General features: G+C 74.0%; 52 protein-coding genes and 2 riboswitches (1 of these 54 running past the window's edge). Of the genes, 23 read left to right on the top strand and 29 right to left on the bottom strand.

Features of this window, described 5'->3' with window-relative positions; all coding sequences use genetic code 11:
• Both HFV08_RS12405 and HFV08_RS12400 read left to right on the top strand, forming a co-directional pair.
• Positions 1 to 117, top strand: partial view of a phosphatase PAP2 family protein gene (locus HFV08_RS12405; protein WP_168538828.1) — the end only. Its footprint begins 567 nt before the window's first position; only the last 117 of its 684 coding nucleotides appear in the window; the start codon falls outside the window, past its left edge; its stop codon occupies positions 115 to 117.
• Positions 118 to 250: 133 nt separating this feature from the next.
• Positions 251 to 946, top strand: coding sequence for an HAD family hydrolase (locus HFV08_RS12400; protein WP_210430198.1), 696 nt, complete (start codon positions 251 to 253; stop codon positions 944 to 946).
• Between the two features lie 65 nt (positions 947 to 1,011).
• Here HFV08_RS12400 and HFV08_RS31565 read toward each other — a convergent pair whose 3' ends face one another.
• Entirely contained in the window at positions 1,012 to 1,257 is a 246-nt protein-coding gene (locus HFV08_RS31565) for a DUF2630 family protein (RefSeq protein ID WP_168538826.1), read from the bottom strand.
• Positions 1,258 to 1,534: 277 nt separating this feature from the next.
• Here HFV08_RS31565 and HFV08_RS12390 point away from each other — a divergent pair, with 277 nt between their 5' ends.
• A complete protein-coding gene (locus tag HFV08_RS12390; RefSeq protein WP_168538824.1) occupies positions 1,535 to 2,233 on the top strand; it encodes a TetR/AcrR family transcriptional regulator in 699 nt (232 codons plus the stop codon).
• A 107-nt stretch (positions 2,234 to 2,340) separates the two neighbouring features.
• Entirely contained in the window at positions 2,341 to 3,690 is a 1,350-nt protein-coding gene (locus HFV08_RS12385; protein WP_168538822.1) for a ferredoxin--NADP reductase domain-containing protein, read from the top strand.
• Positions 3,691 to 3,765: 75 nt separating this feature from the next.
• Here the strand turns inward: HFV08_RS12385 and HFV08_RS12380 are convergent, their stop codons facing one another.
• Positions 3,766 to 4,116 (bottom strand): ArsR/SmtB family transcription factor, encoded by a 351-nt coding sequence (locus HFV08_RS12380; RefSeq protein WP_168538820.1) that lies wholly within the window; start codon positions 4,114 to 4,116, stop codon positions 3,766 to 3,768.
• A gap of 202 nt (positions 4,117 to 4,318) precedes the next feature.
• Here HFV08_RS12380 and HFV08_RS12375 point away from each other — a divergent pair, with 202 nt between their 5' ends.
• From HFV08_RS12375 to HFV08_RS12355, 5 genes are all read left to right on the top strand, one after another.
• Positions 4,319 to 5,398, top strand: a complete 1,080-nt coding sequence (locus HFV08_RS12375) for an NADH:flavin oxidoreductase/NADH oxidase (protein WP_168538818.1) — start codon at positions 4,319 to 4,321, stop codon at positions 5,396 to 5,398.
• 71 nt (positions 5,399 to 5,469) lie between these two features.
• On the top strand, positions 5,470 to 6,408 hold the full coding sequence (gene mmuM, locus HFV08_RS12370) for a homocysteine S-methyltransferase (protein ID WP_312885553.1): 939 nt from the start codon (positions 5,470 to 5,472) through the stop codon (positions 6,406 to 6,408).
• A gap of 94 nt (positions 6,409 to 6,502) precedes the next feature.
• A complete protein-coding gene (locus HFV08_RS12365; RefSeq protein ID WP_168538816.1) occupies positions 6,503 to 7,180 on the top strand; it encodes a uracil-DNA glycosylase in 678 nt (225 codons plus the stop codon).
• On the top strand, positions 7,177 to 8,166 hold the full coding sequence (locus HFV08_RS12360) for an N-acetylglucosamine kinase (protein ID WP_168538814.1): 990 nt from the start codon (positions 7,177 to 7,179) through the stop codon (positions 8,164 to 8,166). Before HFV08_RS12365 ends, HFV08_RS12360 begins: the two co-directional genes overlap by 4 nt.
• A 218-nt stretch (positions 8,167 to 8,384) precedes the next feature.
• The gene (locus HFV08_RS12355; RefSeq protein ID WP_168538812.1) at positions 8,385 to 9,308 is read left to right on the top strand and encodes a sirohydrochlorin chelatase; all 924 of its coding nucleotides are present in this window, start codon (positions 8,385 to 8,387) and stop codon (positions 9,306 to 9,308) included.
• 158 nt (positions 9,309 to 9,466) lie between these two features.
• Here HFV08_RS12355 and HFV08_RS12350 read toward each other — a convergent pair whose 3' ends face one another.
• Positions 9,467 to 10,510, bottom strand: a complete 1,044-nt coding sequence (locus tag HFV08_RS12350) for a lactonase family protein (protein WP_168538810.1) — start codon at positions 10,508 to 10,510, stop codon at positions 9,467 to 9,469.
• Between the two features lie 96 nt (positions 10,511 to 10,606).
• Positions 10,607 to 12,091, bottom strand: a complete 1,485-nt coding sequence (locus tag HFV08_RS12345) for an FUSC family protein (RefSeq protein WP_168538808.1) — start codon at positions 12,089 to 12,091, stop codon at positions 10,607 to 10,609.
• Between the two features lie 447 nt (positions 12,092 to 12,538).
• Between HFV08_RS12345 and HFV08_RS12340 the strand changes: the two genes are divergently transcribed.
• From HFV08_RS12340 to HFV08_RS12320, 5 genes are all read left to right on the top strand, one after another.
• Positions 12,539 to 13,822, top strand: coding sequence for a polysaccharide deacetylase family protein (locus HFV08_RS12340; protein WP_168538806.1), 1,284 nt, complete (start codon positions 12,539 to 12,541; stop codon positions 13,820 to 13,822).
• 50 nt (positions 13,823 to 13,872) lie between these two features.
• A complete protein-coding gene (locus tag HFV08_RS12335) occupies positions 13,873 to 14,355 on the top strand; it encodes an RNA polymerase sigma factor (protein WP_376770609.1) in 483 nt (160 codons plus the stop codon).
• A complete protein-coding gene (locus HFV08_RS12330; RefSeq protein WP_168538802.1) occupies positions 14,342 to 15,241 on the top strand; it encodes a DUF4232 domain-containing protein in 900 nt (299 codons plus the stop codon). Before HFV08_RS12335 ends, HFV08_RS12330 begins: the two co-directional genes overlap by 14 nt.
• Before the next feature lie 92 nt (positions 15,242 to 15,333).
• Positions 15,334 to 16,377 (top strand): L-glyceraldehyde 3-phosphate reductase, encoded by a 1,044-nt coding sequence (mgrA, locus tag HFV08_RS12325; protein ID WP_168538800.1) that lies wholly within the window; start codon positions 15,334 to 15,336, stop codon positions 16,375 to 16,377.
• Positions 16,378 to 16,586: 209 nt separating this feature from the next.
• Entirely contained in the window at positions 16,587 to 17,108 is a 522-nt protein-coding gene (locus tag HFV08_RS12320) for an Lrp/AsnC family transcriptional regulator (protein ID WP_168538798.1), read from the top strand.
• Here HFV08_RS12320 and cobF read toward each other — a convergent pair.
• Positions 17,084 to 17,875, bottom strand: coding sequence for a precorrin-6A synthase (deacetylating) (cobF, locus tag HFV08_RS12315; RefSeq protein ID WP_168538796.1), 792 nt, complete (start codon positions 17,873 to 17,875; stop codon positions 17,084 to 17,086). The genes HFV08_RS12320 and cobF overlap by 25 nt on opposite strands.
• A 184-nt stretch (positions 17,876 to 18,059) precedes the next feature.
• Here cobF and HFV08_RS12310 point away from each other — a divergent pair, with 184 nt between their 5' ends.
• The 6 genes from HFV08_RS12310 (at position 18,060) to HFV08_RS12285 (ending at position 24,424) form a co-directional block, all read left to right on the top strand.
• Positions 18,060 to 18,485, top strand: a complete 426-nt coding sequence (locus HFV08_RS12310; RefSeq protein WP_168538794.1) for a hypothetical protein — start codon at positions 18,060 to 18,062, stop codon at positions 18,483 to 18,485.
• Positions 18,486 to 18,571: 86 nt separating this feature from the next.
• Positions 18,572 to 18,748, top strand: a riboswitch (cobalamin riboswitch).
• 200 nt (positions 18,749 to 18,948) lie between these two features.
• The gene (locus HFV08_RS12305) at positions 18,949 to 20,448 is read left to right on the top strand and encodes a CoA-acylating methylmalonate-semialdehyde dehydrogenase (RefSeq protein WP_168538792.1); all 1,500 of its coding nucleotides are present in this window, start codon (positions 18,949 to 18,951) and stop codon (positions 20,446 to 20,448) included.
• A 4-nt stretch (positions 20,449 to 20,452) separates the two neighbouring features.
• Positions 20,453 to 21,598, top strand: coding sequence for an acyl-CoA dehydrogenase family protein (locus tag HFV08_RS12300; RefSeq protein ID WP_168538790.1), 1,146 nt, complete (start codon positions 20,453 to 20,455; stop codon positions 21,596 to 21,598).
• Positions 21,595 to 22,674, top strand: coding sequence for an enoyl-CoA hydratase/isomerase family protein (locus HFV08_RS12295; RefSeq protein WP_168538788.1), 1,080 nt, complete (start codon positions 21,595 to 21,597; stop codon positions 22,672 to 22,674). The genes HFV08_RS12300 and HFV08_RS12295 overlap by 4 nt, the downstream gene beginning before the upstream one ends.
• On the top strand, positions 22,671 to 23,648 hold the full coding sequence (mmsB, locus tag HFV08_RS12290; protein ID WP_168538786.1) for a 3-hydroxyisobutyrate dehydrogenase: 978 nt from the start codon (positions 22,671 to 22,673) through the stop codon (positions 23,646 to 23,648). The genes HFV08_RS12295 and mmsB overlap by 4 nt, the downstream gene beginning before the upstream one ends.
• Positions 23,645 to 24,424, top strand: coding sequence for an enoyl-CoA hydratase (locus HFV08_RS12285; protein ID WP_168538784.1), 780 nt, complete (start codon positions 23,645 to 23,647; stop codon positions 24,422 to 24,424). The genes mmsB and HFV08_RS12285 overlap by 4 nt, the downstream gene beginning before the upstream one ends.
• A 90-nt stretch (positions 24,425 to 24,514) precedes the next feature.
• Here HFV08_RS12285 and HFV08_RS12280 read toward each other — a convergent pair whose 3' ends face one another.
• The gene (locus HFV08_RS12280; protein WP_168538782.1) at positions 24,515 to 25,240 is read right to left on the bottom strand and encodes a TetR/AcrR family transcriptional regulator; all 726 of its coding nucleotides are present in this window, start codon (positions 25,238 to 25,240) and stop codon (positions 24,515 to 24,517) included.
• 87 nt (positions 25,241 to 25,327) lie between these two features.
• Between HFV08_RS12280 and HFV08_RS12275 the strand changes: the two genes are divergently transcribed.
• Both HFV08_RS12275 and HFV08_RS12270 read left to right on the top strand, forming a co-directional pair.
• Positions 25,328 to 26,011, top strand: a complete 684-nt coding sequence (locus HFV08_RS12275) for a hypothetical protein (protein WP_168538780.1) — start codon at positions 25,328 to 25,330, stop codon at positions 26,009 to 26,011.
• An 85-nt stretch (positions 26,012 to 26,096) separates the two neighbouring features.
• On the top strand, positions 26,097 to 26,468 hold the full coding sequence (locus HFV08_RS12270; protein ID WP_168538778.1) for a DUF1304 domain-containing protein: 372 nt from the start codon (positions 26,097 to 26,099) through the stop codon (positions 26,466 to 26,468).
• Between the two features lie 49 nt (positions 26,469 to 26,517).
• On the opposite strand, the gene hypE is transcribed toward HFV08_RS12270, so the two are convergent.
• The 18 genes from hypE to aceA form a co-directional block, all read right to left on the bottom strand.
• Positions 26,518 to 27,606: a hydrogenase expression/formation protein HypE gene (hypE, locus tag HFV08_RS12265; RefSeq protein WP_168538776.1), complete on the bottom strand. Its 1,089-nt coding sequence runs from the start codon at positions 27,604 to 27,606 to the stop codon at positions 26,518 to 26,520.
• Positions 27,599 to 28,723, bottom strand: a complete 1,125-nt coding sequence (hypD, locus tag HFV08_RS12260) for a hydrogenase formation protein HypD (RefSeq protein ID WP_168538774.1) — start codon at positions 28,721 to 28,723, stop codon at positions 27,599 to 27,601. Before hypD ends, hypE begins: the two co-directional genes overlap by 8 nt.
• Positions 28,720 to 29,046, bottom strand: a complete 327-nt coding sequence (locus tag HFV08_RS12255) for a HypC/HybG/HupF family hydrogenase formation chaperone (protein ID WP_168538772.1) — start codon at positions 29,044 to 29,046, stop codon at positions 28,720 to 28,722. Before HFV08_RS12255 ends, hypD begins: the two co-directional genes overlap by 4 nt.
• A gap of 101 nt (positions 29,047 to 29,147) precedes the next feature.
• Positions 29,148 to 31,562 carry a carbamoyltransferase HypF gene (gene hypF / locus HFV08_RS12250; RefSeq protein WP_168538770.1) on the bottom strand — a complete coding sequence of 805 codons (2,415 nt, stop codon included), beginning with the start codon at positions 31,560 to 31,562 and terminating at the stop codon, positions 29,148 to 29,150.
• A 15-nt stretch (positions 31,563 to 31,577) separates the two neighbouring features.
• Positions 31,578 to 32,471, bottom strand: coding sequence for a hydrogenase nickel incorporation protein HypB (gene hypB, locus HFV08_RS12245; RefSeq protein ID WP_168538768.1), 894 nt, complete (start codon positions 32,469 to 32,471; stop codon positions 31,578 to 31,580).
• A 5-nt stretch (positions 32,472 to 32,476) separates the two neighbouring features.
• Positions 32,477 to 32,857, bottom strand: a complete 381-nt coding sequence (locus HFV08_RS12240) for a hydrogenase maturation nickel metallochaperone HypA/HybF (RefSeq protein WP_168538766.1) — start codon at positions 32,855 to 32,857, stop codon at positions 32,477 to 32,479.
• A gap of 121 nt (positions 32,858 to 32,978) precedes the next feature.
• Complete coding sequence (locus HFV08_RS32525; protein WP_376770608.1) at positions 32,979 to 33,080, bottom strand: DUF6893 family small protein; 102 nt, start codon at positions 33,078 to 33,080, stop codon at positions 32,979 to 32,981.
• 93 nt (positions 33,081 to 33,173) lie between these two features.
• On the bottom strand, positions 33,174 to 33,761 hold the full coding sequence (locus HFV08_RS12235) for a hydrogenase maturation protease (protein ID WP_168538764.1): 588 nt from the start codon (positions 33,759 to 33,761) through the stop codon (positions 33,174 to 33,176).
• Complete coding sequence (locus HFV08_RS12230) at positions 33,758 to 35,182, bottom strand: hypothetical protein (protein WP_168538762.1); 1,425 nt, start codon at positions 35,180 to 35,182, stop codon at positions 33,758 to 33,760. Before HFV08_RS12230 ends, HFV08_RS12235 begins: the two co-directional genes overlap by 4 nt.
• Positions 35,182 to 35,886 (bottom strand): DUF6084 family protein, encoded by a 705-nt coding sequence (locus tag HFV08_RS12225; RefSeq protein ID WP_168538760.1) that lies wholly within the window; start codon positions 35,884 to 35,886, stop codon positions 35,182 to 35,184. Before HFV08_RS12225 ends, HFV08_RS12230 begins: the two co-directional genes overlap by 1 nt.
• The gene (locus HFV08_RS12220) at positions 35,883 to 36,539 is read right to left on the bottom strand and encodes a DUF5947 family protein (RefSeq protein WP_168538758.1); all 657 of its coding nucleotides are present in this window, start codon (positions 36,537 to 36,539) and stop codon (positions 35,883 to 35,885) included. The genes HFV08_RS12225 and HFV08_RS12220 overlap by 4 nt, the downstream gene beginning before the upstream one ends.
• Positions 36,536 to 37,072, bottom strand: coding sequence for a NifU-related iron-sulfur-binding protein (locus HFV08_RS12215; RefSeq protein ID WP_168538756.1), 537 nt, complete (start codon positions 37,070 to 37,072; stop codon positions 36,536 to 36,538). Before HFV08_RS12215 ends, HFV08_RS12220 begins: the two co-directional genes overlap by 4 nt.
• Entirely contained in the window at positions 37,069 to 38,853 is a 1,785-nt protein-coding gene (locus HFV08_RS12210; protein ID WP_168538754.1) for a nickel-dependent hydrogenase large subunit, read from the bottom strand. The genes HFV08_RS12215 and HFV08_RS12210 overlap by 4 nt, the downstream gene beginning before the upstream one ends.
• 111 nt (positions 38,854 to 38,964) lie before the next feature.
• Entirely contained in the window at positions 38,965 to 40,056 is a 1,092-nt protein-coding gene (locus HFV08_RS12205; RefSeq protein ID WP_168538752.1) for an NADH-quinone oxidoreductase subunit B family protein, read from the bottom strand.
• A gap of 168 nt (positions 40,057 to 40,224) precedes the next feature.
• Positions 40,225 to 42,981, bottom strand: a complete 2,757-nt coding sequence (locus tag HFV08_RS12200; RefSeq protein WP_168538750.1) for a SpoIIE family protein phosphatase — start codon at positions 42,979 to 42,981, stop codon at positions 40,225 to 40,227.
• Between the two features lie 162 nt (positions 42,982 to 43,143).
• Complete coding sequence (locus HFV08_RS12195; protein ID WP_168538748.1) at positions 43,144 to 44,025, bottom strand: 3-hydroxybutyryl-CoA dehydrogenase; 882 nt, start codon at positions 44,023 to 44,025, stop codon at positions 43,144 to 43,146.
• Positions 44,022 to 45,614 carry a malate synthase A gene (gene aceB, locus HFV08_RS12190; protein ID WP_168538746.1) on the bottom strand — a complete coding sequence of 531 codons (1,593 nt, stop codon included), beginning with the start codon at positions 45,612 to 45,614 and terminating at the stop codon, positions 44,022 to 44,024. The genes HFV08_RS12195 and aceB overlap by 4 nt, the downstream gene beginning before the upstream one ends.
• 165 nt (positions 45,615 to 45,779) lie before the next feature.
• On the bottom strand, positions 45,780 to 47,060 hold the full coding sequence (aceA, locus tag HFV08_RS12185; RefSeq protein ID WP_168538744.1) for an isocitrate lyase: 1,281 nt from the start codon (positions 47,058 to 47,060) through the stop codon (positions 45,780 to 45,782).
• 491 nt (positions 47,061 to 47,551) lie between these two features.
• On the opposite strand from aceA, the gene HFV08_RS12180 reads away from it, so the two are divergent.
• Positions 47,552 to 48,967 (top strand): short-chain fatty acyl-CoA regulator family protein, encoded by a 1,416-nt coding sequence (locus HFV08_RS12180; RefSeq protein WP_168538742.1) that lies wholly within the window; start codon positions 47,552 to 47,554, stop codon positions 48,965 to 48,967.
• 108 nt (positions 48,968 to 49,075) lie between these two features.
• Here HFV08_RS12180 and HFV08_RS12175 read toward each other — a convergent pair whose 3' ends face one another.
• From HFV08_RS12175 to HFV08_RS12155, 5 genes are all read right to left on the bottom strand, one after another.
• Positions 49,076 to 49,813, bottom strand: a complete 738-nt coding sequence (locus HFV08_RS12175; RefSeq protein ID WP_168539094.1) for an ECF transporter S component — start codon at positions 49,811 to 49,813, stop codon at positions 49,076 to 49,078.
• A 305-nt stretch (positions 49,814 to 50,118) separates the two neighbouring features.
• Positions 50,119 to 51,738, bottom strand: a complete 1,620-nt coding sequence (locus HFV08_RS12170) for an ABC transporter ATP-binding protein (RefSeq protein WP_168538740.1) — start codon at positions 51,736 to 51,738, stop codon at positions 50,119 to 50,121.
• The gene (locus HFV08_RS12165; RefSeq protein ID WP_168538735.1) at positions 51,735 to 52,907 is read right to left on the bottom strand and encodes a CbiQ family ECF transporter T component; all 1,173 of its coding nucleotides are present in this window, start codon (positions 52,905 to 52,907) and stop codon (positions 51,735 to 51,737) included. Before HFV08_RS12165 ends, HFV08_RS12170 begins: the two co-directional genes overlap by 4 nt.
• A 15-nt stretch (positions 52,908 to 52,922) precedes the next feature.
• A complete protein-coding gene (locus tag HFV08_RS31560; protein WP_168538733.1) occupies positions 52,923 to 53,930 on the bottom strand; it encodes an SCO2322-related protein in 1,008 nt (335 codons plus the stop codon).
• Positions 53,927 to 55,429, bottom strand: coding sequence for a prenyltransferase/squalene oxidase repeat-containing protein (locus tag HFV08_RS12155; RefSeq protein ID WP_168538731.1), 1,503 nt, complete (start codon positions 55,427 to 55,429; stop codon positions 53,927 to 53,929). Before HFV08_RS12155 ends, HFV08_RS31560 begins: the two co-directional genes overlap by 4 nt.
• Before the next feature lie 431 nt (positions 55,430 to 55,860).
• Positions 55,861 to 56,040, top strand: a riboswitch (cobalamin riboswitch).
• The last annotated feature ends 84 nt before the right edge of the window (positions 56,041 to 56,124 follow it).

Below are 56,124 nucleotides of genomic sequence, written 5' to 3'. Positions count from 1 at the left end.
TGGCTCGGGGTGCACTGGCCCACCGACGTCCTGGGCGGCTGGCTCCTCGGCACCCTCGCCGTGCTGACCGCCGGGGCGCTGGGCTCCCGGCTGCTCGGCGAGCGGACGCGAGGGTGAACGGACGCGAGGGTGAACGGCGTACCGCCGCAGACGGTCGACGGCGTACCGCGGCAAGGGAGTCGGGACGGCACCGGGGTGTGAGCGGCCGACGGTGTTGACCGATCGCGCCCCCGGCGAAAAGGATCACCCCATGGCGATCAAAGGCGTGCTCTTCGACTTCTCCGGGACCCTCTTCCGTGTCGAGTCCACCGAGTCCTGGCTCAGGGCCGGTCTCGCCGCCCGCGGGATCCGGTTGGCCGAGGGTGAAGTGGCGCGGCTGGCAGGGCAGTTGGAGGAGGCGGGGGCACTGCCCGGCGGTGCCTCGCCGCGGCGGGTCCCGCCGGAGCTCGGCGAGTTGTGGCAGCGGCGGGACGAGAGCGCCGCCCTGCACCGCGCCGCGTACCTCGGCCTGTCCCGCCAAGTCCCGCTGCCGGAACCGGACTTGCACGAGGTCCTCTACGAGCGGCACATGGCGCCGGAGGCCTGGCGGCCGTACCCGGACGCGCTGGAGGTCCTGGAGCGGCTGCGCGCGGCGGGCGTGGCGCGGGGTGTGGTCAGCAATATCGGCTGGGATCTGCGGCCGGTGTTCCGCGCGCACGGGCTGGACGCGCACGTGGACACGTACACGCTCTCCTTCGAGCACGAGGCGCAGAAGCCCGACGCCCGGCTGTTCCGGGTGGCCTGCGCGGGACTCGGCCTCGCGCCCGCGGAGCTGCTGATGGTCGGCGACGACCGCCGGGCCGACGGCGGGGCCGCCGCGCTCGGCTGCGCGGTGCACTTCGTGGACCACCTGCCCGTCGCGGAGCGGCCGGGTGCCCTGCGCGCGGTGCTCGCCCACCTGGACTGAGCCGGCTGCCGGGTCGGTACCTCAACGCCCTTGCCATGAGAGCGAGTTCGACGGCACCGGACGGCTCAGGACTCGTAACCCTCCACCTGTGAGGAGGGCCGGACGCGGGCCTCGTCGGGGTTCTCGCCGTACTCGGACTTGGCCCGGCGCCGGCGCAACAGGTCCCAGCACTGGTCGAGTTCGCGCTCCACGTTCTGCAACTGGGCGCGCTGGGCGGTGCCGTCACCCTTGTCGGCCGACAGAGAGTCCCGTAGCTTGCGCTCGTCGTCCACCATGGCCGCGATACGGCCGAGGATCTGTTCCTGATCCACGTCTCCACACCTCCTCGGCCCCCGCGTCCCACTGTAAGGAGGCCGCGGAGAACCGGCGAGCAGAGAGCGGGCCCGCGCGGGACGGGAGACGTCCCGTGACAGGCAACACTCCCCCGCGGTGCTGCCTGTCACAGGCCGTCCCGCCGCCGCCCGACCCGGACGATCCCCCGTGTCGCCCGAGGCAGGCAGCGGCATTCGGAACCAGGGAACCCGGAGGTTCCCCGTTCCGCGCTCCTGAGTATATTGGCTGGGAGCCAGTCAACGCAGGAGTTACAGGATGTCCCCGCGCAGCGCATCGGTCAATGAAGAGTTGCGTCGGCGTTCCCGGGAGCGACTGCTCCAGGCGACGGTGGAGCTGGTCAGCGAGCGGGGTTACGACGCAACCACGTTGGGTGACATCGCAGATCGGGCAGGATCCGCCCGCGGACTGGTCTCGTACTACTTCCCCGGCAAGCGGCAGCTTCTGCAGTCCGCGGTGCACCGGCTCATGCACCGCACCCTGGAGGCCGCCCTCGAACAGGAGCCGAAGACCGAGGACGGGCGCGAGCGCCTGGCCCGCGCCATCGACGCGATCCTCGGCCTCGCGCACGACCACCCCGTGCTGATGCGCACGCACATGGCGGGCATCCTGCACCCGGAGGGCTTCGTGCAGTGCGCGGAGCAGCAGCGGCTCGCCGAACTGCTGCGGGACACCATGACCCGCTACGGGGTCGAGAACCCGGCGGTCGAGTACCCGCTGCTGCGGGCCCTGCTGATGGGCGCGGTCTTCGCGGTGCTGCTGCCCGGGGCGCCGATGCCGGCCGGCACCCTGCGGGCCGAGCTCTTCCAGCGCTACGGCCTCGACTGGAGCCAGGGCAATCCGCCGGTCGCCGAGTCGCCGAACCGTTCCGCCAGGAACCGCGCCTCGGACTTCACCCGCTTCTTCGACTCCAGCCCCGAGGCGGGCGAGAAGGACTGGGAGCAGCCGCCCGGCTGAACCACCCGCCGTACGGCCGCGGTTACCGGCTGTGCACCGGGCCTCCCCAGGGAGCGCGGGCGGTGCCATGCTGAAGGTGCCCTGGCCCTTCGCGCGAGGAGCTGCCCGTGCCGTACATCGCCGTCGTCGGTTCCGGGCCCAGCGGGGTCTACACCGCCGCCGCCCTCCTCGAACAGAATTGGCTGCCCGGGGTCCGGGTCGACGTACTGGACCGGCTGCCCTGCCCCTACGGTCTGGTCCGCTACGGCGTCGCCCCGGACCACGAGAAGATCAAGTCGCTCCAGAACAATCTGCGCCGGGTCCTGGAGGACGAGCGGGTGCGCTTCCTCGGCGGCGTCGAGGTCGGCCCGCAGGGAGCGAGTCCGGCCCGGCTGCGCGAGCTGTACCACGGCGTCGTCTACTGCATCGGCGCGGCGGCCGACCGCAGGCTCGGGATACCCGGCGAGGATCTGGTCGGCAGCTGGTCGGCGACCGAGTTCGTGTCCTGGTACAGCGCCCATCCCGGTTCGCTGACCGAGGACTTCGTCCGGGGCGTGGACACGGCGGTGGTCGTCGGCGTCGGCAACGTCGCGGTCGACGTGAGCCGGATCCTCTCGCGCGGCACGGCCGAACTGCGCGCCACCGACATGCCCGAGGCCGCGCTCTCCGCGCTCGGCGGCGGCCAGGTGCGCGAGGTGCAGATGGTCGGCCGCCGGGGACCCTCGGCCGCCCGCTTCACCACCAAGGAGCTGCGCGAGCTGGGCGCGCTGCCGGACACCGAGATCCTGGTCGGCCCCGCCGAGCTGGCCCTCGACCCGGACTTCCGGGACCCCTCCGGCCTCCCCGCGGCCCGGCGGCGCAATGTCGAGGTGCTGCGCGAGTGGTCCGCCCGGCCGCCCGGCGACAGCCCCCGGCGGATCCGGCTGCGCTTCTTCCTGCGGCCCGCGGAGGCGCTCGGCACCGAGGGCAGGGTGAGCGGGGTCCGCTTCGAGCGCACCGCGCCCGCGGACGGCGGCGGGGTCGTCGGCACCGGCCGCCACGAGGACGTACCCGCCCAGCTGCTGCTGCGCTCGGTGGGCTACCGGGGCCTCGCCCTGGAGGGGCTGCCCTTCGACCCGGCGACGGGCACCGTGCCGCACGAGGCGGGCCGGGTGCTGCGGGACGGGCGGGCCGCGCCGGGCGAGTATGTCGCCGGGTGGATCAAGCGGGGCCCGACCGGGGTGATCGGCACCAACAAGCCCTGCGCGAAGGAGACCGTACGCACCCTGGCGGCGGACGCGGACCTGCTGCTGGCGCGGGGTGAACTCCCCGACCCCCTGGGGCAGTTGCGCGCCGAGGGCCTCGACCCCGTGGACTGGGCGGGCTGGCAGGCCATCGAGCGCGCGGAGGCGGAACTCGGCGCCTCGCTCGGCCGCAGCCCGGTGAAGATCGGCGACTGGCCCACCCTCTGGTCGACGGCTCGCTCGGCGCCGTCCTGAGCAGTCCGTGTGAAAGCACCGGGCCCGCCGCCGGACCCGAGCGGGCCGCCGGCTACCGGTCCCGCGAGGCGGGGCTCAGCCGGAGCCGAGCCGCCGCTCCTGCCGCGCGGCGGAGTGCAGGACGCTGTCGAGCAGCCCGGGGAAGACGGCCTCCAGATCCGTACGGCGCAGCTCGCTCACCTTCGCCGTGCCCCGGTAGGTCTGCCGGATGACCCCGCTCTCCCGCAGCACCCGGAAGTGATGGGTGGTGGTCGACTTGGTGACCGGGAGGTCGAAGGAGGAGCAGGGCAACTTCTCCTCGCTGACCGCGAGTTCACGTACCACTCGCAGCCGTACCGGATCGGCGAGGGCGTGCAGCACCGCTTCCAGACGCAGCGCCTCCCGCTCCGGGTGCGGCAGCGTACGGGCGGTCGGGGCGGTGGTCACGAGGGCTCCTGAGGGTCTTCCGGCGGGGCGGCACCCGCCGCGCGGGCCGCGCCTCCGCCGCAGGGACGTCCGCCATGATACGAGGATCTTCGTAGTTTGACATTCACCGTACTACGAGGAATATCGTACGAGCAGTCGCCCGCCCCGCCGTGAGCGCGCCGCAAGGCCCTGCCCACGTGCCCGTACGTCATGGAGTCCGCCTGTGAGCAAGCTCTTCGCGCCCTGGACCCTGCGCTCGCTGACCATCCCGAACCGGGTCTGGATGGCCCCGATGTGCCAGTACAGCGCCGAGACCTCGGGTCCGCTGACGGGGGCGCCGCACGACTGGCACTTCACCCACTACGGGGCCCGGGCCGCGGGCGGCACCGGCCTGGTCCTGGTGGAGGCGACGGCCGTCAGCCCCGAGGGCCGCATCTCCCCCGCCGACCTCGGCCTGTGGAACGGCACCCAGCAGGAGGCCTTCGCGCGGATCGCCCGCTTCCTGCGCGCCCAGGGCACCGTCCCGGGCGTCCAGCTCGCCCACGCCGGGCGCAAGGCCTCCACCGACCGCCCGTGGCGGGGCGGCGCACCGCTCGGCCCCGAGGCCGGGGGCTGGCAGCCGCTCGGCCCGAGCCCGCTGCCCTTCGCCGCGGGGCACCCGGTCCCCACCGAGCTGACGGTCGATCAACTCCGCGAGATCACCGGCCAGTTCGCCGCCGCGGCACGGCGGGCGCGGGAGGCCGGATTCGACGTGGTGGAGATCCACGGCGCGCACGGCTACCTCCTCGGGGAGTTCCTCTCCCCGCACAGCAACCACCGGACGGACGCCTACGGCGGCTCCTTCGAGAACCGCAGCCGCCTCGCCCTGGAGGTGGTCGACGCGGTACGCGCCGAATGGCCCGCGGACAAGCCGCTGTTCTTCCGGATCAGCGCCACCGACTGGCTGACGGAGAACGGCTGGACGCCCGAGGACACCGTGCGCCTCGCCGCGGTGCTCGCCCGGCACGGCGTCGACCTGCTCGACGTCTCCAGCGGGGGCAACGCCTCCGGCGCCCGGATCCCCGTCGCCCCCGGCTACCAGGTCCCCTTCGCCGCCCGGGTACGGGCCGAGACCGGCCTTCCGGTCGCCGCGGTGGGCCTGATCACCGAGCCCGCGCAGGCCGAGGCGATCCTCGCCGACGGACAGGCGGACGCCGTGCTCCTGGGCCGCGCCCTGCTGCGCGAGCCCTACTGGGCACGGCGCGCGGCACACGAACTGGGCGGCGAGGTACGCGTACCGGACCAGTACCTCGCGGCCCGCTGAACCGGGGGCCGGGTTCCCGGACGTACGGGGGCACGGCTCGCGGACTCGCGGGCTGCGCTAGCTTCGGAGGGGTGGACGAGGTGCGCACACTGCCCGAAGCGCTCGCCCGGGGGCCGCTGGTCCTCGACGGCGGGCTGTCGAACCAGCTGGAGTCCGCCGGGCACGACCTCGGCGACGCGCTCTGGTCGGCGCGGCTGCTCGCCGACCGGCCCGAGGCGCTCACCGAGGCGCACCTCGCGTACTTGCGCGCGGGCGCCGATGTCGTCCTGACCGCGAGCTATCAGGCCTCCTTCGAGGGCTTCGGCCGCCGCGGGGCCGACCGCGCCGAGGCCGCGGCGCTGATGGCCTCCAGCGTCCGCCTCGCCCGGGAGGCCGCCCGGCTCGCCGGGCCCGGCAGACGGCGCTGGGTGGCGGCCTCGGCCGGGCCGTACGGGGCGGTGCTCGCCGACGGCGCCGAGTACCGGGGGCGGTACGGGCTGAGCGCGGGGGCCCTGGAACGTTTCCACCGGCCGCGGCTCGACGTGCTGGCCGCGGCGGGGCCCGACGCCCTCGCCCTGGAGACGGTGCCGGACACCGAGGAGGCGGAGGCGATGCTGCGGGCGGTGCGCGGGCTCGGGGTCCCGGCCTGGCTCTCGTACACCGTGGCCGGGGAGCGCACCCGCGCCGGGCAGCCGCTCGCCGAGGCCTTCGCGCTGGCCGCCGAGTCGCCGGAGGTCTTCGCGGTCGGCGTCAACTGCTGCACCCCCGAGGACGCCGGGCCGGCCGTCGCACTCGCCGCCCGGATCACCGGCAAACCCGTGGTCGTCTACCCCAACAGCGGCGAGGACTGGGACCCCTCGGCGGCCCGGTGGCACGGCCCGGCGCGGATGTCGGCCGCACTCGCCGAGGACTGGGTCCGCGACGGTGCCCGGCTGGTCGGCGGCTGCTGCCGGGTGGGGCCCGCCACCGTGGCCGAGCTGGCGGCGCGTCTGCACGAAGCGGGCGGCGGGACCCAACAGGCGGACCGGTGAGGGCGGTTGGGGCACCGGGCCGGAGCACACGCGGGGTGCGGGCCCTGGCCGTCGGTTGATCCACCGCGCCCGGACACCGCTAGAGTGGCGCCCCGTGGCAGCACGACCCTTGCACGACATCGTCGAAACCGGCTGGGCGAAGGCCCTGGAGCCCGTCGCCGGGAGGATCGCCGCGATGGGCGACTTCCTGCGCGCCGAGATCGCCGCGGGCCGGACCTATCTCCCGGCGGGACAGCATGTCCTGCGCGCCTTTCAGCAACCCTTCGAGGACGTACGGGTGCTGATTGTCGGTCAGGACCCCTACCCCACACCGGGACATGCCGTCGGGCTCTCCTTCTCGGTGGCCCCGGAGGTCAGACCCCTGCCCGGCAGCCTGATCAACATCTTCCGGGAGCTGGAGGCCGACCTCGGCCACCGGGTGCCGGCCAGCGGCGACCTCACCCCCTGGAGCGAGCAGGGCGTCCTGCTGCTCAACAGGGCGCTGACCACCGCGCCGCGCCGCCCGGCCGCACACCGCGGCAAGGGCTGGGAGGAGGTCACCGAGCAGGCCATCCGGGCGCTCGCGGAGCGGGGCGGGCCCCTGGTCTCCGTCCTGTGGGGGCGGGACGCGCGCAATCTGCGCCCGCTGCTCGGGGACCTGCCGTCCATCGAGTCCTCGCACCCCTCGCCGATGTCCGCGGATCGCGGCTTCTTCGGCTCCCGCCCGTTCAGCCGCGTCAACGACCTGCTCGCCCGCCAGGGCGCCGATCCCGTCGACTGGCGGCTCTCATGACCGCCCCCGGTCCGCGCTGGGTGCTCGGCGTCGACTCGGGCGGATCGGGACTGCGGGCCGCTCTCGCCGCGGACGACGGCAGCCGCAGCGAGCCGCTGCGCACCTCGGTCCCGGTGCGCACCGCCGCGGCGGGCATCGACGCCGGGCACCTCCTGGAGCTGCTGCTGCCGCTCAGCGGCGCGCTCCTGGAACGGGCGGGCGCCGGGCAGCTCAGCGCGGTGGCCGTCGGCGCGGCCGGGATGGCGAGCCTCGGGGACGATCTGCGGGCCGTGCTCCCGGCCGCCGTACGGCGGGAGTTCGGCACCGGGCGGCTGGTCCTCGCCGCGGACGCCGTGACCGCCTACACCGGCGCGCTCGGGCTCGGCGCCGGGGCGGTGCTCGCCGCGGGCACCGGCATGATCGCGCTCGGCACCGACCTCACCCGCTGGCGGCGGGCCGACGGCTGGGGCCATCTGCTCGGCGACTGCGGCGGCGGCGCCTGGATCGGCCGTGCGGGCCTGGAGGCGGCGATGCGCGCCCACGACGGGCGCCGCGGCGGTTCCCCGGCCCTCCTGGAACGCGCCGAGGCGGTCTTCGGACCCGCGCCCGAACTGCCCGGCAAGCTCTACCCGCGTACCGACCGGCCCGCCGCCCTGGCCTCCTTCGCGCCCGAGGTCGCCGCCTGCGCCGCCGCCGACTCGGTCTCCGCCGCCATCCTCGACACCGCCGCGCTGCACTTGGCGGAGGCCGCGGCGGCGGTGACACCGGAGGAGGCGCCCAGCGAGCGCCCGCACCCCGAACTCGCCCTCACCGGCGGCCTGTTCCGCCTCGGCGAACCCCTCCTCGCCCCACTGCGCGCCCACGTGGCCGAACTCCTGCCGCAGGTGCGCCTGGTCCCCGCGGCGGGCGACCCGCTGGAGGGCGCCCTGCGACTCGCCCTCGGAGCCGCCGCCGGAGACCTTGCGCTGCCCCGGGACGGGCGGATGCTCTGGGTGGCCGGGGCCTGAGCCCGGGCGCCGCCGAACCGGTCCCGGTGGCGGCGTGAAACCCGCCCGCGGTGGTACGCGGGCGGCCCTCGCGCGCCCGGCCGATGCCGCGCGCCCCCTCATGACCAAAGCGCCAGGGGACGTACCCACTCCCCTTGCAAAGGAAATAACGGGCATATGCCGCGCACCCGTACCCTCCCCGAACAAGAGCGGCCGGTCAGCCAGTAGCATGCGGCGCCATGAGCTCCCCCACTGGGCCCTCCAACGGCCTGCCCGTACGAATGCCGCGACCCCGCCAGCCCGGTCGGCACCGCCGCCCGGAACCCGTGGTGGCGCCCGAGGGCGCGCCCTCCTTCGTCCTCGCGGTGCCGGGGACGCCGAGCGCGGCCACCCGGAGTCTCGCCGAGGAGGTCGTGAGCATCGCGCGCTCCGAGCTGCCCGGACTCGACGCGCGGATCGGGTACCTCGACGGTGACGACGCGGAGTTCCCGACGCTGCAGACGGTGCTCGCGCAGACCGCGCAGGAGCGCACCGCGCGCTGGGAACTGGCCCGCGCCGCCGGTTCCGAGGAGCCGGCGCCCGACGGCCCCGTCGCGGTCGTGGTGCCGCTGCTCGCGGGTCCTGACGGCGCGCTGCTCCGCCGGATCCGGCAGGCGGTCAACGACAGCCGTACGGCCGCCGAGCTGACCGAGGTGCTCGGCCCGCACCCGCTGCTCGCCGAGGCGCTGCACGTACGCCTCTCCGAGGCCGGTCTCGCGCGGGCCGACCGGGCGCGGCTGTTCACCGTGGCCACGGCCGCCGACGGCATCATCCTCGCCTCGGTGGGCGGCGAGGACGCGGCCCAGGCGGCCGGTATCACCGGCATGCTCCTGGCCGCCCGGCTCGCGGTGCCGGTGATGGCCGCGGCGCTCGACCAGGAGGGCTCGATCGCGGCGACCGCGGAGCAGCTGCGCTCCTCGGGCTCGGCGCAGCTGGCGCTCGCCCCGTACCTGATCGGACCCGAGATCGACGAGAGCCTGCTGACCTCGGCGGCCACCGAGGCGGGCTGCGGTACGGCCGAGCCGCTCGGCGCCTACCCGGCCATCGGCAAGCTGGCGCTGCAGAAGTACGCGACGGCGCTGGGCATCACGCCCCAGCAGCCGACGGGCGCGCCCAGCCACTGACGGCGGGGCAGCGCGCGGCCGAAGGGCCCCTTGCCGCCGGGATCAGGTGATCCGGCCGGGAAGGGGCCCTTCGCGCTCCGTTCCGCCGTTTCCCGGTCGCGGAGAAAGCCGGGCCCGGCCCACCCGGCCCGGCTCAGCTCAGCTCAGCTCAGCTCAGCTCAGCCGAAGATCACACAAGACGGTGCGGGAGTGTCCAGGGACCCGCCGTGCTGCGGTACTCCGCTGTCCTGGTCGACGGTGAACCAGGCGACGTTTCCCGAGCGTTCGTTGGCGGTGTAGAGGTGGCGGCCGGAGGGCGAGAGCGCCAGTTCGCGCGGCCAGTGCCCGCCGCAGGGGACGGTGCCGACCAGCGAGAGGCGCTCGCCGTCGGCCGAGACGTTGAAGAGCGAGATCACGTCCTCGCCCCGGGTGGACACCCACAGGAACCGCCCGTCCGGCGCGACCACCACCTCGGAGGCCAGCGCGTCCCCGGCGGGCGCGTGCGGCAGCAGGGCGGCCTCGCCGAGCGGTTGCAGGCGGCCCCCGGCGGCGTCCCAGCGGCAGACGGTGAGGCTCGGGGTGAGTTCGTTGACCACGTAGACGATCTCCCCGGCCGGATGGAAGGCCAGGTGGCGCGGGCCCGAGCCGGGGCGCAGCGCGGTCTCCCGGTGCGGCAGCGGCGCACCGGCCGCGTCGAGGGTGAAGACGTGGACGGAGTCGGTGCCGAGGTCGACGCCGAGCGCCCAGCGCCCGCCGGGGGCGGCCACCACCTGGTGGGCGTGCGGCCCCTGCTGGCGCTGCGGGTGCGGGCCGGAGCCCTCGTGCCGGAGCACCCCGGAGACCTCGGGGCCGAGGGTGCCCTCGGCGGTCAGCGGCACCGCCGAGACGCTGCCCGAGACGTAGTTGGCGGTCAGCAGATACCCGGCGTAGCGGGTGAGGTGGGTGGGGCCGCTGCCGTGGACCGGCACCGGGCGTCCGGCCGCTTCGAGCCCCCCGGTGCGGAAGGCGGCCACCGCGCCCGCCTCGGTCTCGCTGACGGCGTACAGCAGTCCGCCCTCGGCCGAGAGCGCGAGGTACGAGGGGTCGGCCACCTCGTCGGTGGTGGCGAGGACGGTGAGCGCGCCGGTCTCCCGGTCGACGGCCGCCTTGGTGATGCCCGCGCCGCCCGCCGTGGTGAACGACCCGATGTAGGCGTGCCCGCCCTGTTCCTCGCCCGCTGCCACGGCAGCCCCTTCCGCTCGCCTGCTTCCGGGGGCCGACGCTAACAGCGGGCCGGGCCCGGGGCCGTGCCGTTCACGCCCGGTCGGGTGGGTCCGGGTTCAGGAGCGCGGGGCGGTGAGCAGCGGTGTCGCCAGCTCGGAGAGGGCCTTCTCCAGTCCGTGCAGATGGACCAGGGCGGTGTCGCCGCCGGCGCCCTGGCGCGTCTCGCGGGCCTCGGTGACCGCGCGGTCGAGCCCCGTCTCACCGGCGGTGAGGGCCTCGGCGGCCGCCTCCACGCGCCAGCAGGCGGCGGTCAGCCGGACGTCGTGCGAGGCGACCGGGTCGGCGGAGACGGCGACCAGGCCGCGCACCTCGCGGGCGCAGTCGTCGAGGAGCGCGATGACCTGGCGGGCCCGGGCCTTGCGGGCGCGGAAGGGGCTCAGCGGGTGGACGAGCGGGGCGAGCGCGAGGCGTACCCGGCCGAGGAGGAGTTCCAGCTCGGCGGCGTGCGGGGCCGGGTCGGCGGCGGGGTCGTGGGAGAGCCGGGCGGTCGCCGCGGCCGTGGCGGCGTGTACGCAGCCGAGGGCGCGCCGGATCCAGGCGTGGTTGGTGGCGTGGGTGGTCACGGGCAGGACGAGCAGTACGGCGAGCCCGGCGGCCACCGCGCCCACCGCGGTCTCGACGAGGCGGAGCACCAGCAGGTGGTGGTCGAGCACCCCGAGCAGCCCGTAGAGCAGACCGGCCATGACGGTGACCGCGAGCATCATCCAGGAGTACGAGACGGCGGCGGTGTAGAAGATCCCGAAGACGCAGAGGGCGACCAGGGCCGCGCTCGGGGCCGGTGCGCCGTGCAGCGGTACGGCGACGAGCAGGCCGACGGCGATGCCGATCACGGTGCCGAGGACCCGGCGGAAGCCGCGGACCAGCGTCTCACCCCGGGAGGCCGTGTTGACGAAGGTCCACCAGACGGTGCCCACGGCCCAGTACCAGCGCTCCTCGGAGAAGGCCTGGCCGAGGGCGAGCGCGACCGCGCAGGCCGCGGTGGCCTGGAAGGCCTGCCGGGTGGTGGGCCGCGCCAGGCCGGTGCCGGGCAGGGCGGGCGGCGCCGCGGCGGGCGGGGTGCGCCGCTCGACGGGCCAGAGCAGGAAGCGCACGGTTCCGGCGGCGAGCAGGGCGAGGCCGATGGCGGCGTACAGCTCGGGCAGTTGGGCGGGGACGGCGTGCAGGAACTGCGCCATGAAGAAGTTCATGAAGGCGAAGATCCCGAGCGCGTGGCCGCGCGGTCCCCAGCGGCGGGCGTAGACCCCGCAGAAGACGACGGCGAGGAAGGCGAGGTCCCGGGCCGTGGCGAGTCCGTGCAGGGCGGTGGCCAGCGCGAGCACCGGGAATCCGGCGGCGGGCAGCAGCGCGGTGGTCGTGCGCTGGGCCCCGGCGCTCGCGTCCTGGACGGTGAAGAGCGCGAGCAGCGCGGCCAGTCCCGCGGTGATCGAGGCGATCAGGGAGAAGCCGCTCAGCTCGGAGACGCAGACGGCGGCGCCGACGCCGAGGACCGCGCGGACCGAGGTCCGCAGCCTCAGGCGCCCCGGGTCCGGAGCCACGAACATCCTCTTCACGGCGGTCTGCCGCCCCCTTCGACGTCGGTGGCGCGCCTGCCGTGGCCGGGATGGGGCGGGCAGGCACGACGAGGGCGCCACGGGCCGGAGGCTTCGTCGCCGTCCGGCGCTCTACGCGGCGCCCTGATGAGTACGTGCTGGGGCCACAGATAGCACCCCGGGACCCGTTGGCTCAACAGGAGCCCTGAAGAGTGGGCCATTGGCTCAATCTGCCCTTGCCCTGGGGGTCGTTCGGCCGACCAGGCCAGCACCATCCGGCCGGTCGGACGGTTCGTGTGGAGGCCTGCCCCACACCCCGGACCACGCGTGACCGGCGCGCCACCGAGAGTGCCGTTATGGATTCGTGACAACTCGGGCCGGGGTCATGCGCTCTACGGAGGAGTGACCGGACGACCCCGCTCGGCGGTCGGCGCCGTTTCGTACCGAGGGACAGCAGGCATGAGGCAGCAGCAGAACAGGCACGGACGCGAGAACCCCCGCTCCGGCGGGCTGACCCGGCGGGGGCTGCTCGGCGCCGGGACCGCCGGGCTCGCGGCGGCCGGGACGTACGCCTTCGCGCGCCATGCCAGGGACGGCACCCTCTCCTCGGGGACCACGCCCGGCACCTCGGGGGACGGCGGCCCCGAGGCCTCGCCGAGCGAGGACGCGCCGCGCCTGATAGGCGACGGCTCGACGGCCGACACCGGGGAGCAGCCGGGGCGCACCGCCATGAAGGCGCTGGCGAAGGGCGAGCGTCCGCCGCAGTTCGTGGTGCTCTCCTGGGACGGGGCGGGCGCCCTCGACGACGGGCTCTTCGGCCGGTTCCGGAAGTTGGCGCGGGAGATCGACGCGCATATGACCTTCTTCCTCTCCGGGATCTATCTGCTGCCCGAGTCGAGGAAGGACCGCTACCGGCCGCCGAACAATCCGGTCGGGGCCTCCGACATCGGTTATCTCAGCGACGCCCATATCAAGGAGACGCTGCGGCAGGTGCGTTCGGCGTGGCTGGAGGGTCATGAGATCGGCACGCATTTCAACGGGCATTTCTGCTCGGGCAGCGGTTCGGTGGCGCACTGGACGCCCGAGATGTGGCGCAGCGAGATAGCGCAGGCGACCTCCTTCGTCACCGAATGGAGGACCCACACCGGATTCACCGACGGGGAACCGCTGCCCTTCGACTACCGCAAGGAACTCGTCGGCGGCCGCACCCCCTGCCTGCTCGGCCAGCGCAATCTGCTGCCGACCGCGCGGCGGCTCGGCTGGCGCTACGACGCCAGTTCCACCGGCGGCACCCAGGTGTGGCCCGGCACACTGGACGGGCTGTGGAACTTCCCGCTCCAGGCGGTGCCCTTCCCCGGGCACGACTTCGAAGTGCTCACGATGGACTACAACATGATGGCCAACCAGTCGGGGAATTCGACCAACGGCCGGCTCGGCTCCCGTGCCCGCTGGCGGGAAGAGGCCCGCGGCGCCTATCGCGCGGGTTTCCGGCGCGCCTACGAGGGAAACCGTGCCCCGCTGTTCATCGGCAACCATTTCGAGACCTGGAACGGCGGTATCTACATGGACGCCGTCGAGCTCTTCCTCAAAGACATCGCGGACACTCCCGAGGTCCGCTTCGTCTCCTTCCGGGAGATGTGCGACTGGCTGGAGGCGCAGAGTGCGACGGTGCTGGCCGGGCTGCGTACCCTCGGCGTGGGCCAGGGGCCGGACGGCGGCTGGAAGAGCGTCACCGGCGGATGAGCGCGGTCGACGGCGACTGCCCGGCGCGGCGGGGAGGACAGGGCGTACGCGTGGTGGAATCGACCGAAGCGGCGGCACTCTTCGAGGAGTTCTACGCGCGGCTGGCCGGCTGGTGCCGCTCCCTGGTGGGCAGTGAGGCGCTGGCCCACGACATCGCGAGCGAGGCCTTCACCCGGCTCTGGTCGCGCTGGGGCCGGGTGGACGAGCCGCGGGCGTACCTCTACACGATCGCCTCGAACCTGATCAAGGACCACTGGCGGCGCACGGAGCGCGAACGGCGCACGCTCCAGCGCATCGGCAGCACCACGGAGGAGGCGCAGTCCCCCGCCGACAGCGCCACCGACATCCGGGACCTGGTCCAGTCGCTGCCGAAGCGGCTGCGGACCCCCGTCCTGCTCCACTACTACGCCGACCTACCGGTGCTCCGGATCGCGGAGGTCCTCGGCCGCAGCAGCGGCAGCGTCAAGACCGACCTCCACCGCGCACGACAGCTGCTGCGAGCGGAATTGAGGGACATCCATGACATCTCCTGAGGACCCCCGCGACCTGCCCGGGCCGGACCGCTCCCCCTTGGGCCCCGGAGCCGAGCAGGAGGAATCCGCCGGGATCCGGGCGGCCTTCGCCCGTCCTTCGACCCCGCTGCCGCCCCCGCCGGGTGCCTTCGCCCGGATCCGCCGCCGGGCCGCGGCGCGCCGCAGGCGCCGGGTGCTCACCGTCGCCGTGGTGGCCTGCGGGGCGGCTCTCGCCACGGTCACGGTGCCCGCCGGGTTCCTCACCGACAGGCTGGGCACCCTCTCCGACCACCTCGGCTCCGGGGGCGACGGCACCGGACCGCCCGCCGAGCACGTCGTCCCCGCCAGCGACGCGCCCGCCACCGGCCGCAGCCCGCAGAGCCCCCGGGAGTCCTCCGCCGGCCCCACCCGGACGCCCGCGCCCCGCCCCTCGGACATCTCGGGACCGCCGGAGGCCGAGGCCACGGAAACGGCGGCCCCGAAGACCCCGCAGTGCTCCGGCGCGCTCCTCACCCTGAGCCGTCAGCGCTCCGAACAGGCCGCCGGTTCGCGGTACCTGACCCTCCGCCTGGTGAACACGGACGGCCCGGCGTGCACCACCCGGGGCTTCCCCGGTGTCTCCCTGGCCAAGGGGCCGGACGGCGCCCGGGTGGGCAGCCCCGCGGAGCGCAGCGGCGGGCCCGGCGGGCGGATCACCCTGGCGCGGGGCGAGGCGGCGAGCTTCGTCGTACAGCTGGCGGACACCGGGAACTACGAGAAGGAGAGGTGCCGGCCGGGCGGGGCCGAGAGCCTGCGGGTGTACCTGCCCGGGCGGCGCGAGTCGGTCCTCCTCGACGTGGACGGGCTGCGCACCTGCACGGCGAAGGGGTACCGAACGCTCCATGTCACCGCGCTCACCCGGTCCTGAGCAGGGCGGCGGGGCCGACCGGTGAGAGGATTTCCGTCGGCACGCCGGGACCCGGCAGGCCCGAACGCGAGTACGTGAGGAAGAGCGACGCCATGGACACCGACACGACGCGCCCGTACGGGGCCGCCGAGGACCGCTACGCGACGATGGACTACCGGCGCACCGGCCGCAGCGGGCTGAAGCTGCCCGCCGTCTCGCTGGGGCTGTGGCACAACTTCGGCGACGACCGGGCCCTGGAGAACCAGCGGGCGATCCTGCGCCGCGCCTTCGACCTGGGCGTGACCCACTTCGACCTCGCCAACAACTACGGTCCCCCGCCCGGCTCGGCGGAACTCAACTTCGGCAAGCTCTTCGCCCAGGACTTCGCCCCGTACCGCGATCAGCTGGTGCTCTCCACCAAGGCGGGCTATCTGATGCACCCCGGGCCCTACGGCGAGTGGGGCTCGCGCAAGTACCTGCTCTCCTCGCTGGACGCCTCGCTGCGGCGGATGGGCGTCGACTACGTCGACATCTTCTACTCGCACCGCTTCGACGCCGAGACCCCGCTGGAGGAGACGATGGGCGCGCTCGCCTCCGCGGTGCAGCAGGGCAAGGCCCTCTACGTGGGCGTCTCCTCCTACACCGCGGAGCAGACCGCCGAGGCGGTACGGATCCTGCGGGATCTCGGCGTGCGGCCGCTGATCCACCAGCCCTCGTACTCGATGCTCAACCGCTGGATCGAGGACGACGGACTGCTCGGCGTCCTGGAGGAGTCGGGCATGGGCTGCATCGCCTTCGCCCCGCTCGCCCAGGGGCTGCTGACCGGCAAGTACCTCGACGGGATCCCGGAGGGCTCGCGCGCGACGCAGGGCAAGTCCCTGGACCCGGGGCTGCTCGACGAGGACACCGTGGGCCGGCTGCGCGGGCTCGCGGGGGTCGCCGAGCGGCGCGGCCAGAAGCTCTCGCAGCTGGCCCTGAACTGGGTGCTGCGCGACAGCCGGGTGACCTCCGCCCTGATCGGCGCCTCCAGCGTGCAGCAGCTGGAGGAGAACCTCGCGGCGCTGAGCGCCCCGCCGCTGACCGCCGCCGAACTCGACGAGATCGACGGCTTCGCGGTCAGCAAGGAGGGCGTGAACATCTGGGCCGCGCGGTCCTGAGCCGTCGCCCACGCGGTCAGGACCCCGGCGCCCCCGGCAGGGAGAACGGCGCCGCGGGTCCCGACCCGGCGCCACCCGGCGCTCCGCGGCGCCCTCGACGGGGCCACGGCGGAGGTCCGTCGGCCGGTGGCACCGCAGATAGCCGCGCCCGCTGTGCCCATGGGCACGGTCACCCCCCTGCCGCCCGCCCCCCGAGGAGCCAACGGAACATGCCCGTGGACGCGCTGGACACCCGGATCCTTCGCCTGCTGCTCGAACAGCCCCGCACCTCGGTACGCGAGTACGCCCGCATCCTGGGCATCGCCCGGGGGACCCTCCAGGCGCGGCTCGACCGGATGGAGCGGGAGGGCGTCATCACCGCGGGCGGGCCCGCGCTCTCCCCGGCGGCCCTCGGGCATCCGGTGCTCGCCTTCGTGCACATCGAGGTCACCCAGGGGCACCTCGACGCGGTGGGCAACGCCCTCGCCGAGGTGCCGGAGATCATCGAGGCGCACTCCATCGCGGGCGGCGGGGACCTGCTCACCCGCGTGGTGGCCCGGGACAACGGTCATCTGGAAGACGTGATCCAGCAGTTGATCAGCATGCAGGGAGTGGTCCGCACCCGTACCGAGGTCGCCCTGCGCGAGCGTGTGCCGCGGCGGCTGCTGCCCCTGGTGACGGCGATCGGGCGGGCGGCCTCGGCGCCGGGGCGCGGCGGTGAGAGTGCTCAGCCCTCGCCGCCCTCCGGCTGAAGCCGCAGCAGATAGGTGTCCATGATCCAGCCGTGCCGGGCGCGGGCCTCGGCGCGCAGGCGCGTGATGCGCTCGGCGACCTCGTCCAGCGGCCCGACCACCAGGATCTCGTCCGGGGTGCCGAGATAGGCACCCCAGTAGATCCAGACGCCCTCGCCCGTGAGCCGGGTGTAGGCCTCCTGGGCGTCGAGCATGACCACCAGGTCGCCGTCGTCGTTCGGGAAGTCCTCGGCCAGCCGCCGCCCGGGGGTGAGACGGACCGGGCGGCCGACCCGGTTGAGGGTGATCCGGTGGCGCGCGGCGAGCGCCGAGACGCTGCTGATGCCGGGGACCACCTCGTGGTCGAAGTCCACCGTGCCGCGGGCGCGGATGTCCTCCAGGACCGCGAGGGTGCTGTCGTAGAGGGCCGGGTCGCCCCAGACCAGGAAGGCGCCGGTGCCGCCGGGGGCGAGTTCCTCCCGGATCAGCCGCTCGCAGACGTCGGCCCGGCGCCGCCGCCAGTCGTGCACCGCCGAGGTGTAGCCCGCGCGGTCCTCCTGCTCGCGGTCCCGCCAGGGGTCGGCCGCCTCGACGATCCGGTAAGGGCCGCTGAGGTGCTCGTCGAGGATGTCGCGGCGCAGCCGGGTCAGCGACTCCTTCTCCCGGCCCTTGCCGAGAACGAAGAAGACCTCGGCCCGGCGCATCGCCTTCACCGCGGCGAGGGTGAGGTGGTCGGGGTCGCCGGCGCCCATGCCGATGACGAGGATGCGGCGTTCTCGCGTGCTCATGCTCTCCCTCGGGCCCGCCACCGCGCGGCGGCACGGCCTCGGCTCGCTGTCTTCCCTGGCCGGTCGGCCTCCCATCCAAGCATCCGCGGTGGGCGGCAGCGGGCCCGCGGTCCCCGCACAAGTCACTGGCCGCGCCGCGTACGGGAGTTGTAGCGTGCGGCCATGACGACGCACCGAAAGGTCCATGCCGCGTAGGCGCCCTTCCGCCCTGCGGGGCGAGACTCCCGTACGGCGCCCCCGTCGGCGCCGGTTCCCTTCCGTCGGCCCGGTCTCCGGATCCTGTGTCGCGGCCCTGTGCCGCCTGGAGCGGACCCGGCTGTGGCCGGAGGCGACCGCCGAGGCCCTCTGGCACTGGCGGGCCCTGGCCCACGGACCGCTGCGCCGGGTGGCGGATCCCCCCTTCGGCGCCCCGAGTTGCGGCATCCCGGAGTGCGGCTGCGACCCCGGCCACTTCCGCGACCGGCTGGAACTCGTGCTCCACCTGCTGCCCCGCAAGAGCGCCCGCGAGCTGCGCGCACTGCTCCGGCCGCTCGACGAGAAGATCCTGGCCAGGGCCCGGATCATCCGCGCGGACGGCCCGGACGACCCCTGGTGGCGGGGGCAGCGGTGAGCATCCGCCGCCCTCGGGCGGGCCGCGGCCGGAAAACACGTCCGGGGCCGGGCCGGGGTGGACTTACTAGGACGTCCAACTATATGTTCGTGGCCAAGGCCCGCGGTGTCAGGGAAGCCGGTGCGATTCCGGCGCGGTCCCGCCACTGTGACCGGGGAGTTCGTCCTCGCAGGACACGCCACTGACGGAGAGATCCGCCGGGAAGGCAAGGGGACGCGCGCTGATCCGGGAGTCAGGATACCGGCCGCGGGATGTTCCGTGTTTCCACGAGGATGGAGCAGACACGCATGGCACCGGTCCGTCCACACGACCTGGGTGATCCGACTCGGCACGCGCGACTGCGCGCCGCCTGACGGCACTTCGTCTCCGCGTCTTCCCGGCCGACCACGGCCGCGCGCTGCCGCGCGCGCCGCCGGTCCGCCCTGCCATCCCCCGGATCCCACCTGACGAGAGCAGGCTTTCCATGGTCCGTGAACTGACCCATTTCATCGGCGGCGAGCACACCCCGGGAACCTCGGGCGCGTACGGCGATGTCTACGACCCCAACACCGGCGAGGTGCAGGCCAGGGTGCCGCTGGCCGGCCGCGCCGAGACCGGGGCGGCCGTCGCGGACGCCGCCGAGGCGCAGCGCGAGTGGGGCGAGTGGAACCCGCAGCGCCGCGCCCGGGTCCTGCTGCGCTTCCTCCAACTCGTCGAGGGCGAACGGGAGTCGCTGGCCCGGCTGCTCTCCGCCGAGCACGGCAAGACCGTCGCGGACGCGCACGGCGACCTCGCGCGCGGCCTCGACGTGGTGGAGTTCGCCGCGGGCATCCCGCACCTGCTCAAGGGCGAGTTCACCGACAACGCCGGAGCCGGGATCGACGTCCACTCGCTGCGGCGCCCGCTCGGCGTGATCGCGGGCATCACCCCCTTCAACTTCCCCGCGATGATCCCGCTGTGGCAGGCGGCGCCCGCCCTGGCCTGCGGCAACTCCTTCGTCCTCAAGCCCTCCGAGCGCGACCCCTCGGTGCCGCTGCGGCTCGCGGAGCTCTTCCTGGAGGCGGGTCTGCCGCCGGGCGTCCTCAATGTCGTCAACGGCGGCAAGGAGGCCGTGGACACCCTCCTCGCGGACCCGCGCGTCCAGGCGCTCGGCTTCGTCGGCTCCACGCCGATCGCCGCGCACATCTACGCCACCGCCGCCGCGCACGGCAAGCGGGCGCAGTGCTTCGGCGGCGCCAAGAACCACCTGATCGTGATGCCCGACGCGGACCTCGACCAGGCCGTGGACGCGCTGGTCGGCGCGGGCTACGGCTCGGCGGGCGAGCGGTGCATGGCGATCTCGGTGGCGGTGCCGGTCGGCGAGGAGACCGCCGAGGCACTGGTCGCCCGCCTCAAGGAGCGGATCGGCTCCCTGCGCATCGGCCGCAGCGACGACCCGGCGGCGGACTTCGGCCCGCTGATCGGCCGGGACGCCGTCGACCGGGTCCGCGGCCATGTGGACCTCGGTGTCCAGGAGGGCGCCGAACTCGTCGTGGACGGACGGGACTTCACGCTCAAGGGGCACGAGGGCGGCTTCTTCGCCGGGGCCTCGCTCTTCGACCGGGTCACCCCGGCGATGCGGATCTACCAGGAGGAGATCTTCGGCCCGGTCCTCTCGGTGGTCCGCGCCGCCGACTACGAGGAGGCCCTGCGGCTGCCCACCGAGCACGCCTACGGCAACGGCGTCGCGCTCTTCACCCGGGACGGCGACACGGCCCGCGACTTCACCCGGCGGGTGGACACCGGCATGGTCGGCGTCAACGTGCCGATCCCGGTGCCGGTGGCCTACCACACCTTCGGCGGCTGGAAGCGGTCCGGCTTCGGCGACCTGGGGCAGCACGGCCCGGACGCGGTCCGCTTCTGCACCCGTACCAAGACCGTCACCTCGCGCTGGCCTTCCGGGGCCAAGGAGGGCGCGAGCTTCACCATCCCGACCATGGGGTGACGGCATGACCACTCTCCTCAACGAGGACCAACTCGCCGTCGTCGAAACCACCTTGGACTTCGCCCGCGAGCATCTCGCCCCGGGCGCCCTCGGCTGGGACCAGGACAAGCACTTCCCCGTCGACGTGCTCCGCAAGGCCGCGGCTCTCGGCCTCGGCGGGGTCTACGTCCGCGAGGACCTGGGCGGTTCGGGGCTCTTCCGCGCCGACGGGGTGCTCATCTTCGAGGCGCTGGCCACCGGCTGCCCCTCGATCGCGGGCTACCTCTCCATCCACAACATGGTCGGCTGGATGATCGACCGCTACGGCTCCCCCGCCCAGCGGGCCCGCTTCCTGCCCGCGCTGTGCGCCATGGAGCAGCTCGGCAGCTACTGCCTCACCGAACCGGGCGCGGGCTCCGACGCCGCCGCCCTGCGCACCCGCGCGGTGCGCGACGGGGACCACTGGGTGCTGACCGGGGTGAAGCAGTTCATCTCCGGGGCGGGCGCCTCCCAGGTGTACGTGGTCATGGCGCGTACCGGCGCGGACGGACCCGGCGGGATCTCGGCCTTCCTCGTCGAACGCGACGACCCCGGCCTCTCCTTCGGCCCGAACGAACGCAAGATGGGCTGGAACGCCCAGCCCACCCGGCAGGTCCTGCTCGACGGGGTGCGGCTGCCCGCCGACCGGCTGCTCGGGCCGGAGGGCGGCGGCTTCCGGATCGCCATGAACGGCCTCAACGGCGGCCGCCTCGGCATCGCCGCCTGCTCGCTCGGCGGCGCGCAGAACGCCCTGGACCGGGGCCTGGCCCATCTGCGCGACCGGGAGGCCTTCGGCGCCACCCTGCTGGACGCCCAGGCCCTGCAGTTCCGGCTCGCCGACATGGCCACCGAACTCGCCGCCGCCCGGGCCCTCGTACGGCAGGCCGCGGACGCCCTCGACCAGGGCACCGCGGACGCCCCGCAGCTGTGCGCCATGGCCAAGCGCTTCGCCACCGACACCGGCTTCTCCGTCGCCGACCGGGCGCTGCAACTGCACGGCGGCTACGGCTACTTGGCCGAGTACGGGGTGGAGAAGATCGTCCGGGACCTGCGGGTCCACCAGATCCTGGAAGGGACCAACGAGATCATGCGCGTCATCGTCGCCCGGAGCCTGACGGGAGCACGCGGATGAGCGAGCCCACCGAGGCCCCGGTGCGGGCCTGGATCGAGGACGGCCTCGGCCGCCTCGTCCTGAACCGGCCGCGGGCCCTGAATGCCCTGACCCACGAGATGGTCGAACTGCTCGCCGCCGCCCTCGACGACTGGGAGCACGACCCGGCGGTCGGGGCAGTCGTCCTGAGCGGCGCCGGGGAGCGCGGGCTCTGCGCGGGCGGCGACATCCGCGCCATCCACGAGGACGCCCGCACCGGCGGCGGGCAGGCCTCGACCGCCTTCTGGCGCGCCGAATACCGCCTCAACGCCCGGATCGCGCGCTATCCCAAGCCGTACGTCGCCCTGATGGACGGCATCGTGATGGGCGGCGGCGTCGGGGTCTCCGCGCACGGCAGCGTCCGCATCGTCACCGAGCGCTCCAAGGTGGCCATGCCGGAGACCGGGATCGGCTTCGTCCCGGACGTCGGCGGCACCTATCTGCTCGCCCTGGCACCCGGCGAGCTGGGCACCCATCTCGCCCTCACCGGGGCGGCATTGGGCGCACGGGACGCGCTGGTCTGCGGACTCGCCGACCACTTCGTGCCCTCCGCACGGCTCCCGGCCTTCCTCGACGCGCTGCGCGGGGGCTCAGTGGCGGAGGCGGTCCGCGCCCAGGTGGGCGAGGCCCCGCCCGGGCAGCTGGAGGAGCAGCGCGAGTGGATCGACCACTGCTACGCCGCGGACACGGTCGAGGAGATCCTGGACCGGCTGCTCGCGAGCGGAGCCCCGGCCGCCGGACAGGCCGCGGCGACCCTGCTCACCAAGTCCCCCACCGCGCTCAAGGTCACTCTGGCCGCCCTGCGCCGCGCCCGTGGACTCGGGCCGCTGGAGCGGGTGCTGGAGCAGGAGTACCGGGTCTCCTCGGCGGCGCTCTCCTCCCCCGACCTGGTGGAGGGCATCCGTGCCCAGGTGATCGACAAGGACCGCGATCCGCGCTGGTCCCCGGCCACCCTCACCGAGGTGACCGAGGAGCTGGTGGCGCGGTTCTTCGCCCCGCTCGGTGCGGGCGAACTCGCCCTCGCCGCCGACGACTTCCCTCAGGAGGTGCCCTGGTGACCACGACCGTCGCCTTCCTCGGCCTCGGCCACATGGGCGGCCCCATGGCCGCCAACCTCGTCAAAGCCGGGCACAGCGTGCTCGGTTACGACCCCGTCCCCGAGGCACTGGCCGCCGCGGCCGGGGCCGGGGTCGAGCCCGCCGCCTCCGCGACCGCCGCCGCGGCAGAGGCCGAGGTGGTGCTCACCATGCTGCCCGCCGGGCGCCAGGTCCTCGCCCTCTACGGCGAGGGCGGTCTGCTCGCCGCGGCGCGGCCCGGCACCCTCTTCGTCGACTGCTCGACCATCGACGTCGCCGACTCCCGCGCCGCCCACCGGGCCGCGGTCGGCGCGGGGCACCGGGCCCTGGACGCCCCGGTCTCCGGCGGGGTGACGGGCGCCGAGGCGGCCACCCTCACCTTCATGGCGGGCGGCGGCGAGGCCGAGTTCGCCGCGGCCGAGCCGCTGCTCGCGGCCATGGGCCGCAAGGTGGTGCACTGCGGCGGCGCGGGCGCCGGTCAGGCCGCCAAGATCTGCAACAACATGATCCTCGGCATCTCGATGATCGCGGTCAGCGAGGCCTTCGTCCTCGCCGACAGCCTCGGCCTCTCCGACCGGGCCCTCTTCGACGTGGCCTCGGCCGCCTCCGGCCAGTGCTGGGCGCTGACCGTCAACTGCCCGGTGCCCGGGCCGGTTCCGGGCAGCCCGGCCAACCGCGACTACCGGCCGGGCTTCGCCGCACCGCTGATGGCCAAGGACCTCGGCCTCGCCGCCGACGCCGCCCGCGCGGGCGGGGTCGACACCGAACTCGGCCTGCGGGCAGCGGCCTTGTACGCGGCCTACGCCGAAGGCGAGGGCGCCGACCGGGACTTCTCCGGGATCGTCCGGTCCATCCGGGCCCGGTCCGCCGCCGGACCCGCGCGGCGCCCCGGCGGACAGGCCGGCCCCGTTCAGCCCGACCCCCAACATCACGACGAGAAGGACGAGTTGACATGAGCGAGCCCTACGAGACGATCCTCGTCGAACGCAAGGGCCGCACCGCCCTGCTCACCCTGAACCGCCCCGAGGCGCTGAACGCGCTCAACCTCCGGGTGATGGAGGAGGTCGTGGCGGCGACCCGGGAGCTGGACCGGGACCCGGAGGTCGGCTGCCTGGTCCTCACCGGCTCCGCGAAGGCCTTCGCGGCCGGGGCGGACATCAAGGAGATGGAGCCGCGGCAGTACCTGGACATGTACCTCAGCGACTGGTTCGCCGCCTGGGACCGGCTCGGGCAGCTGCGCACCCCGACCGTCGCCGCGGTGAGCGGCTACGCGCTGGGCGGCGGCTGCGAGTTGGCCATGCTCTGCGATGTGCTGCTCGCCGCCGACACCGCCGTCTTCGGCCAGCCGGAGATCAAGCTCGGGGTGATCCCGGGCATCGGCGGCTCCCAGCGGCTGACCCGCGCCGTCGGCAAGGCCAAGGCGATGGAGCTGTGCCTGACCGGCCGGACCATGGACGCCGAGGAGGCCGAACGCGCCGGTCTCGTCTCCCGGATCGTGCCCGCCGGGGAACTCCTCGCCGAGGCGCTCGCGGTCGCGGAGACCATCGCGGGCATGTCCGCCCCGGTGGCGATGATGGCCAAGGAGGCGGTGAACCGCTCCTTCGAGACCACCCTCGCCGAGGGCGTGCGCTTCGAACGCCGCCTGTTCCACGCGGTGTTCGCGACCGCCGACCAGAAGGAGGGCATGCGGGCCTTCAGCGAGAAGCGCCCGCCGGAGTTCCGGCACGGCTGAGCACGAACGCCCGGCGGGGGCAGGTGACTTCCGCCGGGCACCGCGAGGCTCCCGCGCGCCGGGCCCGCCGGGCGCGGTCCCGGCGCACCGTCACCCCTCCCGGTCCGGTGCGCCGCCGGGCCACCCCATCAGCAGCGCCCGGTGCACCCGCAGCACCGTCCCCTCCAGCTCCGGGAGGGCGGCGGTGCGCCGGGCGCGCACCTCCACCGCGACGAGTTCGTGCAGGGCGCCGATGACCGCGGTGTAGGCGGCGTCCGGGGCCTCGGCCCAGTCGGGGTGGCCGGTGCGCGCCGCCTCGTACCAGCGGCGGGTCAGCTCGGCGAAGCGGCGGTGCGCGGCGGCGAAGCGCTCCAGGGCGGCGGGCCCGGCGGCCAGCCCCTCGACCAGGAAGACCCGGGCGAACTCCGGTTCCCCGGCGAGGAATCGGAGGTAGGCGCCGAGTCCGGCCCGCAGCGGCGCCAGCGGTTCGGGGGCCTCTCCCACCGCCGCCACCGCCTCGGCGACGCGGCGGAACATCAGGGCGACACCGAGGTCGGCGGCGGCCAGGAAACAGGCCTGCTTGTCCGCGAAGTGCGCGTAGAAGGCCTTGCGGGAGACCCGTGCGCGGCGGACCACGTCCGCGATCATGACCGCCGGGTAGCCCTGCTCGGCGGTCGCCGCGATCATGGCGCGTACCAGCCGGTCCCGCTGCGCGGATCCCACTTCCTCGCTGCTCAGGCTGCTGCGGCCGCGGGGCAGCCCTGGCCGGTTCTCATGAGTGCGGCCGAGCGAGCCGAGGGGCTGTTCGCTCGGGCCGGATGCCGGGTCGTTGTGCATATCTTCAGAAGTACCCTAGAGTTTCTTTGAGTTGGAGCGGCCGCCCCGACAGGACTCTACGTGCGTGAGCCGGCCCCAGGAGGCCCCGTGAGCAGGCGAGGAAAGAGCACCTTCCGCAGGATGAACGCCCTTGTGCTGGGCCTGGTGACCGTGGCCGCGGGGGCGGTGGTCCCGCTCGCGGTGGTCGGCGGCGCCTCGACCGCCGACGCCGCCCTGCGCAAGCGGGTCGACACCGACTACACGCTGCTGCGCCGCGCCCCGCGCTCCTATGTGATCGGCACGGCCTACCGGGACTGGACCGTGGACGTCCACGGGGAGCAGGACGCCGGCTACCGCTGGGCCCGCGTGCACGGCGACCTCGACAACTGCCTGTGGATCTACTCGGGCGCGCTCTCCGGGGACGCCGCGCAGGCCGACAGCTGCGGCGCGGCGGCGACCATGCCGGTCGAGCAGTTCACCAACGGCCAGATCGGCGGCAGCGACACCGACGGCGCGAGCGTGGCGACCGTGGCCGGTGCCGCCTGCGCCACCTGGGACGGCAGTCACATCCGCGGCTACGGCAACGTACGCCCCTGGGAGGTCCCGAGCGCGCCCAGCGCCCCGGTGGACGGACAGGTGGCGGTGGGGCAGACCGTGCAGTGGCGCTATGTCTCCCGGGACGGCCGGTGGGTGATGGTCCGCGACCCGCGGGCGGGCGACACCGAGGGCGTCGGCCGACAGGGCTGGTACTTCGTCCCGCGCGACTGCCTGCCCGCCCAGCTCCCCTCATGACCCGGGGCGGGCGCCGCCCGCTCCACCGGGGCGAGCAGCGCCCCGGCCACCCGTCCCGTACCGCCGTCAGGAGTGCCGCAGCACCGTGAACATCCTCGCCTCTCTTCTCGTGGGCCTCGTGGCCGCACTCCATCTGTACTTCCTGGTCCTGGAGATGTTCCTCTGGCGCACCCCGCGCGGTCGCGCGGTCTTCGGCACCACGGAGGAGTTCGCCGAGCAGAGCGCCGCGCTCGCCGCCAACCAGGGCCTGTACAACGGCTTTCTCACCGCGGGCCTGGTCTGGGCGCTGCTGGCCTCCGGGGGCCCGGGCGGCGAGGGCTTCGCCCCGGCGGTCTTCTTCCTCGGCTGCGTGCTGGTCGCCGGGGCGTACGGCGCGGCCACCGTCTCCCGGCGCATCCTGGCGGTGCAGGCGCTCCCGGCCGCCCTGGGGCTCGGCGCCGTCCTCCTCGCGCACTGAACCGCCCGCGGGCTCCGGTACCCGCGGGCGGTCCGACTCCCTTGCCGTCTCAGCAGATACGCGGCAGTTGCTCGCCGATCGGGAGGTCCACCACCCGGGTGCCGCCGAGCGCGGTACGGACCGTGACCATGCCCGGATGCGCCTTTACGCACTCACCGATGGCCGCCGCCCCGGCGCCCAGCGGATGCGCCCGCATCGCGGCCAGTACGGCCTCGGCGTGGGCCGGGGGCACGAAGGCGACCAGCTTGCCCTCGTTGGCGACGTACATCGGGTCCAGGCCCAGGATGGCGCAGGCATTGGCCACTTCGGGCGGCACCGGGATGTCCCGCTCGCGCAGCGTTACCCCGACCGAGGCCGCCACGGCGATCTCGCCGAGAGCACTGGCGAGCCCGCCGCGGGTGGGGTCCCGCAGCACATGGATGTCGGGGGTGACGGCGAGCATGGCCTCGACGAGGGAGCCGAGGGCGGCGCAGTCGCTCTTGACGCCCACCCCGAACTCCAGCCCCTCGCGCACGCTCAGCACGGCGACCCCGTGCTCGCCGATCGGACCGCTGACGAGCACCACATCGCCCGGGGTGGCGCGCTGCGGGCGGATGTCGACGCCCTGAGGGATGAGCCCGATGCCGGAGGTGTTGAGGTAGATCCCGTCCCCGCGGCCCGCCTCGACGACCTTGGTGTCCCCGGTGGCGACCTCGACGCCCGCCGTGCGTGCGGCGGCGCCCAGCGCCTCGGCGACCCGCGCCACCACCGCCATCTCGACGCCCTCCTCCAGGATGAACCCGCAGGAGAGGTAGGCGGCGCGGGCCCCGCTCATGGCGAGGTCGTTGACCGTGCCGTTGACGGCGAGGTCGCCGATGCTGCCGCCGGGGAAGAACAGCGGCCGTACCACGAAGGAGTCGGTGGAGAACGCGAGGCGGGCGCCGCCCAGTTCGACGGCGGCCGAGTCGGCGAGCGAGGAGAGCACCCGGCCCCCGAAGGCGGGGGCGAAGACATGCTCGACGAGTTCGGCCGACAGCGCACCGCCGCCGCCGTGCCCCATCACGATGCGCTCCTGGTCGCGCAGCGGCGCGGGGCAGGTCCAGCCGGAGAAGTCCGGTGCGGCCGGGGCGACTTGGGCCAGGTCGGTGGTCTCAGACAACGGGGCTCGCCTCCAGGGGTGCGGGCGTACCGCCGAGGCGGCGGTACAAGTAGTAGGCGGCGCAGGCTCCTTCGCTGGAGACCATGGTCGCGCCCAGGGGATTGCGGGGGGTGCAGGTGGTGCCGAAGGCCTCGCACTCGTGCGGTTTGAGGAGCCCTTGCAGCACCTCGCCGCTGCGGCACTCGGCGGGTTCGGTGGTGGTGATGCCGGTGACCGAGAAGCGGTACTCGGCGTCGAACTCCCGGTAGTGCGGGGCGAGTCGCCAGCCGCTGGCCGGGATCACACCGATGCCGCGCCAGCCTCGGTCGGTCACCTCGAAGATGTCCTCCAGCATCGCCCGGGCCGCCTTGTTGCCCTCGGCCCGCACCGCGCGCGGGTAGGCGTTCTCGACCCGGTGCTCGCCGCGCTCCAGCTGCCGCACCGCGCGCCGCACGCCCTCCAGGATGTCCAGCGGCTCGAACCCGGTGACCACGATGGGGACTTGATGGCGCTCGGCCAGCTCCGGGTACTCCTCGGTGCCCATCACGCTGCACACGTGCCCGGCGGCGAGGAAGGCCTGCACCCGGCAGTCCGCCGACTGCATGATGGCCTCGACGGCCGGGGGCACCCGCACATGCGAGACGAGCAGGCTGAAGTTGCGGATACCGAGCCGCCTGGCCTGATGGACCGTCATGGCGTTGGGCGGGGCGGTGGTCTCGAAACCGATGCCGAAGAAGACGACCTCGCGGTCGGGGTTGTCCTGGGCGATCTTCAGCGCGTCGAGCGGCGAGTAGACGATCCGTACGTCGCCGCCCCGGGAGCGGACCTGGAAGAGGTCGCGGCCGGTGCCGGGCACCCTCAGCATGTCCCCGAAGGAGCAGAAGATCACCCCGGGCCGGGAGGCGATCTCCAGCGCCTTGTCGATGAGTTCGAGCGGGGTCACGCACACCGGGCAGCCGGGCCCGTGGATCAACTCGATCTCCTCGGGCAGGAGTTGGTCGATCCCGTGCCGGATGATGGAGTGCGTCTGGCCGCCGCAGACCTCCATCAGGGCCCAGGGGCGGGTGACGGTGGCGTGGATGTCGTCGAGCAGGCGTTTCGCCAGCTCCGGGTTCTGGAACTCGTCGATGTACTTCACTGCTGCGCCTCCTGCGGTGCGTGCGCCGTGCCCGCTACCGGCGGGACCTCTTCTCCCGCCCAGGCCGCCGCCTCCCAGGGGTCGCCGAACTCCTCCTGGAGCAGCCCGAGGTCCTCGAAGAGGGCGAGGGTCCGGCGGGCCGACTCCTCGTCCAGGCGCTGCAGCGCGAATCCGACGTGCACGATGGTGTATTCGCCGACCTGGAGGTCCGGCAGGTATTCCAGGCAGACGTCCTTCACCACGCCGCCGAAGTCGACACTCGCCATGCGGGTGCCGTCCCGTTCCTCGATCTCCAGGACTTTGCCGGGTACCGCCAGGCACATGGGCTTTCTCCTCGTTCTGCTGTCACGGTCTGGGTGGTGCGAGGTGCGGGGTCCGTACCGCCGTACGGGTGCCGCCGCGTGGCGGGCGCGGGTGGTTCCGGTCAGGGCCGGGGGCCGCCGCCCGGTGCCGGGGCCGCCGCATGGGCGGCGACCATCAACTGGCCGAGGGCGAGCCCGCCGTCGCCCGGTGGGACGAGCCGGTGCCGCAGCACCGTGAAGCCGTCCGCGCGCAGCGCCCGGGTGCAGGCCCCGAGCAGTACCGCGTTGGCGAAGACTCCTCCGGTCAGCGCCACCGCCTCGACGCCGTGCTCCTCGCGCGCCCGCCCGCAGACGCGGCGCACGAGCCCGGCCAGGGACTGGTGGAAGCGCGCCGCGACCAGCTCCCGCGGCACCCCCGCCCGCAGTTCGGCCACCACGGCGGCGAGTACCGGCCCGGGGTCCGCCCGCAGCGCGGCTCCCGCCTGCCCGGTCAGGCCGAACTCGTAGGCGCCGTCGACCGGTCGGCCCCAGGAGACCGCGGCGGCCTCCAGCTCCAGGGCGGCCTGCGCCTCGTATCCGGCGTGCTGGCAGATCCCGGCGAGCGAGGAGACCGCGTCGAAGAGGCGGCCCATGCTGGAGGTGGGCACGCAGTTGATCCCGCGCTCCAACTGCCTTGCGAGCAGCGGTAGTTGCTCCGGCGGGCAGGCCGCGACCGAGGGCAGCCCCGGGTCCCAGGGCAGGCCCGCCGCCCGGAGGTGGGCCAGGGCCATCCGCCAGGGGTGGCGTACGGCCGCGTCCCCGCCCGGCAGGGGCACGTACCGCAGATGGGCGAAGCGCAGGAAGCCGGTGTAGTCGGCGAGCAAAAACTCGCCGCCCCAGACGGCACCGTCCTCGCCGTAGCCGGTGCCGTCGAAGGCGAGGCCCAACACCCGTGTGCTGCCGTCGAGTTGGTTCTCCGCCAGCACCGAGGCGATATGTGCGTGGTGGTGCTGCACCTGGTGCAGCGGCCGCCCCTCGGCGGCGCCGCGGGCCCAGCGGGCGGAGCGGTAGCCGGGGTGGCGGTCGGCGGCGAGCAGTTCGGGCGCGACCCCGGTCAGGGAGGCCAACTGCCGCTCGGCACGGCCGAAGGCGGCGAGGGTGGCCAGGTCGTCCATGTCGCCGATGTGCGCGGAGAGCCAGGCCCGGCGGCCCGCGCCCAGACAGAAGGTGTTCTTGAGGTCGCCGCCGACCGCGAGGGCCGGGGCGACGGGCAGCGGAAGCGGCACCGGCAGCGGTGCGTAGCCGCGGGAGCGGCGCAGCGGCAGTTCCTCGCCCGCGCACACCCGCACCACCGAGTCGTCGCAGGGCACATGGATGGGCCGGTCGTGGCCGAGCAGCGCGTCGGCGAGCGGACCGAGCCGCTCCCGCGCCTCGTCCTCGCCGGTGACGATGGGCTCGCCGCCGAGGTTGCCGCTGGTCATCACGAGCAGCCGAGGTCCCGGTGGATCCCCGGGCAGCCCGAGCAGCAGATGGTGCAGCGGGGTGTAGGGGAGCATCACCCCGAGGTCGGCGCTGCCGGGGGCGACCGCCGCCGAGAGCGCCGGGTGCGGTCCGGTGCCGGTCCTGCGCAGCAGCACGACGGGGCGGATGCCGCCGGTGAGCAGGGCGCGTTCGGCCGCGTCCGGGCTGACCAGGCCCGCGAGGTCGTCGAGGCTGCGGGCCATGACGGCGAAGGGCTTGCCGCCGCGGGCCTTGCGCTCCCGCAGCAGCCGCACGCTCGCCTCGTTCCCGGCGTCGCAGGCGAGGTGGTAGCCGCCGAGCCCCTTCACGGCGACGATCGCGCCGTCCGCGAGCAGCCGCCGCGCCTCGGCCACCGGATCGGTGCGCACCTCGGTCCAGGACTCCCCCGCCGCCCCCTCCCCCGCCGGGCCGTCGCCGCGTACGAGCAGCCGCAGCCGGGGCCCGCAGTCGTGGCAGGCGACGGGCTGGGCGTGGAAGCGGCGGTCGGCGGGGTCCGTGTACTCCGCCGCGCACCGGGCGCACATCGGGAAGCCGGCCATGGTGGTGTGGGCGCGGTCGTAGGGCAGCCCGGTGACGATCGTGAAGCGGGGGCCGCAGTTGGTGCAGGTGATGAAGGGGTGGCGGTGGCGCCGGTCACCGGGGTCGCGGAGCTCGGCGAGGCAGTCCTCGCAGGTGGCGGTGTCCGGGGAGACCAGGGTGCGCGCGGGGCCGCCGGTGCGGGAGGCGGTGATCCGGAATCCGGCGCCGCCCTCGGCGGCCAGATCCTGATGGCTGACGGATTCGACCCGGGCCAGCGGGGGCGCCTCCGGACCGATGCGCGCGCGGAAGGCGGCGACCGCCTCGGCGCTGCCCTCGACCTCGGCGAGCACTCCGTCCCCGGTGTTCGTGACGTGCCCGGAGAGCCCGAGCCGCCCGGCGAGCGCGAAGACATACGGGCGGAAGCCGACCCCCTGGACGACTCCGCGGACCAGGACACGGCTGCGCCGCACTCCCGAAGGCGGGCCCTCGGCGACCGTCTGGGCCGGTTCTCCTGTCATGGCGGTTCGTCGCGCTCAGCGGGCCGCGGCGCCGTCGCGGTGGTGCACGTGTTCGTGCCCGGCGGGCTGGTGGGCGTCCGCCCCGTGCGCGTGGGCGTGCTCGTGCGGGTGCTCATGGGCGTGCGCGTGCTCGTGACCGTGGTCGTGGTCGTGTGCATGGCCGTGATCGTGCGCGTGGTCGTGCTCCTGGTCGTAGCCGTAGGCGGCGCGTTCGGTGGCGAGCTGACGGGCCATCACGGGCTGGTGGACGGTGCCGCCCTCGCGGGCGGCCAGGGCCCGGTCCAGGAGCACTCCGGCCCCCTCGCCGTCGCGGGCGGAGGTGAAGACCACCTCGACGCCCGGGTTGACCTGCCGGACGCCTGCCAGGAAGGCCGCCTCGTCGAAACCGACCGCCCGCGCGAGGTCGTGCTTGGTGACGACCACCAGGTGCGCGAGGCCGAAGGCGGTGGGGTACTTCAGCGGCTTGTCCTCGCCCTCGGTGACCGCGGCGAGCGCCACCCGCAGGGTCTCGCCGAGGTCGTAGGAGGCGGGGCAGACCAGGTTGCCGACGTTCTCGACGAAGAGCAGCCGGGTGTCCTCGGGCAGCCAGCCCTCCAGATGCGCGCCGAGCATGTGCGCCTCCAGATGGCACAGCCCGTCGGTGAGCACCTGCTTGACCGGGGCGCCCGAGCGGGCGAGGCGGCGGGCGTCGTTCTCGGTGGCCAGGTCGGCGGTGAGCGCGGCCACCGGCACCGACCGCTCCTTCGCCAGGGCGAGTTCGGCCTCCAGGAGTGCCGTCTTGCCGCTGCCGGGGCTGGAGAGGAGGTTGACCACGGCGGTGCCGAGCGCCCCCAGCTCGGTGCGCAACCGCCGTGCGCACTGGTCGTTCTTGGCGAGGACCGCCTGCTGCAGATCGACGACTCGGCACATGGGCTTCACGGCTCCTTGACGACGGGTTCGTGCTGCCGGCTCTCGGCCCAGTGCACGGTGAGGATCTGCAGTTCGCGGCCCGAGAGCAGTTCCGTGGCGGCCCCGCCGCACCGCTCGCAGCTCAGCTGCGGGGGCATGCCGGTGGGCCACTGCCGGGCGCAGGGCACGCAGCGCGCGCGGCCGGGCACCTGTTCGGTACGGAGTGCGGCGCCGTGCAGCAGGGTGCCCTCGCAGGCCAGCGCGAAGCAGAACTGCAGGGATTCGGGTACCACCCCGGCCAGCTCACCGACCTGCAGGGTCACCGAGTCGACCCCGGCCGCCCCGCCCGCTTCCGCCGCTTCCTCGACCTGGCCGACGACGGCCAGCGCGATGGACATCTCGTGCATCGGTCACTTCCTGGGGCGGGCGGTATGACCCGTTTTCGCGGGCCGGTCCCATTACAGGGCCGGTGCCCGGGAGCACGGGACTGCCACGCCGTGGCCCCGCCCCAGGTACGCCGATCGGATCTCACATGGCGCGGATCTTCAGATACCGCCTGATGTCGGGCAGATTCACCGCGACCGCGCAGGCGGCCGCCGCGGCGACGGAACCGATCAGGAACTTCCACATGGCCGTGCTCCTTCGTCAGGGGTCTCCCGTCCGCCGCGGTCGGCGGAGGGCGCGTACGGGCGGTACGGGTGGTACGGGTGCAGCGGTACGGGTTCAGGCCTCATGGCCCTGCGGTACGAGCCCCGGGCCACCGGGGGCCGGTGCCGTTCCGTGGCCGGGCGGCGCCGCGCTCTCGGGGCCGGCTTCGAGGAGGCCGAGCACCAGGCGCACCGCCTCGTCCAGGGCGGCCTCGACGGGAGCGCTGAGCCCCATGCCCTCGTCCACCGAGGCGGGCTCGCAGCCGACGACGAGGACGCGCCCGGGGCCGCTCTGCCCGGTCCCCGCGGTCAGGGTGCCGAGCAGGGCGAGCACCGTGTCCGGGGACATGCGGTGCCCGTCGATCACCGGGGTGCCCGGCTCGGCGCGGTCGGCCTCGCGCACCTCGATCAGGTGGACGGTGCCGGGTGCGGCGCCGCGCTGCACGGCGTCGACAAGGATCACCGTGCCGTAGCCGTCGAGGAGTTGGTAGGCCAGGTGCACCCCGCGGACGCCGATGTCGGCGAGTTCCACGTCCGGGGGCAGCGCGCGCTCCCGCAGGCGCCGTACGGTCTCGACGCCGAAGCCGTCGTCGCCGAGGAAGATGTTGCCGATGCCCGCGACCAGGGTGCGGCCCCCGGCGGCGGGCTCCGCGGTGCCGTTCACGCGTCCTCCAGCGGGGTCACTTCGTCCGGCTGGAAGTACAGGAACCGGCCCTGTACGCGCCGCAGTTCGGCCCCCGGGTCGTCGTCCACGGTCACCGCGAGGTGCACCTGCCCGTCCACGTCGTGCAGGACCGCCTCGACCAGGGCCCGGCGCCCGTGCAGGAACAGGTCCTGGGCGTCGGTGCGCCGCTTGCCGGGGCGCAGCAGCACCCGGCTGCCCGCGCCGAGGCTGGCGCCGTCGACGAGGACGCGGTCGCGATCCGGGTCGACGCTGCGGTCCGCGCCCGGGTCCCACCAGGGGGTGCCCTCGGCCACCCCGGGGACGTGAGGGGTGTCCTCCGACGGCGGGGGCACCGCGGGGTCGGTGATCTCGCGCAGGCCGCGGACCGCGCCGTGCAGGCGGTCGAGCATCTCCGGGGGCAGGCTGTCGGCCAGGTCGATGACGGCGCCGGCCCGGTCGTCGGTGCCGCGGGCCTCGCGCTTCTCCTGGTCGGTGAGGGCCGCGGTGCGCAGCGCGAGGATCTCGTCGATCTCGGTGGCGTCGTAGAGGGCGCCCGGGCTCTCGGGGGCGATCCGGGGGTGGTCCGCCAGGATGATCGGCGAGGACAGGACGACGTCCGCGGCGCCGTCCTCGCCGCAGAGCACCGGCCAGGTGCGCTCGTTGCGGCACTCGGCCACCGCCGTCCGGGCCCACTCCGGCGGGTCGGTCATGGACAGGAAGGACCCGGCGGTCAGGCCGAGGATCAGATGGGCCGAGACCAGGGAGTGCGGCAGCGCCGCGGCGCGGTCGGCCGCCGCGCCCTCGCCGGGACGCCAGCGGCTGGTGTTCTCCACCGTGGCGGTGAGCCTCAACACCCGGTAGGGGCCCGGCAGTTCGGTCGCGGACAGCCGGAGCACGCCCTCGATCCGCTCGCGCCGCCGGACCAGTCGGCCGACCGGCTCCCCGTCGGCGCCGATGACCGCCTCGTGCTCCTCCGAGGCGGGCCGCGCGAACGGGAGTTCGGCACCCTCCTCGGCCAAGTCGCCGACGTCCACGGTGAGTTCGACCTGCTCCTCGACGCCCTCGTCCCAGGCGGACAGGACGCGGTCGGGCAGCTCCAGGCTCTCCACCTCGTGGTGAGTACCGTCCGGGCCCTGCTCCTCGACGGTGCGCCGCTGCGCGTGCAGGAACCGCAGCCGCACCCGCAGGCTCGCCCCGCCGCGCGGCTCCATCAGGCACTCGGTGCGCTGCGCGCTGTGCTCGGCGCTGTCGCCGCCCCAGGAGGGCGGCACCAGGACGCCGAACTGCCAGCGCATCCGGTTCTTGGCGGCGGACGCCCGGTACGGGTAGAGGACGTACCCCTCGAAGAGGACGGCGTCCGCGACCAGGGCCGCGGTGTCCAGGCGGGTGTCCGGGGCGGGGGCGGGCGGGGTGCTCGTCATCAGGCACCGGCCTCCTCGGTCAGTGTGGCCAGGGCGGCGGGCAGCGGACCGCCGGTCTCCGGGGCTTGTCGCCCGCCGCGGTCGGCGGACTCCAGCAGGGCGCGTACGGTCGCCTCCCAGGACGGCAGGGCGTGCCGGGAGCGGTAGGCGAGCAGCTCGTCCATGGCGGAGCGGGGCAGCCGCAGCCACCCGCAGCCGGGGAAGTGCTGCTCGACCATCTCCCGCCACACCGCCACCGGCATCCGGCAGACGGCCTCCTTGTCCCAGGGCACCGGGTGCACCTCGAAGCCGCCAGCGCCGTGGAAGGCGGTGCCGGAGAAGAGCAGCAGGAAGGGCACCTCTCCCTGGGTGAGGGCGTCGAGGTAGCGGGTGGCGGCGATGTCCATGTCGTAGGTGCAGGGCACCGGGAGGTCGACCTCGCCCTCGCCGGTGAAGCCGGGGACCACCACGGAGGCCTGCGCGAACTGCACCGGGTGCATGGTGCTGCCCCAGCGGGAACGCACGCCGAAGAGATCGCCGAGGCCCTCGGCCTCCGCGTCCTCGTAGCGGCGGCGGGCCGGTTCGATACGGATCTGGCAGCGCAGCGCGAGGGCGTGCACCCGCTCGCCGGGCGGGGCGGTGATCCGCACCCGGAAGACCAGGGTGGGCCCCGCGGCATAGGGCTCCGCGCGCACTCCCACGCAGGTGAACCGCAGCTCGCTCATGGGCCCTCCTCCGGCTGCCGCACCGGCACCGCCCGGGCGTCCAGCTCGGCGAAGAAGGCGTCCAGCTCGGCGCGGGCCTCGGCGCCGCCGTCGAAGCCCTGCCAGTGCAGCCGCATCCGGCCGACCAGTTCGTAGGCCGCGTCGATCGGTACGAGGTAGCAGGCGACCCGGTCGGTGCGGCGGACCAGGAGGGCCTCCACGTCCGGCTGCATCGCGGCGGCCAGCGGGGAGCCGCCGAAGACGGACTCCCAGACCTCGGTGTCGAGTTCGCTCTCGGTGGCCCCGGCCGGGCTCGGGTACAGCGAGACGATGTGGTCCAGGGCCGAGTTGCGGAAGAAGTACGCCATGCCGACCGGGATGCCGAGGCTCTGCCACTCGGCCGCCCCGATCCGCAGCGAGGGGTCCCGCAGGCGCCGGTCGGGGACCGTGCGGAAGCGCCCGGTCGCCGCGCCGGGGCGGTCGAAGAGCATCGCGCAGGCCACGCAGGCGCAGGTCAGGGACCGGTTCTCGGTGTCGACGAGATGGCGGTGGCTCTCGGGGAGCACCACCGCGCACAGCTCGCAGTGCTCGACGCGGGGCTGGCGCGCGCCGATGAAGCGGCGCAGCCCCGTCTGCGTCCTCGCGGTGCCGCCCGGGGCGGCCGGCTCGTTCACCGGGCGACCGCCGGGCCGTTCGCCGCCGCCCCCGGGGGCCGGGTGCCGATCTGCAGCAGGGCGGGTTCGCGCGGCGCGGACTGCTCCAGCGTCACCTCGGTCACCTCGGGCGCGAAGCAGGAGAGGGCGGCCGCCACGCGCTGCTCGACCGCGCCGCTGGTGCTCGGGCAGCCGCAGCCGCCGCCCTCCGGCTTGGTCAGGCGCAGTTCGCCGCTCTCCTCGTCGAAGCCGGTCACCCGCAGGTCGCCGGCCTCGGCGGCGGACAGGGCGCGGGCGACGCGCTGCTCGCGGTCCTCCGGGTGCAGCCCGTGCAGCACGAGCAGGCCCGCGACCAGCTCGTCGCCGAGCAGCGCGCCCAGCGGGTTGCCGGAGGTGCCGGAGAGCCGGTCGACCAGGCGGGCGAGGCCCGCGCCGTAGAACTCCATGAGGGCGCGCACCAGTTCCTCGGCGGCCTCGGCGACCGCGGGGCCGCCCTTGGCGGTGAGGCCGTCGAGGATTTCCTCCACGCGGGCGCCGGTGGCCTCGGCGCTCATCCGCCCAGCCCGCTGAGGCCGGTGGGCACGTGCATCTTCTGCAGCGTCTTGCCGCCGCCGACGTACATGTGCACGCCGCAGGGCAGACAGGGGTCGAAGCTGCGGACGGCCCGCATGATGTCGATGCCCTTGAAGTTCTCCGGGGTGTTCTCCTCGAAGATGGGCGTGTTCTGCACCGCGTCCTCGTACGGGCCCGGGGTGCCGTAGGAGTCCCGCACGCTCGCGTTCCACGGGGTGGGCGGGTACGGGTGGTAGTTGGCGATCTTGCCGTCGCGGATGACCATGTGGTGCGAGAGGACGCCGCGTACCGCCTCGGTGAAGCCGCAGCCGATGCTCTCGTCCGGGACCTCGAACTTCTCCCAGGTCTGGGTGCGTCCGGCGCGCACCTCCTCAAGGGCCTTCTCGGCGGCGTGCAGGGCGATCGCCGCGCTGTAGGCCTGGAAGTAGGTGCGCGCCCGGTTGCGCTCCAGGGCGTTGCTCCACTTCGGGATCTTCCACTCGAAGGTGGTCTCCGGCTTGGTCAGCGAACGCGGCAGGTTGATGATCACGCTGTGCCCGGTGGCCTTCACGTACCCGGTGTCGACGAGGCCGGACAGCGCGGTGGACCACAGCCGGGCGATGGGGCCGCCGCCGGTGTCCAGGGCGAGGTAGTCCTTGCCGTCGAACCAGCGCGGGGACATCACCCAGCTGTACTTGTCGTCGAAGTCCCGCTTCTGCGGCGCCGGGATGGTGTGCTGGTTCCACGGGTGGCGCGGGTCGACCGGGTTGCCGAGCGGGTCGTGGGTGACGAACTGCTCCTGGCCCTCCCAGTCCTGGTAGTAGGAGCTGCCGAGCAGGATGCGGATCCCGAGGTTGATCTTCGTGAGGTCGTTGGTGACCAGCTTGCCGTCCACGATGACGCCCGGGGTGACGAACATCTTCCGTCCCCACTCGGACATGTTGGCGTACGTGAAGTCGCAGTACTCCGGGTCGTTCAGGGCGCCCCAGCAGCCGAGCAGCACGCGGCGGCGGCCGACCTCCTCGTAGCCGGGCAGGGCCTCGTAGAAGAAGTCGAAGAGGTCGTCGTGGAGCGGGACGACGCGCTTCATGAACTCCACGTACCGCATGAGGCGGCTGAGGTAGTCGGTGAAGAGCTGGACGGAGGCGACCGTGCCGACGCCGCCCGCGTAGAGGGTGGAGGGGTGCACATGGCGGCCCTCCATCAGGCAGAACATCTCGCGGGTGTAGCGGCTGACCTGGAGCGCCTCGCGGTAGAACTCGCCCTCAAGGGGGTTGAGCGAGCGCATGATGTCGGCGATGGTGCGGTAGCCGTGCTCCGCGGCGTGCGGGGCCTCGGTGCGCTCGGCGAGGTCGAGGACGCCCGGGTTGGTCTCGCGGACCATCTTCTCGCAGTAGTCCACCCCCACCAGGTTCTCCTGGTAGATGTTGTGGTCGAACATGTACTCCGCGGACTCGCCGAGGTTGATGATCCACTCGCCGAGGTGCGGGGGCTTCACCCCGTAGGCCATGTTCTGCGCGTAGACCGAGCAGGTGGCGTGGTTGTCACCGCAGATTCCGCAGATGCGGCTGGTGATGAAGTGCGCGTCGCGGGGGTCCTTGCCGCGCATGAAGACGCTGTAGCCGCGGAAGACGGACGAGGTGCTGTAGCACTCCGCGACGCGCTTCTGCTTGAAGTCGATCTTCGTGTGGATGCCGAGACTTCCCACGATCCGGGTGATCGGATCCCAGGACATCTCCGTCAGGCCGCTGCCGTCCTTGGCCACCTTCGGAGGGGATGCCATCGCGTGCTCCGTACTCTTCTTCGTCGGGCGTGGGGGCGGGCGGCCGTGCGGCCGCCCGGTTGAAGCGCGGATGCGGCCCGGTCGCCGGGACCGGGCCGCAGGGGGTTGCGGTTACCAGGGCCTGCCGTAGCCCGTGGTGAGTTCGCGGCCGGTGTGGCGCCACTTGGGCTCCTTGTCGACCGTCTTCGCGGTGATGCCGCGGAGCCTGCGGATGGCGGCTCCGTAGAGTCCGCTCGCGGTGGACGAGATCTTGCCGCCGGGCGGCTCGTCCATGAACGGCATGAACTTGTCGGGGAAGCCCGGCATGGTGCAGGCGATGCAGATGCCGCCGACATTGGGGCAGCCCCCGATGCCGTCCATCCAGCCGCGCTTGGGGACGTTGCACTTGACGACCGGTCCCCAGCAGCCCAGCTTCACCAGGCAGGTGGGCGAGTCGTAGGTCTCGGCGAACTGGCCCTGCTCGTAGTAGCCGGCCCGGTCGCAGCCCTCGTGCACGGTGGCGCCGAACAGCCAGGTCGGGCGCAGCTTGTCGTCCAGCGGGATCATCGGGGCCGAGCCCGCGGCCTGGTAGAGGAGGTAGGTCAGGGTCTCGGCGAAATTGTCCGGCTGGATCGGGCAGCCGGGCACGCAGACGATCGGGATGCCCGCCTTCGACTTCCAGTCCCAGCCCAGGTAGTCGGGCACGCCCATCGCCCCGGTCGGGTTGCCCTCCATGGCGTGGATGCCGCCGTAGGTGGCGCAGGTGCCGATGGCGACGACGGCGAGGGCCTTCGGGGCGAGCCGGTCGAGCCATTCGCTGGTGGTGATCGGCTGGCCGGTCTCCGGGTTGTCGCCGAAGCCGCTCCAGTAACCCTCGGGCTTGATCGCCTCGTTGGGGATGGAGCCCTCGATGACGAGGACGAAGGGCTCCAGTTCGCCGCGGTCGGCCTTGAAGAACCACTCGATGAAGGTGTCGGCGCCCTGGACGGGGCCCGACTCGAAGTCGATCAGCGGCCAGTGCACGGCGATCTTCGGCAGACCGGGCAGGGCGCGCAGCGCGATTTCCTCGATGCTCGGCTGCGTGGCCGCCGTCAGGGCGACGGAGTCGCCGTCGCAGCTCAGCCCCGCGTTGATCCACAGGATATGGATCGGCGCCTCGTCCTCTGCCGGGTCCGGGGGGTTCGCAGTGGCCGTGGCGGAAGGAGACGGTTTCGCATCCGGCATGGATGCCTCCTTGGTCGGGTGTGCGACAGACGCCACCTAACGCGGCGCACCTTCCTGGGTACGCGCCGCCACGCCGTGCCGCGATCCGGAAGGGTCCATTGCGGTGAGCAGGTCCCGACGCCTCCGTCAGGCCGCCCCCGGTGTCCCGCGCGGCGCCGCCCGCCGGGCTCAGGACAGCGGCAGTTCGGCCCAGATGACCTTGCCCTCGGGGGTGTACCGGGTGCCCCAGCGCTCGGCGAGCTGGCTGATGAGGAAGAGGCCGCGGCCGCCCTCGTCCTCGGCGGCGGCCGAGCGCAGATGCGGCGAGGTGCTGCTGGTGTCGGAGACCTCGCAGATCAGGCTCCGGTCGCGGAGCAGGCGGATGCCGATCGGCCCGGAGGCGTAGCGGATGCCGTTGGTGATCAGTTCGCTGAGGATCAGCTCGGCGGTGAAGACGGCGTCCGGCAGGCCCCACTCCACGAGGTGCCGGGCCAGCTCGGCGCGGGCGCCCGCGACCGCGGCCGGTTCCGGCGGCACCTGCCAGCTGACGGCCTGGTCCGCGGCGAGGACCCGGGTGCGGGCGACGAGCAGGGCGATGTCGTCGCCGGGGCGGGCCGGCAGCAGGGCCCGCAGCACCGCCTCGCAGGAGTCCTCGGGGCTGAGCCCCGGCCGGGAGAGCGCGGCCCGCAGCATCTCCATGCCGACGTCGATGTCGCGGCTGCGGTCCTCGATGAGCCCGTCGGTGTACAGGACCAGGCTGCTGCCCTCGGGCAGGTGCAGTTCGGCCGCCTCGAAGGGCAGGTTGCCGACGCCGAGCGGCGGGCCCACCGGGATGTCGGGGAAGTCGACGCTGCCGTCCGGTCGCACCACCGCGGGCATCGGGTGCCCGGCGCGGGCCAGCTGGCAGAGGCCGGAGGCCGGGTCGTAGATCGCGTAGACGCAGGTGGCGCCAGCGAGGGCGGTCTCGATGCCGGCGGCGGTGTTCTCCTGGTCGATGCGGGCGATGAGTTCGTCGAGGAGGCCGAGCAGCTCGTCCGGCGGCAGGTCGAGCGAGGAGAAGTTCTGCACCGCCGTACGCAGCCGCCCCATGGTGGCGGCGGCGTGCATGCCGTGCCCGACGACGTCGCCGACCACGAGCGCGACCCGGGCACCCGGCAGCGGGATCACATCGAACCAGTCGCCGCCGACCCCGGACTGGGCCGGCAGATAGCGGTAGGCGATGTCGAGGGCGTTCTGCTCGGGCAGGGCGCGGGGCAGCAGGCTGCGCTGGAGGGTGACCGCCATCTCGTGCTCGCGGGTGAAGCGGCGCGCGTTGTCGATGCAGACCGCGGCGCGGGCGGCGAGTTCCTCGGCGAGCGAGAGGTCCTCCTCCTCGAAGGGCTCGCCCTCGGCGGTGCGCCAGTAGTTGACGATGCCCATCAGCACGCCCCGCGCCTTCAGCGGCACGGTGATCATCGACCGGTAGCCGTGGTCGAGCACGTCCTGCGAGCGCTCGGCGCCCTGGGTGCGCCAGCCGTCCGAGGTCCGCATGTCCCGGACGAGTACGGGCTCCCCGCCGGTGAAGCCGGTGGCCTGCGGGGTGGGCGCGGCGAAGGTGACCAGGTCGCCGGGCCGGTACAGCGGGTGCGTGCCGTGCGCCCCGGTCAGGCTGATACGGCGCAGCTGGGGCGCCTCCTGGCCGGTCGCCGGGCGCGGCTCCTCGCCGCGCAGCACCGCCTCGGCGAGGTCGACCGTGGCGGTGTCGGCGAAGCCGGGCACGGACACCTGGGTCAGCTCGTCCGCGGTGCGCTGCACGTCCAGGGTGGTGCCGACCCGCACACTCGCCTCGTACAGCAGCCTCAGGCGCCCCTGGGCGGCCTCGGCCTTTCCGGCGAGGGCGCGCAGTTCGGTGGAGTCGCGCAGGGTGGCCACGCTGCCCGGGGGTCCGCCGGCCCGGTCGGTGGGCCGGTTGTTCACCGCGAGCAGCAGGTCCTGTACGGGGACGACCTCGTCGGTGGCGGCGCGGCGGGAGGCGAGCAGCTCGGCGATGCGCGGGTCGAGGCCGAGGTCGGCGACGCGGGCGCCCTCGGAGTCCGGGGGCAGGCCGAGGAGGCGGCGGGCCTCGTCGTTGGCGAGCAGCACCCGGCCGTCGCCGCTGACGATCAGGACGCCCTCGCGTACGGAGTGCAGCACCGCGTCGTGGTGCTCGTACATCCGGGTCATCTCGCTGGGGCCGAGGCCGTGGGTCTGCCGCCGCAGGCGTCTGGTGACCAGGGCGGTGCCCGCGGTGGCGAGGGCGAGGGCGGCGGCGCTGACGCCGAGGACGACGGGCAGCTGCCGCTCGAAGGCGCTGCTGACCTCGCTGACCCGCACGCCCGCCGAGACCAGGGCGACGATCCTGCCGCGGGCGTCGGTGACCGGGACGACGACCTGGACCTCCTGGCCGAGCGGGCCGGAGACCCGTTCGACGGTGATCCGGCCGGACAGCGAGGGCTCGATGGTGCCGACGAAGCGCTTGCCGATGAGTTCGGGGCGGGGGTGGGTGTAGCGGATGCCCTCGCGGTTCATCACCACGATGAAGTCGACCCCGCCGAGCATCCGGGCGGCCTCGGTGCGCGGTTGCAGCTCAGCGCTCGGATCGGGTCCGCGCAGGGTCTCGACGAGTCCGGGCGAGTGGGCGAAGGCCTCGGCGGCGGCCAGCGAGCGGTCCCGGGCGGCCTGGAAGCGGTCGTCCCGCGCCTGGATCAGCATCGCCACCACGGCGGCCACGACCAGGACGAGCACGATCAGCGCCTGCAGGACGAACATCTGGCCGGCGACGCTGCGGCCGCGCGCGGCGTTCCACAGCCGCCGCGGCCACGACGGACGGGGGCCGCGGCGCTGCCGGCCCCGGCGGCCGCGACTCGGGCGTGGGCCCTCGCCCGAGTGGCCGGACTGCTTCCAGGGTCGGCCCCTGAGTCGGGCCATACCCCATGTCTACCCCGTGGCCTCGGGGGACGCGAGCGAACGGCACAGGAACGGGTGCCGCGTGGACGCCGACGGGGCGCGGCACGGCTCAGTCATCCGTGCCGCGCCCCGTCTCCACAGCGGCCGGGGCACTCCTCGGCCCCCGGCACCGCCCAGGGACCCTCACCCCTGGTGGTACGGGTGGAAACCCCGGCCCGATTTGCGGCCGAGATGTCCGGCCTCCACCATCCGCCGGAGCAGCGGCGGCGGGGCGTACAGCGGTTCCCGGAACTCCCCGTAGAGGGATTCGGCGATGGCGGCGAGGGTGTCCAGGCCGATCAGGTCGGCCAGTCTGAGCGGCCCCATCGGGTGGGCGCAGCCCAGTTCCATCCCGGCGTCGATGTCGGCGGCGGTGGCGAAGCCGGACTCGGCCATCCGCACCGCCGAGAGCAGATACGGCACCAGGAGGGCGTTGACCACGAATCCGGCGCGGTCCCGGGAGCGTACGACCGTCTTGCCGAGGAGGCGGGTGGCGAAGTCCTCGGCGGTCTCGATCGCCTCGCGCGCGGTGTGCAGCGAGGGGACGAGCTCGACCAGCGGCAGGGCCGGTACCGGGTTGAAGAAGTGCAGTCCGAGGACGTGGTCGGCGCGGCCGGTCGCCATCCCGAGCCGCATGACCGGGATCGAGGAGGTGTTGGTGGCGAGGACGGCCGCCGGGTCCTCCACGATCTTGTCGAGGGTGCGGAAGATCTCCGTCTTCGCCTCGGTGTTCTCGGTCGCGGCCTCGACGACGAGCTGCCGGTCGGCCATCTCGTCCAGGCCCGCGGTGAAGCGGACACGGGAGAGGGCGTCCTCGGCGGCGAGCCGGTCCAGTCTGCCGCGCCGCACCGCCCGCTCCAGGGAGGCCGCCACCCGCTCGCGGGCGGCCCCGGCGGCGAAGGCGTCGGTCTCCGCGACCAGGGTGTCGAGTCCCGCGCGGGCGCAGACCTCGGCGATCCCGGCGCCCACCTGTCCGCCGCCGACCACACCGACCCGGCGGACGGGGATCCCCGCAGCGGGGCTCACGACGGTGTCCCGGGGCGGCCGACCAGGTGGCGGGCGTAGGCGTCGGAGGTGAAGAAGGCGGGCAACTCCCGTGCCAGCGCGGTGCGTTCGAAGATCTCCCGGAGGTCCTCGACCCGGGCCCAGGGGTACTCGGCGCCGAGCGCGGTCAGCTCCTCGTCCAGGAGGCGTTCGACGCTCTCCCGGGAGACGGCGCCGTGGCGCACCCACTGCCAGATCTGCACCCGGGCGATCTCCGCGGTGGCGGCGTCCTCCATCAGCCCGTGGAGGGCGACGGCGCCCTGGCCGCGCAGCCAGGCGTCGAAGTAGCGCAGCGAGACGGCGATGTTGGCGCGCACGCCCGCGTCGGTGGGCGGGCCGCCGGCTTCGCGGACGGCGAGCAGCTCGGCGGCGGTGACCTCGACGTCCTCGCGGGTGCGCGCCACCTGGTGGGGGTGCTCGCCGAGCACCCCGTCGAAGACCTCGCGGCACAGCGGCACCAGGCCCGGGTGGGCGACCCAGGAGCCGTCGAAGCCGTCCTCGGCCTCGCGCTCCTTGTCGAGGCGGACCTTGGCGAAGGCGGCCTCGTCGGCCGCGGCGTCCTTGCCGGGGACCTGGGCGGCCATGCCGCCGATGGCGTGGGCGCCGCGCCTGTGGCAGGTGCGGACCAGGAGTTCGGTGTAGGCGCGCAGGAAGGGCGCCGTCATGGTGACCCTGTCCCGGTCGGGCAGGACGAAGTCGGGCCGGTGCGCGAAGTTCTTGATCAGGCTGAAGAGGTAGTCCCAGCGGCCCGCGTTGAGCCCGGCGGAGTGCTCGCGCAGCTCGTAGAGGATCTCCTCCATCTCGAAGGCGGCGGTGATCGTCTCGATGAGCACGGTGGCTCGGACGGTGCCGCGCGGGATGCCGAGCAGCTCCTGGGCCAGCAGGAAGACGTCGTTCCACAGCCGGGCCTCGTAGTGGTTCTCCAGCTTCGGCAGGTAGAAGTACGGACCGTGTCCGGCGTCGATCTGCCGCTGGGCGCAGTGGAAGAAGTAGAGCCCGAAGTCGACGAGCGAGGCGGACAGCGGGCGCCCGTCGACGACGAGGTGCTTCTCGACCAGGTGCCAGCCGCGGGGCCGGACCACCAGCGTGGCCAGGTTCTCGCCGAGGCGGTACTCCTTGCCCTCGGGGGTGGTGAAGTCGATCCGGCGCTCGACGGCGTCGAGCAGGTTGAGCTGGCCGCCGACGATGTTCCGCCAGGTCGGCGAGGTGGCGTCCTCGAAATCGGCCATCCACACGCAGGCCCCGGAGTTGAGGGCGTTGATCGTCATACGCCGGTCGGGCGGGCCGGTGATCTCGACGCGCCGGTCGACCAGTCCGGGGGCGGCCGGTGCCACCCGCCAGCCGGGGTCCGCGCGCACGGCCGGGGTGGCGCGGGAGAAGTCGAGGGCGGCTCCCGAGGCGAGGCGCTCGGCGCGGCGGCGGCGCTCGGCGAGCAGGTCGAAGCGGCGGGTGGAGAAGGCCTGGTCGAGGCGGCCCAGAAAGTCCAGGGCCTCGGGGGTGAGGATCTCCTCGTACCGTTCGCCCGGTGTGCCGAGCACCTCGACGCGGTGGGTGACAGCGGTGGTGGACATGCGGATCTCCTAGGCGGAAGGAAGGCCTCAGGGGTGGCCGGGCGCGGAAGCGGGCCGGGTGAGGACCGGACGGGGACGTGCGTCCGGTCCTCACCGGTACGGGGGCGGCGGGCGCCGGTGGCGCCGAACTACCGCTGGGGGAAAGGGACTTGGGGCCGGATACTCCTAGTGGAACTGCTCTTCCTCGGTGGAGCCGCTCAGCGCGGTGGTGGAGGAGGCCGGGTTGACGGCGGTGGAGACCAGGTCGAAGTAGCCGGTGCCGACCTCGCGTTGGTGCCTGACCGCGGTGAAGCCGTGCTGCTGCGCGGCGAACTCCCGCTCCTGGAGGTCCACATAGGCGGTCATGCCCTGGTCGGCGTAGCCGCGGGCCAGGTCGAACATGCCGTGGTTCAGGGAGTGGAAGCCGGCCAGGGTGATGAACTGGAACTTGTAGCCCATGGCGCCGAGTTCGCGCTGGAACTTGGCGATCTGGTCGTCGTCCAGGGCGGCCTTCCAGTTGAAGGAGGGCGAGCAGTTGTAGGCCAGCATCTGGTCCGGGTACCGCGCGTGGATCGCCTCCGCGAACTCGCGGGCCTGGGCGAGGTCGGGGGTGCCGGTCTCCACCCAGATCAGATCGGCGTACGGGGCGTAGGCGAGGCCGCGGGCGATCACCGGCTTCATGCCGCCGCGCACCCGGTAGAAGCCCTCGGCGGTGCGCTCACCGGTCGTGAACTCGGCGTCCCGCTCGTCCACGTCGCTGGTCAGCAGGTTGGCGGCGAGGGCGTCGGTGCGGGCCACGACGACGGTGGGCACGTCGGCGATGTCGGCGGCGAGGCGGGCCGCGTTGAGGGTGCGGATGTGCTGGCCGGTGGGGACCAGGACCTTGCCGCCGAGGTGGCCGCACTTCTTCTCGGAGGCGAGCTGGTCCTCGTAGTGGATGCCCGCGGCGCCCGCGGCGATCATGGCCTTGGTCAGCTCGAAGGCGTTCAGCGGGCCGCCGAATCCGGCCTCGGCGTCGGCGACGATCGGCGCGAGCCAGTCGGTGGTGTCCTCGCCGCCCTCGGCGGTGGCGATCTGGTCGGCGCGCAGCAGGGCGTTGTTGATCCTGCGGACCACCTGGGGCACCGAGTTGGCCGGGTAGAGGCTCTGGTCCGGGTAGGTGTGACCGGCGAGGTTGGCGTCGGCGGCGACCTGCCAGCCGGAGAGGTAGATGGCCTGGAGCCCGGCCTTGACCTGCTGCACTGCCTGGCCGCCGGTGAGGGCGCCGAGCGCGTGGAGGTAGTCCCGCTCGTGGAGCTGGCGCCACAGCCGCTCGGCGCCGCGCCGGGCGAGGGTGTGCTCCTCGCGCACGCTGCCGGAGAGCCGGACCACGTCCTCGGCGCTGTAGGTGCGCTCGATGCCCTTCCAGCGGGCGTCCTCGGCCCACCGCTGGGCCAGCTCCTGTGCCGTGCTGCCTGACTGAGCCATGACCGTCTCCTGAGGGTCGGAGGAGATCTGCCGGTGCGTGACCGGGGAGATCTGGTGAACTGTGCGAAGAGATGGCACTCGATGCCGCGCCAACCGGGTTCCCAGGCGGGACCTCTTCTCCGGCAGGGGCGGGCCGCCGGACGCCACGCGCGATCAACGGTGAGCAATGCTGCGCGGACTTCCGTACGGAACAGCCGGTGTCTCCGACGTCAGGGCAGGAATCGCGCCCGGTGTCCCGCTTCGGCCGCCCGGTGTCCGGCGACCCGCTGCCAGAACTCTGACACTGGCACTGAGTGCCATCAAGCAGGGACGGATGCCAAGTTCTGCCAGTCTTTCGACGCCGCTTTGCCAAGGTTGCGAACACCCGGCGGCGGCCGATGGCGCGTAGGGTGCTGCCCATGCCGCCCGCGGCCGCACCCGCCGCGCCCGCGGTGTCCGTACGGGCGGCGGACCGCCCGTACGCGAGGAGCCGTCAGCGCCGGGAGAGAGCTGTGAGCAAGACCTACGCCGGGCCCCGGCTGCGCAGGCTGCGCGAGGAGCGGCGGCTGACCCAGGCCGAGTTGGCGCGCATGCTGGCGATCTCGCCCAGCTATCTGAACCAGATGGAGCACGACTCGCGTCCGCTGACCGTGCCGGTGCTGCTGCGCCTGACCGAGGTCTTCGGCGTCGACCCGGGCTTCTTCTCCGAGCGCGACACCAGCAGACTGGTGGCCGATCTGCGCGACGCGCTGGCGGCGGAGGTGTCCGCGGCCCGGGTCTCCGCCTCCGACCTCGCCGACCTCGCCGCCCGGCTGCCCGCCGTCGCCGCCGTCCTGGTCGATCTGGGGCGGCGCAACCAGAGCCTGGCGGAGCAGCTCTCCGACGGCGCCGAGGGCCGCCGGGACGCGGCCCTGCAGCCGCGCTCCCCGCACGAGGAGATCCGCGAGTTCTTCTACCGGCGCCAGAACTACCTCCACGAGACGGATCTCGCCGCCGAGGAGCTGGCCCGGGAGATCGGCATCCGCCGCGGCGAGGTGGTCCGGGTGCTCGCCGACCGGCTGGCCGAGCGGCACGGGGTGCACCTGGCCGCCGACTCCGACCGGCTGCACCACTACGACGCGGCGAGCCGGGTCCTGCACCTGTCCAGCCGGCTGCGGCCCGGGCAGCGCGCCTTCCGGATGGCCACCCAGCTGGCGCTCCTGGAGTACGGCGAGGAGCTGTCGCGGCTCGCCTCCGAGGACTTCGAGGAGGGCTCGACCGCCTGGCCGCTCGCACGCATCGGCATCGCCAACTACTTCGCCGCCGCGGTGATCCTGCCGTACGCCCGCTTCCACCGCGCCGCCGAGGAGTGCCGCTACGACGTGGAGCGGCTCACCGACGACTTCGGCCTCGGCTACGAGACGGTCTGCCACCGGCTGAGCACCCTGCAGCGGCCCCGGCTGCGCGGGGTGCCCTTCTCCTTCGTCCGGGTGGACCGCGCGGGCAACCTCTCCAAGCGCCAGTCCGCCACCGACTTCCACTTCTCCCGGGCCGGCGGCACCTGCCCGCTCTGGAACGTCTACGAGGCCTTCGCGGCGCCCGGGCGCATCCACGTCCAGATGGCCTCGATGCCCGACGGCCAGCGCTATCTGTGGACCGCGCGGGCGGTCACCCGGCACCGCGGCGGCTGGGGCGAGCCGCGCAAGACCTTCGCGATCGGCCTCGGCTGCGAGATCCGGCACGCCTCGCGGCTGGTCTACTCCGACGGCCTCGACCTCGACAACGCCGCCGCGGCCACCCCCATCGGCATGGGCTGCCGCCTCTGCGAACGCCTGGACTGCCCGCAGCGCGCGGTGCCGCCGCTGGACCGCCGCCTGGCCGTCGACGAGAACAGCAGCACCTTCGTGCCGTATCCGGTGCAGGAGCAGGCATCGGGGGCGGGGGGCTGACCTTCACGGGCGGATCCGGAGGGACGCGCCCTCGCGCCTGACGTGCCGTCACATCCGTTGCTGAGCAGCGGAGTTGAGACCCGGACGGCCGGTCCCCGGCCCCGGCCGCTACCGCTTCGCCGCCGCGCCGAAGGTGACCGGCGCGTCGAAGGCCGCCCGGCGGGAGGCCCGGCGCAGGACGGCGAGTACGGCGGGGCCGGTGAGCAGGATGGCGGTCAGATTGGTGAGTGCGCGGCCGGTGTCCCAGCCGAAGGTGGAGGTGGTGAGGGTGAAGATCAGGAAGGTGTGCAGATTCTCCGTGACCGGGGCCCCGGGGTCGAAGGAGAGCTGGGTGTCGATCCCGGCGGTGAAGGGCCAGAACCACATGTTCATGATGAAGCCGAAGAAGTACGCGGCGAACACCCCGTAGGCGGCGAGCATCGCGATCTCCGCCCGCCCGGTGACACGTCGCGGCAGCAGCCCCGCGCCCAGGCCGATCCACGCCGAGGACACCATCTGGAAGGGCAGCCAGGGCCCGACCCCGGCGGTGAGCAGCGCCGAGGCGAAGAGCGAGACCGCGCCCAGCACGAAGCCGAAGCCCGGACCGAAGACCCGTCCGGCGAGCACGAGCAGGAAGAACACGGTCTCGATGCCCGCGGTGCCGGCGCCCAGCGGCCGCAGACCGGCGTTGACCGCGGAGAGCACCCCGAGCAGCGCGAGCACCTTGGGGTCGATGCCGCCGGAGGACATCTCGGCGAGCACCACGGCGAGCAGGACCGGCATCGCCACGATGAAGAGCAGCGGCGCCTCCGTGGAGTGCGCCATGGCCGCGGGCTGCGGCGGCGCGAACAGCGGCCAGAAGAACATGGCCAGTCCGGCGAGGCTCGCCAGCAGCAGCACCAGCCAGGTCCGCGGCCGGATCCGGATCACCGAGCGGCGCGGGGCGGGGGCGGTCTCCCTGCCGGTACGGGAACCTCCCGCACCGGCTGCGGTACGGGACGTGCCCGTGCCCTCTCCGGTGCCGGACCCGCTCGCGCTCTCGCCGGTACGGGACTCGCTCGTGCCGTCGGTGGCAGGGGACTCGGCCGCACCCCCGACAGCAGCGGGATTCCCCGCGCCCTCGGCAGCAGGCGGTCCGCCCGCGCCCTCGGGCTCCGGCTTCAGCAGGTCCGTCATGCCGGGACCCCTTTCTCCTGGGCCAGGACCCCGGCGATCTGCTCCACCGTGAGCCATTCCTGCGGGGCCAGCACCTTGGCGATCTGCGGGGCGAAGGCGGGCGAGGAGACGACCACCCGGGCGGTGGGGCCGTCCGCGACGATCTCGCCCTCGGCCATCACCGCCACCCGGTCCGCCGCCCCGGCCACGAACTCCACGTCATGGGTGGCCACCACCACCGCGGACCCCCGCGCCGCCAACTCCCGTACCACTTCGGTGAACCGGGCCTTGGCGTGGTAGTCGAGGCCGCGGGTGGGCTCGTCGAGCAGGACGACTCCGGGTGCCGAGGACAGCTGTACGGCGAGGACCAGGGCGAGCTTCTGGCCCTCGGAGAGGTCGCGGGGGTGGCGCCCGCCCGGGATGCCGGGCGCGAGGGAGTCGAGCAGGGCGCGGCAGGTGCCCTCGGGGGCGGTGGACTCGGTGTCGCTCTGCGCGCATTCGGCGTCCACGGTCTCCAGGTAGAGCAGATCGCTCGCGGTCTGCGGGACGAGGCCCACCAGGGCGCGGGCCCGGCGGGCCGGGACCTTGCCGGGGTCGGTGCCGGACACGTCGACGGTGCCGGACCTGCGCGGCCCCGAACCCTGAAGTGCCCACAGCAGAGAGGACTTTCCGGAGCCGTTGCGGCCCATCAGGGCCAGCACCTCGCCGCTGTGCAGCGCGAGGTCGACGTGCGAGACCGCGACCGTGGCGCCGTAGGTGACGGTGAGGCGCCGTGCGGCCAGGGCCACCGCGCCGCCGCCCGGGGCGCTCGCGGGCGGGGCGTGCCCGGCCAGGCGCTCCCGCAGTTCCCCGGCCCTGCGGCGGGCGTCGCGCACCGAGAGCGGCAGCGGCCGCCAGCCCGCGAGCCGCCCGAGGCGCACCACCGGCGGGGCCACATCGCTGTCGGTGAGCAGTGCGGCGGGCGCCCCGTCGCGTACGGTGCCGTCGCCGGGCAGGTGCAGCAGCCGGTCCGCGTACTGCACCACCCGCTCCACCCGGTGCTCGGCCACCAGGACCGTCGTACCGAGGTCGTGGACCAGGCGGATGATCGCGGCGAGTACGTCCTCGGCGGCGGTGGGGTCGAGGGCGGAGGTCGGCTCGTCCAGGACGAGGACCTTGGGGTGGGCGGTGAGCACCGAGCCGAGGGCGACGCGCTGCTGCTGGCCGCCGGAGAGGGTGCTGAGGGCGCGGCGGCGCAGCTCCGCGATGCCGAGCAGGTCGAGCGTCTCCTCGACGCGTTTGCGCATCACCTCCGAGGAAAGGCCCAACTGCTCCATTCCGTAGGCGAGTTCGTCCTCGACGGTGTCGGTCACGAAACCGGCGAGCGGGTCCTGTCCGACGACGCCGACGAGGTGGGCGAACTCCTGCGGCGGGAAGTGGGCGGTGTCCTGCCCGGCCACGGCGACCCGGCCGCGCAGCTGCCCGCCGGTGAAGCGGGGCACCAGGCCGTTGACGGCGCCGAGCAGGGTGGACTTGCCGACGCCGGTGCGCCCGGTGACCAGGACGAGTTCCCCCTCGCCGAGGTCGAGGTCCACCTCGCGCAGCGCGGGCTCGGCCGCCCCCGGGTAGGTGAAGGTCACCTGCTCGAACTGGATCATGCGGCCGGCTCCTTCGTCATGGCGGTGGGCCCGTGCTCCCCGGCGCCGGTACGGCTCGAGGCCGACTCCCCGTCGTACGCGCCCTGTTCGAGCACCGGCGGCGGGGCGAGCCAGGCGGGCAGCGCGCCGAGCAGGATGCCGAGCGCGGGCAGGGCGCCGATCTCGGGCCAGGTGAGCGGGGTGAGGGAGGGGTAGAGATCGGCCGCGTCGACCTTGGTGGTGAGGTAGAGCAGGGTGGCCGCGCTCAGCCCGGAGAGGACGACGGCCGCCTCGCCGGGGCGCCAGCGGTCCGGCCGGTAGCGGGTGCGCCGCAGCCTGCGGCCGCCGATCAGGAAGCCGGTGGTGGCGACGGCGAGCCCGGCGAGCAGCATCGGGGCGCCCATGTAGCGCGGGGTGGAGGCGTCCATCACTCCGTACAGGCCCGCGCAGACGCCGAGGAGGCCGGTGAGGACGAGGAAGCCGGTGAGCAGCCGGGTGCGGGGCGAGATCCGGCCGGTGCGCCCGTAGCCGTGCGAGGCCATCGCGGCGGCGAGGGCGAGGGAGCGGTTCACCGCGTCCTCCAGGACCGGGATGAGGATGCCGCGCAGGGCGCGGGCCCCCTTCTGGCCGCCCGCGCGCAGCCGCCGGGCCCGCCGCACCCGCTGCACGCTCTCGACCAGCTGCGGGGCCACGGAGAGCGCGACGACCACGGCGGTGCCGATCTCGTAGAGCGCGCCCGGCAGGGCCTTGAGCATGCGCTTGGGGTTGGCGAGGGCGTTGGCGGCGCCGACGCAGACCAGCATGGTGGCCAGGCGCAGTCCGTCGTAGGCGCCGCCGAGCAGTTGCTCCGCGGCGACCGGCCCGAACAGGCGGATGCCCGCGGCCCATTCGGGCAGCGGGATCTGCGGCAGTGTGAAGAGGACGATCGAGCCCTGGCCGCCGCCGAAGACGACCCGGAAGGCCACCCGCATGGTGACGATGAACGCGCCGAGGAGCAGGTACATCCGGAAGGCGAGCGCCCAGGGGGCGTCGCTGCGCCGCCGCACCACCACATAGCCGCAGACCGCGAGGATCATGATCAGCAGCAGCGGGTTGGTGGTGCGGCTGGCGCAGGAGGCCATGGCGAGCGCCCACAGCCACCACGCACCGGGGTGGACGGTGCGGGGCAGCGGGCGGAGCGAGAACCTCATCGGAGTACGGACGTCCTAGTCGGAGGAGGGACCGGAGCGGGCGGCCCGGCGGCGCCAGGCGGTGGCACCGGCGCCCGCGGCGAGCACGGTCACCGCGGCGGCGCCGACGACGGTGCTGGTCGGCACCCCGTCCCCGCCGCCGGCCGCGGTGGGTTCGAGCCCGTCCTCGCCCTCGCCGGTCCAGGCGGCCGCCTCGCTGGGCTCGTCCTCGGTGCCCGGCAGCGGTTCGTCGGAGGCGGAGTGCGAGGGACCGGCCGAGGCCTTGCCCTTCTTCTCGTCCTTCCCGCTCTTCTCGCCCCTCTCGCCCTTGTCCTTCCCGCCCCCGGCGTCCGCGGACTTCCCGGAGCCGGGCCCGGTGGCCGGGGCCTTGGTGCCGCCCCCGCCCGAACTGCCCGCACCCGCACCGCCGTCCGCGGACTGACCGCCCGTGCCTTGACCCGCGCCGCCCGAGGAACCGCCCGTACTCCCCCCGGAGGAACCGCCCGCGGCCGGGCGGGAGGGGGCGACCCGCGGCGGCGGGTTGGTGGTGGAGGTCTTGTCCTTGGAGAAGGACCAGCCCTCGAAACTGCCCGGCGGGGGCTTGCGGTTCATCACGCCCCACTGGCTGTACGTCCAGTTGCCGCCGTTGGGCGCGTGCCAGTACGACCAGTAGGCGGAGGCGGGCGGGGTGTCGATGCAGGGTTCGCTCTCGGGTCCGGGCTTGCCCTCGATGCGGCAGATGAAGCCCTCGCCCCAGCGGTTCGTCCCGGCGATCTGGAAACCGGCGTTCTTCAGCGCGGCGAGGCCCGTGGCCTGGTCGCCCGGGGCGCACCGGACGATGGTAGTGCCGCCGAGTTCCTGGAAGTCGACGACGACGGTGACCCCGTCGGCGTTCGGGCAGAAACCGGCGGTGCCCTTGCCGGTGTCGACCGCCGCGGCCTCGGGGGCGCTGGCCAGGTCGGCGGCGAGTCCGAGTCCGGCGGAGGCGGCGACCAGGGTCAGGGAGAGCGCGGCCGCGCGCAGCCCGCGCAGATGTCGCCTCATGAGGTGCGGCCCTTCCGGTGGATGGCGGCGAAGCGGTGGGTGGCGTATCCGGCCACGAGAAGGGCTCCGGCTGCTCCCGCCCAGGGCAGGATGTCGGCGCCGGTGGCGGCCAGTGAGCCGCCGGGGCCGGAGGCGGCGTCCGGTGCGTTGCCGCCGGTCGTGCCGGAGGCGGGGCCGCCCGCGGGCGCGGAGTCGCTCGGGTCCGGACCGGGCGTACCGGAGGGGTCGGCGGAGCCGCCGGGGCCGGGCGAGGTGCCCGGGTCGGGGCTGGCGCCCGGGTCCGGGGTGCCGGTGGGGTCGGGGGTGGTGCTCGGGTCGGGGTCCTCGCCGGGGCCCGGGCCCGGATCGGGGTCGGTGGTGCCGATCTCGCCGAGCGGGACCTGGGCGAGGCCGAGCAGGGCCTGCGGGGTGGAGCGGCGCCACTGGTCGCGCTGGAACTCCTCGATGCCCTCGTCCCGGGCGGACTTGAGGGACTCGTCGTTGTAGGCGACGGCCCCGGCCTCGGCGGCGGCCTTGCCGCCATTGGCCTTGGTGAGCTGGTGCTTCACCAGCCAGCCCGCGGCCTTGGCGGCGGCCTCCTCGCGGCCGGTGGCGGCCAGCGCCTGCCCGGCGAGCCCGGTGCTGTTGGAGTTGGCGGCGGCCGTGGGGCCCGAACCGCCGAGCGCACCGTCGGCCGCCTGCTGCTCCGCCAACCAGTCGGCGCCCTTCTCGGCCCCGGCCCCGGCGCCCTCGGCACCGGCCCCGGCCGCCGCGAGCAGCGCCTGGACGGCCATCGCGGTGGAGTCCGGGTCGAGGACGGCATCGGCGCCCTGGGCGTCGCAGTCGCCGGTGACCTTGCCGCCGCCGAAGGCGTACGGGAAGAGCCGGAAACCGCCCGAGGCGCACTGCTGGTCGAGGAGGAAGTCGACGGTGTTCTGCGGGACTTCGCCGCTGCGGGCGAGTCCGAGGACGGCGAGCGACTGGCCGAAGGTGTTGCTGTTGTCCGTGGCGGGGGCGGTGACCTTGTCCTTGACCCGCCCGTTCTCCAGGCCCGCTTCGGGCCCCGCGATCAGGTCGAGGGTCTCCTGCCGCAGGTCGTACTCCCCGAACTTCGCCGGGTCGGAGTCGGTGATGACCGCGGCGTACAGGAGTTTGGCGGTGGCTCCCGCGATGCGCTGGCCCTTGGGTCCCCAGGCGTCGGCGCTGTTGTAGTCGCGGACGTGGGTCTTGAGGGTGGCGGTGATCCTCGCGGCGTCCGCGGGGGCGGCGCCGGTGGCTTCGAGGCCGATCAGGGTGTCGATGGAAAGGCCCCAGTCCGGGGTGCCCGCCATGCCGGGTACGGCGCCGTCCGCGGTGAGTTCACCCGCCCCCCAGCGGGCGGCGGCCACCGCGGCCTCGGCGGGTGTCGCCACCCTGCCGTCCGCGGAGGCGGTGGGTACGAAGAGCGGTATCGAGACGGCGAGTGCGGCGCCTGCCCCGACGGCGGCGGCCGTCCTGGCGCCGGGTCTGACCCCGACCATGTGGTTCCCCCTTGGGAAATGGCCGGCAGCCGGGACACCGATCCGCGAAAAGACCCCTGACGCGCATTCGGTGCGAAGTGCGAATGCGGCAGGGGCCCGAGGATCTTGAGACCGGGCTCCACGCTGCGGACCGTGACAGTGAGAAGCGATACGCGCAGCACGCCGGGCGCTCCGGCTCACGCGAGGCAGCGGCCTCGCGCTCACGGTTGCAGGTCAGCGCCGGACTTTCACCGGCTTTCCCCAGTCGTGCACGCATTCAGTTGTGGGTCCGCCCAGCGGCGAACTCCTCGGAGAATACGCACCCTTGCACCCCCGCGCCAGCCCGCCGGGTGTGATCTGCGCGGCCGCCCGAGGGGGCCGTCCATCCCGCCGCGGACCGTGGCCGGCGTCACAATTCCTCCACCGCGTCTGGTCAACTCCCTTTCCCGGGCCTACTGTTCCCCTGCTCCGGTCGACTCCGGGGCCGACAACTTCATGCGTACGCGACAGGGAAAGCCGGTGGGATTCCGGCGCTGACCTGCAACCGTGAGCGGCCTGGGGCCTTTCTTCCGATCCGGAAGAAAGGCCCTGGGGCCGCGAGCCGGGCTGCCTGTTGTGCTGCGTGCACTGCTTCTCACTGTCATGGTCTGCAGCGTGGAGCCACGAGCCGCCCCGGCTCACCGGCCCCTGCCGCCGCGTTCACCGACGCGCGCCAG

Source organism: Streptomyces physcomitrii (genome assembly GCF_012273655.1).
GTDB classification, from domain to species: domain Bacteria; phylum Actinomycetota; class Actinomycetes; order Streptomycetales; family Streptomycetaceae; genus Streptomyces; species Streptomyces physcomitrii.
Note: the sequence above shows the minus strand (reverse complement) of the source record. Positions and strands in the feature narration are given on the sequence as shown.

Coding starts and splice junctions, on each gene's coding strand:
- HFV08_RS12310 (WP_168538794.1), top strand. CDS start 18,060: ATGCCGCGTAGGCGCCCTTCCGCCCTGCGGGGCGAGACTCCCGTACGG.
- HFV08_RS12330 (WP_168538802.1), top strand. CDS start 14,342: ATGACATCTCCTGAGGACCCCCGCGACCTGCCCGGGCCGGACCGCTCC.
- HFV08_RS12390 (WP_168538824.1), top strand. CDS start 1,535: ATGTCCCCGCGCAGCGCATCGGTCAATGAAGAGTTGCGTCGGCGTTCC.
- HFV08_RS12320 (WP_168538798.1), top strand. CDS start 16,587: ATGCCCGTGGACGCGCTGGACACCCGGATCCTTCGCCTGCTGCTCGAA.
- HFV08_RS12170 (WP_168538740.1), bottom strand. CDS start 51,738: ATGATCCAGTTCGAGCAGGTGACCTTCACCTACCCGGGGGCGGCCGAG.
- aceB (WP_168538746.1), bottom strand. CDS start 45,614: ATGTCCACCACCGCTGTCACCCACCGCGTCGAGGTGCTCGGCACACCG.
- HFV08_RS12360 (WP_168538814.1), top strand. CDS start 7,177: ATGACCGCCCCCGGTCCGCGCTGGGTGCTCGGCGTCGACTCGGGCGGA.
- HFV08_RS12205 (WP_168538752.1), bottom strand. CDS start 40,056: ATGCCGGATGCGAAACCGTCTCCTTCCGCCACGGCCACTGCGAACCCC.
- HFV08_RS12200 (WP_168538750.1), bottom strand. CDS start 42,981: ATGGCCCGACTCAGGGGCCGACCCTGGAAGCAGTCCGGCCACTCGGGC.
- HFV08_RS12155 (WP_168538731.1), bottom strand. CDS start 55,429: ATGGTCGGGGTCAGACCCGGCGCCAGGACGGCCGCCGCCGTCGGGGCA.
- aceA (WP_168538744.1), bottom strand. CDS start 47,060: ATGGCTCAGTCAGGCAGCACGGCACAGGAGCTGGCCCAGCGGTGGGCC.
- HFV08_RS12400 (WP_210430198.1), top strand. CDS start 251: ATGGCGATCAAAGGCGTGCTCTTCGACTTCTCCGGGACCCTCTTCCGT.
- HFV08_RS12345 (WP_168538808.1), bottom strand. CDS start 12,091: ATGTTCGTGGCTCCGGACCCGGGGCGCCTGAGGCTGCGGACCTCGGTC.
- HFV08_RS12255 (WP_168538772.1), bottom strand. CDS start 29,046: ATGTGCCTGGCGGTACCCGGCAAAGTCCTGGAGATCGAGGAACGGGAC.
- HFV08_RS12210 (WP_168538754.1), bottom strand. CDS start 38,853: ATGGCATCCCCTCCGAAGGTGGCCAAGGACGGCAGCGGCCTGACGGAG.
- HFV08_RS32525 (WP_376770608.1), bottom strand. CDS start 33,080: ATGTGGAAGTTCCTGATCGGTTCCGTCGCCGCGGCGGCCGCCTGCGCG.
- mgrA (WP_168538800.1), top strand. CDS start 15,334: ATGGACACCGACACGACGCGCCCGTACGGGGCCGCCGAGGACCGCTAC.
- HFV08_RS12285 (WP_168538784.1), top strand. CDS start 23,645: ATGAGCGAGCCCTACGAGACGATCCTCGTCGAACGCAAGGGCCGCACC.
- HFV08_RS12340 (WP_168538806.1), top strand. CDS start 12,539: ATGAGGCAGCAGCAGAACAGGCACGGACGCGAGAACCCCCGCTCCGGC.
- HFV08_RS12305 (WP_168538792.1), top strand. CDS start 18,949: ATGGTCCGTGAACTGACCCATTTCATCGGCGGCGAGCACACCCCGGGA.
- HFV08_RS12280 (WP_168538782.1), bottom strand. CDS start 25,240: ATGCACAACGACCCGGCATCCGGCCCGAGCGAACAGCCCCTCGGCTCG.
- HFV08_RS12215 (WP_168538756.1), bottom strand. CDS start 37,072: ATGAGCGCCGAGGCCACCGGCGCCCGCGTGGAGGAAATCCTCGACGGC.
- cobF (WP_168538796.1), bottom strand. CDS start 17,875: ATGAGCACGCGAGAACGCCGCATCCTCGTCATCGGCATGGGCGCCGGC.
- HFV08_RS12225 (WP_168538760.1), bottom strand. CDS start 35,886: ATGAGCGAGCTGCGGTTCACCTGCGTGGGAGTGCGCGCGGAGCCCTAT.
- HFV08_RS12355 (WP_168538812.1), top strand. CDS start 8,385: ATGAGCTCCCCCACTGGGCCCTCCAACGGCCTGCCCGTACGAATGCCG.
- hypF (WP_168538770.1), bottom strand. CDS start 31,562: ATGACAGGAGAACCGGCCCAGACGGTCGCCGAGGGCCCGCCTTCGGGA.
- HFV08_RS12240 (WP_168538766.1), bottom strand. CDS start 32,857: ATGCACGAGATGTCCATCGCGCTGGCCGTCGTCGGCCAGGTCGAGGAA.
- HFV08_RS12230 (WP_168538762.1), bottom strand. CDS start 35,182: ATGACGAGCACCCCGCCCGCCCCCGCCCCGGACACCCGCCTGGACACC.
- hypB (WP_168538768.1), bottom strand. CDS start 32,471: ATGTGCCGAGTCGTCGATCTGCAGCAGGCGGTCCTCGCCAAGAACGAC.
- HFV08_RS12175 (WP_168539094.1), bottom strand. CDS start 49,813: ATGTTCTTCTGGCCGCTGTTCGCGCCGCCGCAGCCCGCGGCCATGGCG.
- HFV08_RS12295 (WP_168538788.1), top strand. CDS start 21,595: ATGAGCGAGCCCACCGAGGCCCCGGTGCGGGCCTGGATCGAGGACGGC.
- HFV08_RS12165 (WP_168538735.1), bottom strand. CDS start 52,907: ATGAGGTTCTCGCTCCGCCCGCTGCCCCGCACCGTCCACCCCGGTGCG.
- HFV08_RS12300 (WP_168538790.1), top strand. CDS start 20,453: ATGACCACTCTCCTCAACGAGGACCAACTCGCCGTCGTCGAAACCACC.
- HFV08_RS31560 (WP_168538733.1), bottom strand. CDS start 53,930: ATGAGGCGACATCTGCGCGGGCTGCGCGCGGCCGCGCTCTCCCTGACC.